The following is a 57,671-nucleotide window of genomic DNA, read 5'->3' on the forward strand; positions in this document are numbered from 1 at the left end:
TAACGACAGATGCAATCGAATGATGTCCTGAATTCATCCCTTCCTCGGTTGTAAGTGTAAGGTCAGAAATTTGTCCGAGGGGTGATAATTGTCTATTGGTGATCGCAATGACATAAGAATCTTGTTTTTTTGCCATCTCCACAAGCTCAATGGATTTAGTGCGGAACCGGGGAAACGAAAACATAACCACAGTAGAACGTTGATCCAAATCACATATATCTTCAGGAGAAAATCCTGCTGGGCTAGACAGGAATACGTTTGTCCTGTATTGTTTTAACGTATAATACATCCAATAAGCCGCTCCATAAGAACTCCCAAATCCACCAATATAAACTCGCTCTGATTGTATTAAGCGATCAATGGTATTCCATATTTCTTTCACGTCTAATTGACTCATTAGCTGCTCCAGTACGGATTTTTCTTTCTCAATGACCTTGCTGAATACACTCTCGTCATCACCATCTGTTGAGGATGAAGGAAATGATTCATTTTCATTAACCTGCTTCTTCTCTAACCAATCCCTTCGCACCACTTCCTGCATTTCAGAATATCCTTTAAAGCCTAACGCGTATCCTAATCGAATCACAGTTGTTTCACTTACACCAACTTTCCTTCCCATCTGAAAAGCCGTGAGTATCGCTGCTTCACCTTGCTGCTGAAGAATCAACTCAGCGACTTTTTTTTGCCCGGCAGATAAGGAAGAATAGTTTTCTTTAATAATTCGTGCAATTGATTTTTGAACCATGACTACTCCTTTCTGTGCACCGAAGGAAATCCTTCGTTTTTTATAGTATAGTGTATGATATACTTCATATTCAATGAGAAATTTTATAATTCTGATATTTTCAAGTTAAAAGAATGCAATCGATGCGAACTGCATTCTTTTAATACGATTTCACAACCTAAAAATGGCGGCCGATATAATATCAGACGCCATTTTATGGAAAATCATTGAGTGATCTCTTGTTTATTCAACTTAGTTACTTTCTTGAGATCCTTTATATTGTTTTGGTTCTTTCACTGGTTCTTTGCTTGGTTCTTTTGTTGGTTCTTTCACTGGTTCCTTGGCTGGTTCTTTGCTTGGTTCTTTCACTGGTTCTTTGCTTGGTTCTTTACTTGGTTCTTTAGCTGGTTCTTCAAATTTTACAGGACCTTCTTTTTCAGGCTTTTGTTCTTCTCCCAAGTCTTCGTCTTTTCCTTGGCCATCACCTGCTCCTTGACCTTCACCTGCTCCTTGACCTTCGCCTGCTCCTTGGCCTTCACCTGCTCCCTGACCTTCGCCTGCTCCTTGGCCTTCACCTGCTCCTTGGCCTTCGCCTGCTCCTTGGCCTTCACCTGCTCCTTGGCCTTCACCTGCTCCTTGGCCTTCGCCTGCTCCTTGGCCTTCACCTGCTCCTTGGCCTTCACCTGCTCCTTGGCCTTCACCTGCTCCTTGACCTTCACCTGCTCCTTGGCCTTCGCCTGCTCCTTGGCCTTCACCTGCTCCTTGACCTTCGCCTGCTCCTTGGCCTTCACCTGCTCCTTGGCCTTTGTTTTTACCACCACCTGATGGTGATGGGAACTTTAGTTTTGAGTAAGTATAGGTAATTGATTCAAACGTTTTACTATCCACTGCACCTGTTGCTGGGAGGCCATGTTTTTTCTGGAAATATTTCACTCCCTGAACAGTGGTACCATCATACTTCCCATGAATTTTACCTGCGTAGCTCCCTATGGACTTAAGCATTCCCTGAATGACGTAAACATCAGGTCCTTTTGCATCTTTTCCAACAGCATTACTGACTGATGACATGGAAAGTAGCAATATAAGAGCCAGAACAAAAGTACCAATCCCCTTAATGATTTTATCCCCCAGACTCCTTTTTTCTTTGTAAGATTTTTTGGTTAAATACTTTTTCAATTCAGTACACCTTCCTTATGTTGAGAGTTATAGTTACAAATCTTACTATCCCCAAAATATCTCGTATCATGACGCGGATTCCGGACTTTTATCAATTAACCTTTACCGGCCTTTATGTAATTTTGAAAAGAACTCCTAACCAGCATATTTGTACTTTAATTAAAATTTTCCGTCCCATATTTTTTAAATAGGCGATTTGAACAGAGAAAAAACAAAAAAAAACACTTGAAAAATTCAAATGTTTTTTTGTCCGAGATTTTCAAATCAGTATAAATATATTCTTACTACCCTTGCAAACCTGATTGAAATACAGTTGGACAATCAGTACGAGTAGGCTGATAAAAGCAATGACTTTTAAATCGGCCTGAGTTTGCTTGATTATACCATTTACTTGGACAATTACCAGATGGCTTGAAAAACCACATGCTAAAACTAGCAGGATGTATTCGTCGGCCATTTATTACTTTTCTAGCCATGTCGAGTTCGTTACTTCTTGCCCTTTGATAAAAGTATCCTTTTTGCGTTGCTTCAAATCCTCCAGGGCTTTGGTAGACCATTTGCTTGATACTTCTGATTTTCTTAAAATCCAAACAATCCCCTAATACCCGATTAACACCTACATTACCGACCATCATCATCCCTTGATTTCCTTCACCCTCAGCTTCTGCCCTCATTAATCTGGCAAGAAGTTTAACTTCTTCTTCATTGTGTTTTATTAATGGCACTTTTATCAGCCTCCCTCATATCCTCATATCAATATATGGGTGGTCAGACTGTCCTATACTAGGTGCAGACATCATCATATAATGAAAATAAGGTCCCACAAAGGACCTCATTTCGTTATCGTGTATTTTCTTTCCGGTAAATATTTTCTCGAAGTAAAAACTTTTGAATCTTACCACTTGCATTCCGAGGAAGTTCTTCTACGAATATATATTCACGCGGCCTCTTATAATCGGCCAACAGATCCCCATTTTTCATAAAGAGATCGAGATCTTGCGAAGACAATGAAGGATTTTTGGACACAACAACGGCAATCACCTGTTCTCCCCATTTTTCATGAGGCCGACCGAGTACGGCAACATCTACAATATCTTCATGGGCGTGCAGAGCATCCTCTACTTCACGGGGGTACACATTTTCTCCTCCCGATATCACCATATCATCCACCCGATCAGCGACGTATAGATACCCATCCTCATCCATATAGCCTAAATCACTGGAATGATACCAGCCTTTATACAATGCTCTTTCCGTCGCTTCCTTGCGATTGAAATATTCAAGCATTGTACAGGAACCACGAACAATGATTTCCCCGACTTCACCAGGCTTGCAAAGATCATTCGGTTCAGAAGGGCCGTTTTCATTCGGTTTGACTACACGTATTTCATGATTATAGGCAGCCCTTCCTGCCGAGCCTGTCTTGATTAGCTGCTCATCCTGAAGAAGGAAGGTAACCGCTGGACCCATCTCAGTCTGACCATAGGCTTGTATCAAGTCAATCTTCATTTTCTCATGGAGAGCCCTCACAAGGACTGGTGCCATTGGGGCAGCCCCATAAAGACCAATCCGTAAAGATGAAGTATCGTAATCATCTACCCCGTGTTGCAGAAGCATATTCCACATCGTTGGAGCGGCAAAAAAAGAACTGACCATTTCCCGCTCAATCACTTCCAATACGGTTTGCGGATGAAACTGATGAACGATAATATTCTTCGCTCCCGCTTGAACACGTGGAAGGAAACAGCAATGAAGCTCTGCACAATGAAACATAGGTGCTGTAACTAGCCCTATGTCATTAGGTGTCAGTCCCATAACAGACGTACAAATCAAGCTCTGCTCAGCCATATCCCTATGCCTGTGCAGCACACCCTTTGGTCTCCCGGTTGTCCCGCTCGTATACATAATCGCATATGCGTCCGTTTCTTTTACCGGGATGTCTATTAAGACATTCGAACATTGATTCACAACTTCTTTATAGTTTTGAGCAAACATAGGGGCATTGTCTCCAACATACCAAAAAAGGGTCTGTCGAAAATCTTGTGAAATCCGCTCAATCGGTAGGGTGAGGGCTTCTTCAAAAATCACTACCTTTGGTTCGGCATCTTCTAAAATGTAGTGTATTTCTTGAGCCTTCAATCGGAAATTAATTGGGTTAATCACCGCACCAATCTTTCCACACGCAAAGTACACAGTTGCTAACTCCAGAGTATTAAATAGATACGTCGAAACCCGATCTCCCTTTTTCACACCTGCCTTTAGCAACGCATTGGCTGCACGATGAACTTCATCCTGCCACTGTGCAAATGTTAACCTGGTACCTGTTTTCTCTTCTACAATCGCCTCTTTGTTCCGAAATTTTTCTACCGTTTGATCAAAAATGGATCCTGTGGTTGCGTACATATTTCTCCTCCTTTTAAGTTAGGGATATCCCATTACTGCAATATTCCCTAATCAATTATGTTCGAGATTGTTGTACGTATACCCTCCTTTAATATCTGATAATTCAGAAAAATATTCATAAAGAAAAACGTCACCTTCTACTTGAGAAAAGGTGACGTTCTTTCCACAACAATGATTACGAAGCTTTCTGCTCATTCAACACAACATTGAGCTTGCGTTTAGAAAACACGTTAAAAAACATATTCAGTCCAATAGCTGTTATACTTCCAGCAACAATCCCGTTATCTGTCAAGATTCGGATGCTGGATGGCATCTGAGCAAATAATTCCGGAACAGCAGTTACTCCTAATCCCATTCCAACTGAACAGGCGATAATCAATAAATTTTCTTGAGATGCAAAATTCACATGGCTAAGCATCTTAATCCCATAAGCTACCACCATCCCGAACATGGCCACCATCGCCCCGCCTAATACTGAAGCAGGAATCACTGTCGTTAAAGCACCAATCTTTGGTACCAATCCAAGGATCACGAGAAATGCTCCTGTTGCATAAATCACACTGTTGCGCTTCACACCTGAAAGCTGAACCAAACCTACGTTTTGTGAATAAGCGGTGTAAGGGAATGCATTGAATAAACCACCTAGTACGATTGCCAGCCCTTCAGCGCGGTAGCCCCTTGATAAATCCTCTTCTGTAATCTCTTTATCGCTGATATCTGCAAGAGCAAAATAAACACCTGTTGATTCCACCAAACTCACCATCGCTACTAAAATCATGGTTAGTATGGCTGTTATTTCAAACGTCGGCATCCCAAAGTAGAAAGGTTTTGCCATATGAAACCAGGATGCATCCCCAACCGCACTAAAATCTACTTTGCCTAAAACAAATGCAACGGCTGTTCCTGCCATCAACCCGAGTAAAATGGAGACAGAGCGAACAAAACCGGTAAAGAACTTATAAAGGATTAAAATAAAAAATAACGTTCCAAAAGCCAGAGACAAATTTTCCAATGATCCGAAATCAGCGCTCCCTTGTCCTCCTGCCATATTGTTCATGGCTACTGGAATCAAGGTAATCCCAATGATCGTTACTACAGAACCAGTCACTACAGGAGGGAAGAAACGAACCAGTTTCCCAAAGTACTTACTGATTACAACAACGAATAATCCTGAAACCAGTATGGAACCGTAGATCGCTGAAATACCATATTGCCCACCAATCGCAATCATTGGCCCTACTGCCGTAAACGTACATCCGAGTACGACCGGAAGTCCTATCCCAAAGAAACGATTCTTCCATACTTGCAATAAGGTGGCGATCCCGCACATGAAGATATCAATTGATACGAGATAAGTGAGCTGTTCTCCCGTTAATCCTAATGCTCCTCCTACGATGAGCGGAACGATCACCGCTCCCGCATACATAGCGAGGACGTGTTGAATCCCGAGTGACGCGAGTTTGATAGGCTGATTTTTCATTAAACCCGCGCCTCCTCTTGCTTGAATGTCACTTTCCCATTTTCAAGGGATTGGATTTCCGCTAATGATTCAACTCTGAATCCTGTTTCACGAACGAGCTTGCCTCCGTCTTGGAAGGACTTTTCAATAACAATCCCGATTCCGGCAACATGGGCGCCTGCTTGCTTAACTAAATCGATTAATCCCAGGGCCGCTTGTCCATTTGCTAAGAAATCGTCAACCAATAGGACACAATCATTTTCTCCAATATATTTACTGGAAATCGAGATTGTGTTTTCTTCCTGCTTCGTGAAAGAATAAACCTTTGAAGTAAGAACCCCTTCTGAAAGGGTCAACGATTTACGCTTACGTGCAAATACAAGTGGAACATTCAATTGAAGAGCAGCCATCACGCCAGGAGCAATTCCGGACGACTCAATGGTCAACACCTTCGTAATTCCCATATCTTTGAAACGACTTGCAAATTCTTTCCCGATTTCCATCATCAATTCAGGGTCCACTTGATGATTCAGGAATGAATCTACCTTTAATACAGTATCTGAAAGGACGACACCTTCATCTTCAATTTTATTTTTTAATAAATTCATATTCAAAACGCTCCTTTTCTGTTATAGAACCTGGAAGTCTACAAAAAAACCCAAAGGCTATTGTTCTCTGGATAGAGTGAGACAATGACCTTTGGGTTAGGCAAAGAGCGTCCGAATTGACGGACAATCCATTGCTCACTCATAGTCGAATCATTTACGGTAATCCGGTAGAAACTCGCGAGCCATATCCTCGCTATTATATGAGTGAAAACGAATATTGATTTGATATTGGATAGTATAACGGGAACCAGACATTTTGTAAAGGTTCATTTCTTAACAATATGTGCATTTTATATAAAAATGTTCGTATAATGAGTAAACGGGCATAAAGTTTTATCCACTTTACACCCGTTCAGATAGTTCCTTTAATCGTTTCCTTTTCTCCCCATCAGATAAGTCTGATGCCTTGATTTCTTTTCTCTTTGAGGCAATGAAATCTAGCTTTTCTATATAGGAATCATCAAATGGTTGGAAGATTTGATTGGTAAGCCTTTTTGCTAAGAATGGACTAGCTCCGCCGGTGGAAACGGCAATCGTTAAGTTCCCTTTTTGTCTAAAGGAGACCATCTGCAAATTTCCGCAATCACCGTCATCCACCACACATAATAGTTGATTTTCCTCGGATTGCATTTTCACCTGTTCATTCACCCATCGTTCATTCGTGGCAGCGATGACGATAAAAGCACCTCGTAAATCATCACGTTCCACTTCTCTTTTGATCCATATAATTCTTTTTTCTTCATGTAATGCTTGAATTCCATCAATAGCGTCAGGACTGATGACTGTTATCATCGCTCCCTGCTCTAAAAATACAGAGAGCTTCCTATATGCCACTTTCCCTCCGCCTACAATTGTAACTTGTTTTCCGTTCACATCAATCATGACAGGCAGCATGTAATTCTCCTTTATCGCATGGGGTTTCATTCACGCGGTCCAGAAATGCTTCTTCCACAAGGGGGTCATACCCTAAATAATCACCCAGAATAATATGCTCATTTTTCGTTTGGCTGATCTCCCTTTCAATTCCTTTCATGAGTAAACCGGTAAATAGCAAGTAGGGAATGAAAATGACGTTTCTCTCTGTATTCTTGACAGATTCCAAGGTGTCTGAAAAGCTTGGTGAGGCTGCTGTTAAGTAACAGGTCCTTACATCTGCTAACTTAGTCTTGGCTTGCACAAGTTCAGCAAGGGCTCCTAAATCCTTTGTAACATCGGGGTCTGAACTTCCTCTCCCTATCAATACGGCAACGGTCGAAGAGTCAATTGAAGCAGCATCGCGTATTTTCCCTATAACACTTTCAGCCATTTTATCGTGAACCCCAATTGGCTTTCCATACGTTACCGTAATACAAGGATAGGCTTCTTGACATTTTTGAACTTCATCTGGAATGTCTTTTTTTGCATGAACCGCCGTCAAAAGGAGAAGGGGAACGACGGAAACGTGTGAAGCTCCTTTTTCCACGCATGCTTTAAACCCTTCTTCAATGGTAGGTGATGCAAGCTCAAGAAAGCTTATTTCCTGAATATCCGCTTCCACTTGGTTCTGGCATCTTTTAATAAAATCAATGGCTTCTTCACGGGCTTTCACAATACGACTTCCATGACAGACGTATAAGATCGCGCGTCTCACTTAGAGTGCCTCGCTCATGATCGATTTCTTTTCAAAGGCTTCTTCAAACCACTGAATCTTCTCCCGGAAACGGACCACTTCTCCGACGATGATCATACTTGGATTCTCAATTTTTTCTTCTTTCACAATATCGATTATCGTTTCCAGCGTCCCTGTTACAGTCCTTTGTACTTCTGTTGTTCCCCAGTGGACGAGAGCCACAGGAGTATCCTTGCACTTCCCATATTGAATGAGCTTTTCTTTAATGTAAGGGAGATTGCCGACTCCCATATAAATGGCCAGGGTATCGATTCCTTTTGCCAGACTCTCCCACTTTTCATCTTCTTGTTGATTATTTTGTTTATGCCCGGTAACAAAGGCGACACTTGAACTGGCTTCCCGGTGTGTAACGGGAATCCCTGCGTAGGCTGCCGCTGCTATTCCTGAAGTGATACCGGGGACAATTTCAAAGGGAATCCCTTTTTTTGCAAGTGCTTCAGCTTCTTCTCCACCCCTTCCAAACACGAAGGGATCTCCTCCTTTTAATCTCACCACTACCTTGCCGCTGGAAGCATATCGCACGAGAAAATGATTGATCGTATCTTGTTTCATCGTATGATAGTTTGGCAGTTTCCCGCAGTATATCAAATCGGCTTCTTTTTTTGCATGGGAGAGAAGCTCTTTATTCACCAGACGGTCATATAATATGACATCTGCTTTTTGTATTGATTTCAATGCTTTTAGTGTGATTAATTCAGGATCTCCAGGACCCGCTCCCACCAAGTAAACTTTCCCCATCCATTATTCCTCCTTAAGATTTGATGATTGTTTCTTGTTCATGCAGAACAAACCCTGCACCATTTCCCCGGATTCTACGTTTCTCGTAAAGAGAGATGTCTATCACATCAGGCTTTTTCAAAAAATACTTCTCAAGTTCAATTTCTACTAGATCAAAGGCTTTCTCATCTGATTCAGCCGCTACTACGACAATCGTGACAAATACGTGAGTAGTGACTTCAAATCGATACAAATTCATCCCATGTGCCTCCTTAAGCTTCCTGAAGTAATTGATCTAACGTTTCTTGAAGGGGAACGGTACCAACCCGGTTGATATAGTCAAAAAAGGCTTCTCCCGGTTCTTTTGTTTGCTTAAAATGAAGGAGGAGTTGCTTTACCACTCCTGTCAAATTGCCAGCCTCCACTTTCCCTTTTAACTTTTCATTCAGTTTTCCACCGTCTTGAAGTGTTCCTCCGACATATATTTCAAATGCTTCTATCATCTTCTTATCTTTCGTTCTCATTTTAATTCCTTGAAGCCCGATATCCGCGATTTGTCGTTGACCGCATGAATTCGGGCATCCGACCATGTGGATTCTGACAGGGACATCCAATGAAAGTTCCTGATCTAATTGATTCGCGATTTGTCTCATCCGTTCCTTCGTTTCCACTAAAGCTAGATTACAATATTCGATCCCTGTGCATGATACAGAATACCCGATAAAGGAAAGGGGACTTGTTGAAATGCGATCAAAGATTTTCTCAGAAAGCAAAGCCTCAACGTGTTCATCTGGTATGTTGGGAATGATGAGATTTTGAGAATTACAGTTTCTCAGTTCTCCATTCCCATATTTCTTGGAAATCCTCGCAAGTTCATATACTTCATCAGAATTTAAGCGTCCAACCGGTACATTCAGCCCCACATAATTGAGTCCTTCCTGTTTCTGTGGATGTACTCCGTAGAAATATCCCGCATTCCACCCTTCCACGGCATCAACTCCCGCAGGTAAAAGCTCAACATACTGTAATAGCGTTTCCTTGAATTTCTCTGGACCCCAATCGGCCATTAAGAATTTCAAACGGGCCAAATGTCTTTTTTCCCGATAACCGAAGTCGCGAAAAATCGTGGTGACCGCTATCGCAACTTCCTTCACTTGGTTAGGAAGGATGAATACATCCAACTCTTGGGCGAGGAATGGTCTTGCGGACAATCCTCCACCAATCTTCAGATGGAAGCCGGCTTCTTCTTTACCGTCTATCAGCTTTTTTGCCGGAACAAAGGAAACACAATTGATTTCAGCATTCGACGCATTATTGATATTTGCGGAGATTGCTACTTTATATTTCCGCGGTAAATTTGAGAAATCTTCGTTGTGCTGAAAGAAATCATATACTTCTTTCACAATGCTCCTTGTATCGAAAAGTTCATCAGGATCGATTCCTGCCAGGGGGTTCCCGACGATATTACGTGTGATATCACCGCATGCACCGGCTGAAGACAATCCAACCTTCTCCAGACGTTTAAAGATGTCGGGAATCTGTTCAATCTTCAACCAGTGAAATTGGATCGCCTGGCGGGTGGTGATGTCATAGACGTCTCTACCATACTCTTTACAAATGGCAGCAAGTTCCCGTGACTGTTCATAGGTCAAGATGCCCGACGGGACGTTCACTCTCATCATGAAATAGCCGTCTTCCTTTGGTCTTTGTAAATACAAACCTGCCCATTTAAACTTATCCCACTCTTCTTTCGGAATCGAAGAGAAGCCATTTTCCGCATAGTACGGAATATCTTCAAAGATAGACAACCCGTCTTTCTCCAGTTTCCATTTTTCCGTTTTGTTTAATTTCTCATTTGACTCCCAAGATTTTGAATATGCCATGATTTCTCCCCCTATATAAGCTGTTTTTGATTCAATACAGTTAGTAAGTACTCCACGCATTCTTCAATTGAATGTTTCTCTGTATCCAGTACCACTTCCGGTTTTTCAGGTGCCTCATAAGGAGCACTGATTCCTGTGAAATGAGTGATTTCCTCTTTACGGGCTTTTTTGTACAATCCTTTTGGATCACGTTTTTCACATTCTTCTAACGAACAATGCACATATACTTCGATAAATTCATCAGTCTCCACTAAATTTCGTACGAGAGCACGGTCTTCCCTGTAAGGTGAAATAAAGGCCGTCAGCACAATTTGTCCGCTATCGATGAAAAGTTTGGACACCTCACCGATTCTCCGGATATTCTCCTTACGATCTTCTTCCTTGAATCCCAAATCATGATTTAAACCATGACGGACATTATCTCCGTCCAAAACATAGACTTGTTTCCCTTGTTGGAAAAGAGAGTGAGACAATGCATTGGCGACACTCGATTTCCCTGAAGCGGATAAACCCGTGAACCATAAAATAAAGCTTTGATGTCCATTTTTTTTTCGTCTCTCCTGTTTCGTTATTGCGGTTTCATGCCATACGATGTTTTCTGTTTTTTCATTCAACCCCGTACCCTCCTTAAGTCGTTTGTCCAGCTTCTTGTTTTAGACCTCTAATTAACACTTCGATCACTTCAGGGCGACTGAACGTTGAAGGGGGAACTTCCCCGTTGCGGAGCATCCCTCTCACTTTTGTCCCTGACAAAATAACGTGATCGTTCTTATCATGAGGACATGTTTTCGTAGTCGCCATCCCTTCGCACCTCTCACAGTAAAAACTATGCTCGAAGCGGAGAGGGGTAATCCCTATCTCACTTTCACTGAACTGATCAAATATTTTCTGCGCATCATAGGTACCATAATAATCGCCAACACCTGCATGATCTCTCCCGACGATAAAATGCGTGCATCCATAATTTTTTCGTACCAGTGCATGGAAGATGGCTTCCCTTGGACCCGCGTACCTCATGGCAGCAGGGAAGACTCCTAAAAACACACGATCTTTAGGGTAATAGTTCTGTAACAGAACTTCATAACTCTCCATTCTGATGCCCGCTGAGATATCATCCGCCTTTGTTTCTCCTACCAACGGATTTAAGAAGAGTGCATCAACGGTCTCCAATGCCGTTTTCTGAATATACTCATGGGCCCTGTGAACAGGATTTCTCGTTTGAAATCCGACAATCGTTTTCCATCCCTTTTCCTTAAAAAACTTTCTTGTTTCATTTGGGTCAAATGTATACTCGGTGAAAGGTTTGGAAAGACGTTTAATAAGACTGATTTTCCCACCTACGTACACATCTCCCCGTTGGAATAATTTCTTGACACCTGGATGATCAGCGTCGGTGGTTCCGTATACGAGAAGGGCTTCTTTCTGTTTATCTGGTTCATAAATATCCTCCACCTCAATGAGTCCATAGGTTTCTCCCTTATAAACAAGGCGACTCTTTAAGCCTTTCTTTACGTCTCTTGCTTTTTCTTTTCCAATGGGGAGGGTAATCGGAATACTCCACACATTGCCATTTCGCAATCGTAATGTTTCCACCACATGTTGATAATCAACTTCGGTCAAGAATCCATTTATAGGGCTGTAAGCACCTATTCCAATGAGTTCCAAATCACTTAATGCGGTTTCGTCTAAAGTGATCTCATTGAGAATATCCTCATAGGGTTCTTCTGGTAAATATGATTGAACAAGCTTTCCTCCGTGGGGCTGTAAACTCATCATTTATCCTCCTTAACATATTGTTTTAATCGGAATTAAGATTAAATTCCGCCTCCGTCTTCGTGAACGGATCGCCTTTCTTCATTGATCACACGCATAAGGGATAATGCTCCCACAGTAGCGATAATGACGCATATTGGAACCACGATCGAATACAGATCGCTATCAATCACGAGCTTTACTAAAAAATATGAAATACTGAGTGAAATAAGGGGAGAGACCACCCATATTTTGACGATTTTTTTGACAATTTTCTTTTGCAGCATATGTTTGCCGTTCTTCGCCATCCCGAGGCCTATGATAGAGGACGAAGTAACCTGAGTCAGCGGGATCGGTAATCCATACAGTGAGCTCACAATCACCAGGATCGCTCCCGTAAAGGATATGAGAATTCCTTCGGCTTTTGAATATTGTGTAATTTTTTTCCCGTTTGTTTCCACTACTTTTTTCCCCAGTAAGACAGCTCCGAGGGCAACGAACAATCCACCCAGCCAAATCCCACGGGAGGGAGACAGTAAACCCGCACCCACTAATGGACCGACGGCGTTGGCTACATTATTCATCCCTGCCGAAAAGGCTTCAAAGAACCCGGCGATAATCAAAAGGTACGCAAGCCATTTTTTTTCAAAATGGAAACCGCGCTTTTCAAGCTTTACTAAACCTATACCGAATACCCACGTAACTCCGAAGGCAATGACCGGGACAATCACCCAGAATGACATGATCGTTAAGAGTGACTTCACATAAAGAACTTGATATGCGACTCCGACTCCTACAACCGCTCCGACCGTTACTTCACTTGTAGACAGCGGGATCCCGATCACATTCGCCAGAAACAAGGAAATGGTGGCGGATAACAATATGATGACCACGATTTTGATGGAGAGTACATGCTGAGGGATAATCCCTGAACTTATGGTTTTAACTACTTCTCCTCCACCTAATACCGCCCCGCTCAGGACACCGGCTGCGCAGATCCATAATGCAACCCTGATGTTCTTTATGGCTCCTGCACCATACGCAACACCCATCGATGCTGCCGCTCCACTGGCACCAATGTTCATAGCGAAAAACAAACTTATGATCAGGGCGATTACTTCAATCAAAGAATGTCACCCCTTTTAATGAAGACCGCATTCGGTTTTCCCTTTTCCTTTCCATCTTCCTGAGCGGAGATCATTGATGTCTATGGCTGGAGTTGTACAATGGAAGCATCCGATACTTGGATACCCCTGATCATGAAGAGGATTATAGGATAGGTTATGTTTATGGACATACCTCCAAATCTCCTTCCAAGTCCAGTGAATCAAAGGACAAATCTTAACCGATTGAAACTTGTCATCCTTATTGATGAATTCAACCTGACTCCTTGTCGGTGATTGCTCCCTTCTTAATCCTGAAATCCAGGCATTTCCTTTGGATAAGGTTTCTTTTAAAGGGTCGAGCTTTCGAATTTGACAGCATTGGTTCGGATTTCTCTCCCACAACCTATCTCCATATGTTTCTGCTTGCTCTTGGAGCGTTAATTCAGGCTTTTTCATATAAATGGTGATACCAGGATACTTCTCCTTCACCTTTTCAATCGTTTCGTAGGTTTGCTTGAAATGAACACCTGTATCAAGAAATACTATGGTTGCTTCCGGTTGTACTTTGGTTAAGAGGTCGATTAATACGATCCCTTCTATCCCAAAACTACATGCATATACGACACTCTCACCATAATGATCATACGTCCACTCAAGTACGTTTACAGCTCCTTTATATACCGGATCAATTTCAAATTGGACAGATGGTTTTTTCCAAGTTTGATAGGTTAACATGATACACCCCTTTCCCGCTCATCCAAACAAAAAGAGGCGATAACAAGATATAGGGATTTCCCTTATCTGTGTTATGCGCCTCTAGTTTGTCTAGTCAGCTTATTTAATTCGCACTTTCTCGTTTTTCTCCAATTGAATGACTTTACCGTCCTGAACCACAATGGTAATTGATCCAAAACTCATCGTCTTCAACATCGAAGTGATCTTCTCGACTACTACATCATACTGTGCCTCTTGATTATTTTCTTTAGTCACTTGATTCCCCCAATTTTCATCTTATCCAGAAAATCATGAATGAAAAAACAACCTTCCATTTTGGAAGGTTGTTCAGGTAAGGATACCTTATCTTCCAAAATGACTTCACATTTTGCTGGAATTAGCACCTTACATAACGTAGGTTGCTGGGCTTCGCGGGGCCAGATCCCTCCACCACTCTGGATAAGAGTTATTAATTTTAATATTCTAAATAATACCACATTCTTCAGGGAAGTCAACCCGAGTTTTTCTATCGGATTTAAGTCTTTTGACTTATTTTTTCTTTCAGAACATTAATTCTCTTTATTTCTATTCGCTTTATGAAAGCTATAGGACACAATTTTCACATGAATGCTCAAAATAATTGAAACATCAATTTACCCTCGATCACTTTCTTCTGGTCCTGATTGACGGCAAAGACTTTAAAATGTAAGAGATCATCCTGTTTTTCTGATACTTCTGCAATCAATGTAATAACATCGTCCAAAAAAACCATCCCTTTAAAGCGGACGGTGTAATCTTTGATAAATCCTTCTTCATAATGATCACTAAAAAGCCTGGTGACATTGCCCATTGTCCACATACCATGAGCAATGATTCCTGGAAGACCCAGTTTATGGGCTTCCTCATCGATCGTATGAATGGGGTTATAATCCCCAGATGCTCCTGCATATTTGATTAAGTCGATTCTCGAGACTGGAGCTAATTCGACAATGGGAATCGTTTCACCTATATTAATGGATGATAGTATAGTCATTTTCCCAACCTCTCTCTGACCGTTTCAGTGATAATGACAATCGCCTCGGAGGTGAAAATCCTATTCCCTCCTGAGTCTTCACCGATATCTTCGATTACAAGAAAGCCAAGTGTTCCACCCGATCCTTTCCGCTCATAGTAATCTTTTATCTCCGTATAACACTGAATACGTTCCCCGACCTTCAGTGGTCTTTCATATTGAAAAGATTGTTCCCCATGAATTAACCCGACATTCGGTAAATGAAAACCTTCAATTGTTCCATAGTCGAACACTCGTGGAAAAGTAGGGGGGGCAATATTCCCCCTGTATCTGGACCTTTTTCCTACTTCTTCATCCACATAAATGGGATGTGGATCACCGATGGCTTCGGCAAACTTATGAACCGCTCCTTTTTCTACACAATTTTCTACGGAAGTCGAGCGTTTACCGATATAAGATTGAAACATATCCTTCACCTCTTTCTCCCATTAGGCTTTCGGCCCTCCAGCTACGTAGAGGATTTGTCCATTAACGAATGACGATCTTTCATCCGCAAAAAACGCCACTGCATTCGCTATATCTTCCGGTTGCCCGCTTCTTCCGACAGGAATTCCTTGAAGACTTGCTTCCACCAGTTCTTCAAAGGTAATTCCGATTCGCATAGCCGTTTCTCTAGTCATTTCCGTTTCGATGAATCCGGGGGCTACTGCATTTGTCGTAATACCAAGAGGACCTAGCTCTATAGCCAAAGTTTTCGTTAAGCCTTGAAGACCAGCTTTAGCCGTAGCGTAATTTGCCTGTCCCCGGTTACCGAGTGCCGAGGTAGAAGAGATATTAATCATCCGGCCATACCTGTTCTTCACCATATAACCTTGCGCTGCTTTCGCTACGTTAAATGATCCTTTCAAATGCACATCCATGACCGTTTGCCAATCTGTATCAGTCATTTTAAACAACAGGTTATCTCTGATGACTCCTGCATTGTTGACAACAATGTCAACGGCCCCGAAAGTTTCAAAGACTTCGTTGACGGCCTCTTCTACTTCTTTGAATTCTACTACATTCGCAATTCTTGTATATATTTCATACTCTCTCAATTCCTCACTGACTTCCAAGAGTGCCTCTTCATTCACGTCAATGATGGCAACCTTTGCCCCTTCTCCTGCAAAGAGCTTGGCAATCGCTTTACCGATCCCCCGGCTCCCGCCTGTTACTAAAGCTACTTTCCCTCTGAATCTTTCACCCATTTACATTACCTCCTTATCCCTTTAAACAAATTGGCCCACTTTCACATGCCCTTTTAATAGATTCCGAGAAATGATCAGTTTTTGAATTTCATCAGTTCCATCATAAATACGCCACAATCTTGCTTCACGATACCAGCGTTCAATCGGAAGTTCTCTTGTGTAGCCCATCCCTCCGTGAATTTGAAGGACCCGATCCACTACCCGATTTCCCATGTTCGATCCGTACAGTTTGGCAATCGATGCAACATGGCGATTATCTTCTCCTTGATCCAGCGTGAATGCTGCATTTAACACAAGCCATCTGGCAGCTTCAATTTCCACGGCAGAATCAGCAATCTGCCATTGAATCGCCTGTCGATCCGCGATTGGCTTTCCAAATGTCTCTCTTTCTTTGGAATAATCAATCGCCATTTGCAGTAAACGTTCTGCTGCGCCTACCGCTTGTGCACCAACAATCCAGCGTGCGAACCCGATCCATTCCAGCCCCAGATTGTAACCACCATCGATTTCACCGAGAATATTTTCTTCAGGTACCCGCACGTCATCAAAAAACAGACTGGCCGGTCCCCATTCCCCCATGGTATGAATGTATTCGGATGTCCAACCCATACTTCGATCGGCTATAAAACAGGTTACTCCTTCCCGACCCGTTCTCCGATGCTTTTCCTTATCGGTCACCGCCATGACCATGACAAAGTCTGCTTCATTTCCGCCAGTAATAAACGTTTTTTCACCATTTAACACCCACTCATTTCCATCCTTCACTGCGGTCATCCGAATGTTTTGAGTATCGGATCCAGCTCCCGGTTCCGTCATGGCAAAGCAGGACTTTTTCTCTCCGTTTATCGTGGGGATCAAATAGTTCTTTTTCTGTTCTTCGTTGGCATAGTATAGGATGTTATCTGCATAACCACCGAAACTGAAAGGCACAAAGGTTTTAGAGATTTCCATATAAACAATGGCCATCATCATTTGCCCGAGTTCCGCTCCGCCATACTCTTCTGGTGTATTGATCCCCCAGAACCCTGCTTCCTTTGCTTTTAACTGCAGCTCGCTCCTTTTTTCCGGGGAAAGACTTGGTTTTCCTTCCCGTTCATTTCTTAGCACTTCATTTTCTAAAGGTATTAGTTCTTTCTCAACAAATTTACGGATGGTTTTTTGGATCATCCTTTGTTCATCTGATAACCGTAAGTTCATCCCGGTTCCCCCCTATAAAATGGATCGTATACTAACTGGTTAGTATTATGGCTTCAGGATTACCTTTCCTACCGTTTTTCTTGCTTGCATGAGTGTATGAACCTTAGCTGCATCTTCTAAAGGAAATACATGTCCAACCGTTACTTTCAATTCCCCGGACGCTACATAATGAAAGATTTCATGAAGGGTTTTCTGGGTCAGTTCAGCATCTCTCATGAGAGGAGGTAGGAAGAACCCGATAACAGACTGATTCTTTGCCATCAAAGAAGAAGGATAAAATCTGCTCTGCTCTCCGCTTGCTACTCCGTAAATCACCATTCTTCCGAAATAGTCGAGACATTTTAACGTTTTATAGAAAACATCACCGCCGGCCATTTCCAATGCCAGGTTTACACCCTTTCCATTTGTGGCTTCCAGAACTTCTGATTCCCAGCCCTCTTGAGTGTAGTTGACTAACACATTCGCTCCCATATCCTCAGCCAGACGTAATTTTTCTTCTGTGCTGGCCGTAGCGATGATCTTACCTGCACCAAATCGTTTTGCCAGTTGGACGGCAAGCAGGCCTACTCCACCAGCCGCTGCATGAATGAGGACGGTTTCTCCCTGCTGCAACCTTCCCAAGGTTTTTAATATGTGATAGGCACTTAATCCTTGAACAGGGATCGCGGCCGCTTCCTTGAAACCCAATCCATATGGGAGGGGGATCAATGAACGCTCATCTGTCAGGGCAAATTCTGCATAACCTCCGGAATCCATCATGGCTACAACCCGGTCTCCTTTTCTTACTCTCTTCACATCTTCTCCCACTTCAGTGACGATTCCCGCCACTTCAGAACCCGGGATATATGGGAGTGGAGTTTTTACCACATATTGCCCTTCCCGTCTTGCTGTATCAGCATAATTGACTGCAGATGCATGAACATCAATAAGGACTTCTCTACCCCGAGGCGTCGGAACATTTATGTCCACATTTTCTAATACATTTGGGCTTCCAAACTCCCTGAACTGAATGGCTTTCATCCTAATCCCTCCTATTTTCCAGAAAACGATGGTCTTCTTTTGTTTTTAAATGCTGAAACTCCCTCACCATGATCTTCAGTTGTAATCATCAAGGTTTGTGTGATTCGTTCTTGTTCAAGTATCTCATCCAAAGATGAGGTGAATGAACGATCAATCATTTTCTTCATCATTCCATAAGCTTTACTTGGCCCTAAGGCTAACTCTCTAGCCCAATCAGTTGTTTCCTCATCAAGTCGTTCAAAAGGGACAATACGGTTTACCACACCTAAGTTATACATTCTTCCCGCTGTCACAGGTTCTCCTGAAAAGAAGAATTCTTTCGCTAAATGTGGACCGATTATGCGTGGAAGAAAATACGAACCTCCGCCATCGGAAATAAGACCTACTTTAGAGAAGCTTAAAGCGAATTGACTATCTTCTGAAGCGATAATCAAATCACAGGCCAGGGCTAAATTAAAACCGGCACCTGCTGCAAAGCCGTGTACCGAGGCGATGACCGGTTTATCTATTTCTTTTAGTGCTTTAATGCATGTATTTAATATCCCGATGTGTTCATAGACTTCGTTTGAAGTGGCACTCCCCATCGTTTTCACGTCGCCACCTGCAGAAAAGGCCCTCCCGGCACCGCGAATCACAATGGCTCTGATTTCCTGATTACGCTCTGCCTGCTCTAGTGCTTCAACGATTCCCGTAAGCATGTTCTCATCAAAGGAATTCAAGCTATCCGGTCTATTTAATGTCAATGTCATTACCCGGTCAGTTGTTTCTAGTAGTAAAGAGGATTTCATCGTTTTCATTCATCTCCTTGTCTTTATTCCTGGCGATCAAATGCTGCTTGACTTCCCAGGGTGATCAACGATTTCGCAAACCGATCAAATTGAGAAAATCGTGAATCGCTGGTTTGCCCCATCTTAAAACGGTAATAGATTTGTTGCACAATGACTGCGAGCTTAAAATAAGCAAAAGATAAATAAAAATGGATATTGTTCACGTCTCTACTACTTTTCCTGGCATATTCTTCGATAAATTGTCTTCTGCTGTAAAAACCGTCCATGATCGTTACTGGAGGCTTCCCAAGACCAAATTTTAATAACTCTGGATCATCATTTTGTATCCAATACCCCATAGCGACACCTAAATCAGCAAGAGGATCACCAACGGTCGCCATCTCCCAGTCAAATAACCCCACCATAGATTTAAGGTCAGAAGAAAACATGGAATTGTTTAATTTAAAATCATAATGAATGATTGTCGATTCAGCATTTCCTGGAACATTCTTTATCAACCAGTGTGTCAGCTGATCCACTTCGCGAATCTCACTTGTTTTGGTACGCTCGTAACGTTTGATCCATCCATATACTTGTCTTTCCATAAAGTGTTCGGGCTTACTGATTTCATGAAGAGTTGTTTTTCTGTGATCAATGGAATGAAGATCGACCAGTTTAGAAACCATTTCCTCCGATATTTTCCTGCAGATATCTGGTGTCACATGGAGATGAGGGGGAAAGGAAGTATCAAATACTTCACCTTTTTTTCGCTCCATGATGAAAAATGGGCTGCCTACGATCCTTTCATCATCAGAGAATACATACGGCTCAGGTGTAACACAGAATAATGGTTGAATTTCTGAAAGAATCCTATATTCTCTTTTCATATCGTGAGCCTTCGGGGCGACAGGTCCTAATGGAGGACGTCTCAGTACACCTTCCCATTCACCCATTTTAAGTAGATACGTAAGATTTGAGTGTCCTGCAGAAAATTGTTTAATAGAGAGCTCTTCATGAAGGAGGTGAGGGAAATGCTCATTCAAAAAGCTTTTTAGATTGGTAGTATTCAGCTCTTCTCCTTCTCGCACCGATACCGTTTCATACCCAGTTTTTTCAGACATCTTACCCCTCCAACATTAAGAATATTCAGTTTTCTCTGAGCGCAAATGAGTGTTTAACTGCGCCTTTAACAACTCAGGGATCATTTTGCTTTGCTGCTCAAGAAAATCAAAATAAACGATCACCGCATTTCCCTTTGCAATCAATTGATGGGTGTTCGCACATAAAATGTCATGCTCTAACTGAAAGCTCTTCGATCCAATTTTTGATAGATAGGTGGTGATCTTTAACTCTTGATTAAAATACCCTTGTGACACAAAGTCACATTTGGTTGAAGCGAGAATAAACCGCCAGTCTTTCACATCCATATCAAATCCGAGTGATTGAAAGAATTTAATTCTTGCTTCTTCTAAATAAACAAAATAAGTTGTATTGTTGATATGACCTAATGCATCCGTTTCGCAAAATCTACTCGTTACCGTAATGGTTTCCATTAGCCCGTCATCTCCCTATATAAATACTAACCAGTTGGTATGTTATTCATAAGGAAATCCTTTAGATGATTTCCCATTTACTCTGTCTCAATCCCTTTTAATACCATATCGACAAAAGTCTGGGCAATTTCCTGATCGGATTTCGCACCATCAGGCTTATACCATTGATAGCTCCAATTCATCATACCGAGAATTCCAAAAGCTACAATCGATACGTCAAAGTCCTCATGAAAGTCTCCGTTCTTCCTACCTTCTTTCAGGAGAGTTTCTATATTATAGCGATACATATCCCGCTTAGGCTCAATTGCATCCAGACTTTCCTTGCTCAAGTGCCTCATTTCTCTAAAAAATACTTTGGCACTGGCCCCTTGCTCTTTAATGTCCAGAATGGAAAGATGGACAATATCATATAGTTTTTCCATGTAGCTCTTCCGATCATCTCCAAGAACTCTTTCCTGTTTAGATAATAAGCCATCAATATAGCGCATGTGAATTTCCTTTAACAGCTCTTCCTTACTGGAGAAATAGTAATAGAATGTTCCTTTTGTTACACCAATGGATTCTACTATGTCCTGAATGGAAGTAACGGTAAATCCTTTTTCATCAAATAAGCGTACAGCATGTTCTGTAAGTTTTTCTTTCATCTGAAATCCTCTCAATCTGCAAATATCACCTAAATTATATCATATTACCTCACGTTTTCACGCAGGGCTCTTCGTAATATTTTCCCAACATTCGTCTTTGGAAGCTCCTCACGAAACTCAATGATTTTTGGAACCTTAAATGATGACATGTTCTCCTCACAGAAATGAACCAATTCTTTTTCAGTTGCCTGTTCCCCTGACTTTAAGACGATCACTGCCTTAACCGTTTCGCCTCTATAAGAGTCCGGGACACCGATTACGACAGCTTCCTGTACGCTTGGATGCTCGTAAATGATTTCCTCGACTTCCCGGGGATACACATTGTATCCTGATGCAATGATCAGATCTTTCTTTCGGTCCACAATCGATATATACCCTTCTTCATCCATTCGGGCGATGTCTCCTGTGTAAAGCCAACCATCTCGAAGGGCGTGAGCAGTCTCTTCAGGTAAATTCCAGTAGCCTTTCATTACTTGAGGGCCTTTAATAATGAGTTCGCCCACATCTCCTAAAGGAACCTCCGTAGTGCCTGTTGCTAAATCAACTACCTTATAGTCTGTGGATGGAAATCCAATTCCAACCGTTCCCGGCTTTCTTTCTGCAAAAGCGGGGTTGCAATGAGTCGTTGGTGAAGCCTCTGATAATCCGTATCCCTCTAATATTTTCGCTCCTGTTTTCTTTTCGAATTGATTCAATAACTCAACTGGCATCGGGGCGCTACCGCTATTACAAATTTTTATTGAATCAATGCCGTACTCTTCTGCCTGTGGATGATTGGTGATCGCCACGTACATAGTCGGCACACCTGGAAACAGGGTGGGCTGTTCGTTCTTAATGGTGGTTAGCACTTCTGACAATTCAAACCTTGGAAGTAAGATCATTTCATTTGCTGAATAAACCGCAAAGTTCATACATGAATTCATCCCAAATACATGAAAGAACGGAATCACACTCAGGCTTCTTTCTTTCCCTGTTTCAATGCTGTCTTTAAAGAAGAGTTGACTTTGAATGACATTTGAAAGGATGTTTTTATGAGTGAGCATGACTCCCTTGGATGCACCGGTAGTTCCACCCGTATATTGAAGGACTGCCACATCTTCTTCAGGGTTGATCGACACCTGGGATACTTCACCATCCCCTACCATCAAAAATTCATCAAAGTCATAGTCTGGTGGGACAAGTTGGTATTCTCCCTCAAAGCTTACTACAATAATCCTCTTGACTTTTGTCTCCTTTTGAATGGAATGGACCATTGGATAAAAACGGTCCAATACGACGATTGTCTCAGCTCCCGAGTCATTGAGCAGATAGATTAATTCCCTTTCAACTGACATCGGATTCACCTGTGTGACAATTCCCCCGGAGGTAAGGATTCCATAATAAGAGATCACATATTGCGGACAGTTCGGGAGCATGATCGCCACCCTGTCTCCTTTCTTCACTCCAATATGTTGAAAGGATGAAGCAAGCATGGAGACGGCACCTTGAAGTTCACCATACGTTATCCGTTTTTGATAAAAGCTAATACATGGATGAGCCGGGAATGAAGAAACGGTATGTCGAAGCATTTCTGGTATTGAAAAATCAACCTCAGGAATTTCAGTCTCATACGCTTCAGGGTAATGACTGAGCCAAGATTTAGTTGTCATAAAATCATTCCTTCCATTTCAGATTACTCATATACTAATTCTGCATTTACCTTAAAAGATTAATCCTCCACCATCAACAGATAGTGTGGCACCGGTTATAAAGGACGCCTCATCAGAAGCTAAAAACAGAATCGCTGATGCGACTTCTTCTGGATTTCCAATCCGTCTTAGAGCATTTGATTGAGAGATCGCCGACCATTTCCTCTCATCCTTTTTCCAACCATTGATGATGTTCGTATCAATAACCCCAGGCGCTACTGCATTCACTCGAATATTATCCTTTCCATATTCCAGGGCAGCATTTTGTGTCAGTAGTATGACACCACCTTTTGCCGAATTGTAGGCTGACACGTATTTGCGGCCCTTTAAACCGAGAAGGCTCGATACATTCACAATTACACCATCTTTTTTCATCAATTCAGGTATGGCATACTTCATTCCCAGAAAAATGCTCTTTAAGTTTGTATCCAATACGGCATCCCATTCGTTTTCGTCCAGATCAATACTCCTGACTTCCGACTGTCCGATTCCTGCATTATTGATAAGGATATCGAAACCTCCGAAATGTTCCACCGTAGTATGTACGAGGGATTGAATGCTTTCACTTTCCCGCACGTTCGTCTTGATAAAAAGTGCAATTCCTTTTTTTTCGTGAATGAGTCTGACCGTTTCTTCACCTCTTGCATCATCCAGATCTGCTACGACCACAGCAGCACCTTCTTTCGAGAACCTTAGTGCTGTAGCGCGTCCAATTCCTCCGCCTCCCCCTGTAATAACGGAAACTTTCCCTTGTAATCTCATCAGCATCCATCTCTCTTCCTAGCCTTCTACAGGAGAAGCTTTTTCGTGTTTTCTCAATTCTAATTTTGCCAATTGGGCACGGTGTACTTCATCAGGTCCATCAGCAAGTCGCAGTGTACGGGCATTTGCCCATTGAGCTGCCATCGTGTAGTCATCCGATACTCCTGCTGCCCCGAAAGCTTGAATGGCCCGGTCGATCACACTTAAAGCCATTGAAGGAGCCACCACTTTAATCATGGCGATTTCCTGTTTCGCTGCTTTATTGCCGACGGTATCCATCATGTAGGCTGCTTTCATCGTAAGAAGACGGGCTTGTTCGATTTCAATCCTTGAATTCGCAATCCATTCTCTTACGACCCCCTGACTTGCCAATGCCATTCCGAATGCATCACGTCCCTGAACACGCTTACATAATTCTTCAAGTGCCCGCTCTGCTGCACCGATCAATCTCATGCAATGATGAATTCGCCCAGGTCCCAACCTTCCTTGAGCAATAGAGAAACCTTTTCCTTCACCCCAAATAATATTTTCTAAAGGAACTCTTACATCGGTAAAGGTGATTTCTCCATGACCATGAGGGGCATGATCGTAACCGAACACAGGAAGCATGCGCTCAATTTTCACACCTGGTGTATTCAGCGGGATGATAATCATTGATTGCTGTTCATGACGACTCGCCTTGGGATCTGTTTTCCCCATTAGTATGGAAAAGGTGCATCGAGGGTCACCGGCGCCTGATGACCACCATTTCTTCGCGTTAATGATGTATTCGTCTCCATCCCGGATGATACTCGCCTTAATATTCGTTGCATCGGAAGACGCGACATCAGGCTCGGTCATAGAGAAACATGAACGGATATCACCATTTAGCAGAGGGATAAGATACTGTTGTTTTTGAGTAGGAGTCCCATAACGTTCCAACACTTCCATATTCCCTGTATCAGGAGCATTGCAATTAAACACTTCCGGACCGATCAGGGATCTCCCCATGATTTCACAAAGAGGGGCGTATTCGACATTATTAAGCCCGGCACCATATTCGCTTTGAGGAAGAAATAGGTTCCATAATCCCTGTTTCCTCGCTTCAGCTTTTAGTTCTTCCATGATTGTGGGAACCCCGCTCCAGCGGGTTTCTTGCTGATTGAGCTGATTTTCATAGAGAGATTCATTCGGGTACACGTATTCTTCCATAAAACGGGATATCCTATTTTGATATTCTTGTACTTTTGGAGAATAGGAGAAATCCATTACATCCATCCTTTCTTAACCAAAACATGTAATACTCCGCACTCGGTTACATCGCTGAGGATCCACCGTCTACGACGAGAACTGAACCAGTGACAAAATCAGATGCACGAGCCGCCAGGAAAAGTGCCGCTCCTTTAAGATCATTCTCGGTACCGAATCGATTTAATGGTGTTCCGTTTAAAATGGCTTCCCCTGCATGAGATAGAATTCCTTTTGACATTTTTGTTGGAAAGAATCCCGGTGCGATTGCATTCACATGAATCCCGCGGGAACCCCATTTCACGGCTAGATCCTTCGTGAAATTGATGACCGCTGCTTTACTCGTGCTATAGCCAATGGCATCCATATAACGTGGGTCTGTACCTTGAAGACCTGCTACTGAAGCAATATTAATGATTTTTCCTTGCTGTTGCTCGAGCATTAATTTCCCCACGGCCTGTGACATAATAAAAGTCCCATTTACATTCACATTGATAACTTTATGCCAAGCGTCAAGAGGCATTTCTTCTGCAGGTGCCCCCCAGGAAGCACCACTGTTATTCACTAAAATATCAATGCGGCCAAACACCTTCTTCGATTCATCTACAACACGCTGTACGTCTTCAGGATTAGTGACATCACACTTCAATGCCAGTGATTGGACACCTATTTCTTCTAATTCCTTCTTCACGTCTTCACATGCTTCAACGTTTCTCGAGCATACTACAACGTTTGCCCCCGCTTCAGCAAACCCTGTCGCGATTTGTTTCCCCAACCCTCTGCCTCCTCCGGTCACAAGGGCAACTTTACCTGATAAATCAAATAATTCATTCACATGCACGTTCGTGCCTCCTCATCTTTACAGCATTTCATTTACATACCTCAGATACTAACCAGTCGGTATGTTTAATTCTATAGTAAAGAATATAGTCTGAATTTTCAATTATAATTACTCAAAATAACTAAATTTATTTTCATACAAAAGAAAAACTGACTCATATATGTATGAGCCAGCCCACTTGTTTAAACTTCTGCTTCAATGATTTCTTTGTTATACGTTTCGTTATCCAAATCACCTGTCACTTTACTTGTTATGATTCCAGATGTCATTGCACCACTCACATTTACTGCTGTTCGCCCCATGTCAATCAAAGGTTCAACAGAAATCAATAGACCCGCTAACGCTACTGGAAGATCCAAGGCGGATAGAACAAGGATAGCAGCAAATGTAGCTCCGCCTCCAACGCCAGCAACACCGAAGGAACTAATGGCCACCACTACGATGAGCGTAAGAATAAAGGAAGGGGTTAATGGATTAATCCCGACAGTCGGTGCAATCATCACTGCAAGCATGGCAGGATACACACCTGCACAACCGTTCTGACCGATGGATAACCCGAATGATCCCGAGAAGTTGGCAACCCCTTCTGAAACACCCAATTTATGCTTTTGTGTTTGAATGTTAAGTGGCAGTGTTCCGGCACTGGATCTCGACGTAAAAGCAAATGCTAATACAGGAAATACTTTTTTCATGTAAGTGACCGGATTTAAGCCAGCAAGAGTAAGCATGATTAAGTGAATGGCAAACATGATAATCAAGGCCACATAAGATGCTCCAACAAATTCTCCAAGCTTCATGATGGCATCAAAATTACTTAATGCAACCGTTTTAGCCATGATGGCCAACACACCGAATGGAGTGAGTCGTAACACCAAAGTCACAATTCTCATGACTACAGCATAGACAGAATCAACGATTTTCTTGAAGAATTCAGCAGCCTCAGGCTCTTTGCGCTGAGCCCCCAAGTAAGCGATACCGATGAAAGCTGCGAAAATCACGACAGCGATCGTCGAGGTTGCTCTTTGTCCCGTAAAGTCCAGGAACGGATTCGCAGGTAAAAGCTCGAGAATTCTTTGAGGATAACTCTGACCTTCTAAAGATGTCGCTCTCTCCTCTAATTGAACTCCCCTTTCCGTTTCTGCCTCTCCTTGATCAATCTGGATCGCTTCCAAATCAAAAGCCACGGTCGTAGCAATCCCGACAGCTGCAGCAACGGCTGTTGTGCCTACCAGCAATCCAATGATCAGCACAGAGATCTTCCCTAAATTATGAGACCGTTTTAATTTAGTGAAGGCTGAAATAATCGACACAAATACTAAAGGCATGACAATCATTTGCAGAAGTTTAATATAGCCGGATCCGACGATGTTAAACCATTCAATCGATTGTGTGACATTTTCATCCCCAGCTTCATATACCCACTGTAATCCAAGACCAAATAATATCCCCAGCCCCAGAGCGGTAAACACCCGTTTTGAAAATGAAACATTTTTCCTTTGCATATAAAGTAATACACCGATGAGAACAAGAAACACCAAAATGTTTAACAAAACAAACCAGACATTCATTCTTACCCCTCCCTCTTATCGTTGATGTTGATACAAGTTAGACCGAGGTCTACTGTATAGTATGATGAGGGAGTAAGAGATATGTTGCTATGGTGGTTTTATTTTTCATTGTGGATCGATTACAATCGTAATAGCTTTTGTTGGACAGCTTGGGCTAAGTTTTCCGTGCGAAAGGGATGTTTTGAAATCGCAGAAATGACTGCGACTCCGTCCGCACCTGCTTCCAATACTTGAGAAGCATTACTGTAATGAATGCCTCCAATCCCGACAAGGGGGATATCGATACCATTTGTTCTTATTAATTGGATGATTTTCGGGCCCCGAACCTCTCTACAATTATTCTTTGTATTGGTAGGAAACATTGGACCAACTCCAAGATAGTCTGCCCCGGAATCCAAAGCTAACCTGGCTTCATTCACGTCATGAGAGGAGACACCAAGTATTCTATTTCCTATTTTCTGACGGACTTTTTCGATAGGTTCATCCTCCTGACCTATATGTACTCCATCTGCGTTCATTAATAACGCCAGCTCCACATCATCATTCACGATAAAAGGAACACCGTGTTTACGACATAAACGCTGTAGCTCATGAGCCAGCTCAACTTTCGCATCACCTTCTAAACCTTCTATACCTTTTTCACGAAACTGAAACATGGTAACTCCGCCTAAAAGGGCTTCCTCTAATACTAGTGCCGGATGCTTATCACAATTATAGCTTCCCATCACAAAATATAACTGCAAACTTTCTCTGAGATTCATACATTCATACCTGCATGGTACGCCCAATGATTCGTTGGGCCGTGTTCACTCCCAATGCCCAGTGAGTCACTGATCGCTGCAGTAATAAATTGTTTGGCAGTATGGACAGAATCATAGACCGTATGTCCTTTTGCCAATTGCGATGTAATCACAGCAGAGAATGTACACCCTGTTCCGTGTGTATGTGGTGTGAAGACTCTCGGACTGCTAAAATCATAAAATCTTTTTCCATCAAAGAGGATGTCAGTCGCTTGAACAAATTGAGCATGAGATTGATGCCCACCTTTAATCACCACATGTTTTGCCCCCATTTGAAACAATACCTCCGCCGCTTTCTTACGATCAACATCATTCAGAATGTCTATCCCTGTCAATGCCTCAGCTTCGGGAATGTTCGGCGTTACCACGAACGCAAGGGGAATCAATTCATTGATTAATGCATTAACGGATTCCCTATCCAATAAGGATGCCCCCCCTTTTGCTATCATGACAGGATCTACTACGAGCTTCTTCCAGGAATGTAATCGAACAAAGTCTGCAACATGAGAAATAATGTCTCCGTTCACCAGCATGCCCGTTTTGATGGCTTGGGGAGGTAAATCTTCAGCAATCGATGTTAATTGATCAATGACAGCATCCGCTGACAATGGATACACGCCTTGTACACCTCTTGTATTTTGCGCCGTCACTGCTGTTATAGCAGACATTCCATAGACATTCAGCTCCTGAAACGTCTTGAGGTCTGCCTGGATTCCAGCCCCACCGCCACAATCCGATCCGGCAATCGTTAATGCTTTTTGAATCATGCTGTTCTCCTCCCTTTATCCCAAATAACGATGATAAACCGATTTTGCTTTCCTTATATCTTTTGTTCCGTGAATGAGAGTACGTCCATCACGAAAGAGTACGATTCGATAAGATTCAACCTCGAATGAAATCAGATAAGGATTTCTATCTACTTGTTTTCCCTGAAGTTCTAAAGATTTTGATCGTTCCAAAAGATTCACATCTTGTTTTACAGCTGGTCGGATTTGAACTGAATCCCTACCACAGAGGACGGCTGTTTTAGTTTGATTTTCGTATTTCAGACCGGGGAATGTATGATGCTCTCCACATGAAAGGCATTCATCCCTTTTCAGCTTGCTCACATCCAGCGAAGTATGCTCATTTTTCCATAAATCAAAAGAGACCACTTTATTACCCAGTGCCTCCATGTCTTCTACCAGTATCTTTAATGCTTCAGTAGTTTGGTAGGCCACAACCGTGGACACGGCAGGGCTGATGATGCCCGCTGTATCACAGGTCATTCCACCCATTGGAACAGTGTCGATCAAACATTGAAGACAGGGAGTGATACCGGGAAGAATAGTGAATGATATTCCATAACTCCCAACACAAGCACCATAAATCCAAGGAATGGAATATTTTTGAGAGATATCATTTATGATCATTCTCGTATCAAAGTTATCCGTTGCATCGATGATAAGATCTACGCTCTTGGCAAGTTTCAACATCTCTTCTGGCATGGCATCGAGTATATGTCCTTCGATTTTTACAGTTGAATTAATCGCTTGGAGTCTTTTTTTTGCCGCTACAGCTTTTGGGATTCGGTTTCTTGCATCTTCCTCGTTATACAGCTGCTGACGTTGTAAATTACTCCATTCTACATAATCACGATCCACAACCGTCAACTTCCCGATACCAGCACGTACAAGGGCTTCTGCATTGCCTGTTCCCAGTGCTCCCGCCCCGATCAACAACACATGTTTATTTCTTATTAACTTTTGTCCCTCTGTTCCGATGGGGTGAAACAGCGTTTGTCTTGAATATCTATCTTCATTCAAACACTCATCCCCTCCATTGGACTGCTTGCTGTTGCATAACGTTTCTTCGGAATTCTTCCAGCCTCATATCCGAATCGTCCCCCTTCAATCGCAAGCCTCATGGCATTCGCCATCATAACGGGATCGTTAGCCGAAGAGACGGCTGTATTGAGCAATACAGCATCAGCCCCGAGTTCCATTGCAAGAGCTGCATCTGAAGGAGAACCAATTCCGGCATCCACAATGACCGGTACCTTTGTTTGCTCAATAATGAAACGGAGATTGACTGGATTGATGATTCCCTGTCCAGATCCTATAGGGGAAGCACCGGGCATGATGGCATGTGCCCCTAACTCTTCCAATCTCCTTGCAAGAACAACATCGTCAGACGTATAAGGAAGCACTGTAAAGCCTTCTTTTATTAATTCTTCAGTTGCTTTCAGTGTTTCGACGGGATCGGGCAGCAGCGTTTTATCACATCCGATCACTTCTACCTTAATCATGTCACAAAGCCCTGAAGCTCTCGCTAATTGTGCATGTCGAACCGCTTCCTGAGCACATTTAGCCCCTGCTGTATTCGGTAATAATGAATAGTTTTCAAGATTCAGCTTTTCTAAGAAATTAGGTTGACTAGGCTCAAAGATATTCATGCGCCTTACCGTGAACGTAAGAATTTCTGCACCGGAAATCTCGACAGCTCTTTTCTGAATATCAAAGTCAGGATATTTTCCTGTTCCCAATAAAAGTCTTGAATGGAATGTGTACTTTCCGATTTTCAACATTTCAACCGCCTCCTACAAATTGTACTAACTCTAAGATATCCCCATTTTTCACTTTGGTGATCTTATGCTCCTGTTTTTCAAGGATGGTTTGGTTCTGTTCAACGATGATCATTCGATTTTCCAAGTTAAAATGATGAATCAATTCCAATACTGTTGAAATGGATTCCGGCACCGTGACCAACTGTCCGTTTATTCGTAATTCCACCTTCTCAACTCCTTAAATATGAATGCAGGGAATGGGATTCCTTCCCCTCTATCAGATCTGCCATCAATACTCCTGTTATGGGTGCCAGGAGTATACCATTACGGTAATGCCCCGTTGCAATGGAAAGCCCTTCCCATCCCTCACTCCTCCCCATAAACGGCACCCCTTGTTCTGTTTGAGGCCGTATCCCGGCCCACGCTTTTTCCCACTTGGCATCAACCAATTCTGGAAGGATGGTTGTGGCCAAATGCATTAGGTTCATTAATCCACCTGTGGTAATCGTTTCATCGAAGGTATGGGGGTGCTCCGTTGCACCGATTAAAAGGCGCCCACCAACTTTTGGAACAATGTAGCATCCTTCTGTGAAGATGGTCCGCTCCACTATTTTACCGGGGACCTTAACGGAAAAGCATTCACCCTTGACTGGAAAACTTCTGAACTTCATTTCCAGTCGTTCCATGAGGAATGGACTCCAAGCACCGCCCGCTACAATCGTTTCGTCTGCATAATAGTCTCCTTTAGACGTCTTGACTCCAGTGATTTTGTTTCTCTCTTTCATAAAATCATACACGTCTGTATATTCACTAATTTCTGCACCCAGCATGATCGAAGCCGAACCTAATGCTTGTGTAAGCTTTGATGCTGAGACGTTTCCATCCTTCGGGATATATAATCCCCCTGCCACATCCTTTGAAAGATGAGGTTCATAGGTAAATAGAGTGTGGGGTGAAAGCCATTTAACTTGTTCCACTGGTGATGTTAAGGAAGCTGTTGTTACTAATTCTTGTGCTTCCTCCTCCGTTCTCGCCAATTTAATCATTCCATTTTCAACATATTCAATGTCCATTCCACTGATTTCTTTTAAATCCCTTGATAAGGAAGGATACATATCACGGCTTGCCTTCGCCAAATGATACAGAGGATCATTTCCCTTCAATTCGGTTTGAACGCCGAGCATGCCTGCAGCTGCTTTCGATGCTTTTCCCGCCAATTGATTTCTCTCAATCAGGAGAACTTTCTTTCCTCTTTTGGATAATTGATACGCAATGGAGCAGCCGATTACTCCTCCACCCACAATCAAAGCATCATACTGTTTTACCAAGCTACTTTACCCCCTGTGTAATTGTTTATAATAGGATCGGGCTGCATCTAATGGATCCTTTGAAAGCAAAATACCTGATAAGACAGCGATCCCTTTTGCTCCGGTTCCCGTAATTTCACACACGCGTTCAGGCGTAATGCCTCCTATGGAAATAGTTGGAATCGGGACGGATTGAACCACTTTTTCTAAGTTTGCTACACCTCTGCCAGGCTTACCTGCCTTTGAAGAGGTAGCATAGATATTTCCATAAAGTAGATAATCCGCTCCTTTATCCATTGCCTGTTGTGCTTCTTCCAGGGAATGTACAGAAGCTCCAATCTGTAAGGAAGGAAAAGCACTCTTCACTAAGCTGATATCCGCACTTTGATGGCCAAGCTGAACCACTCTTACATGCTTCATAAAGGCAATGTCTGCCCGATCATTGACACATAATTTTGTTAATGGGACTCCTGCTGCTACTAATCGATCAATGGCCACAGCCATTTCTTTCCCCGTCCACTGCTTTTCGCGAAGATGGAGCATGTCGAGATATGGATAAATGGACTTCGAGATTTTCACTAATTCTTCCACTGATTGTTTTCCTGTTGAAATCACATGTAATTGTTTTCTCGTTTCAATTCCCATAGCGAACATCTCCCGGCGGAAAAATAGGTAGATGGGTAGAAAAATAATAACTGAGCACAATCATGAAGAGAACGCTCCCCAAGAAATATCCATCATATTTCGAAAAGGTTACTCTGTAGTAATAGGTTCGTTGCCCACTTCCTTTAAAACCCTTTGTTTCCATAGCCACGGCAATTCTGTGAGCTCTTCTGATGCTCTGGGCAAGCAGGGGAATGGAATATGATTTCATTTTATGGAATATGTGCTTTATTCCTTTCCGTTCTTCAACTCCCCTGACTCTCATGGCGTTTCGTATCGTGAAGAATTCTTCAATCATAATAGGGATTAATCTGAATCCTGCCATAAAACTATACGCATACTTAGGTTTTAATCTCAGTTGCTGCATGAGGGAGTAGAAAAGCTTCACCGGTCTCGTTGTAAGAGCAAATAATAATCCCAATATAGCGAATACGATGGTACGCAATCCAACATGGATCCCCCGATAAAAACTCTCTTCGGTAATGTGGATCAATCCAAATTTCATCCATGTTGTTTCACCTTTCCCAAATAAAATCATTGATGAAGCTGTAGAGATGAAAACAAGGAAAAAGGGTAGAATCATTAAACTGACCGTTCTATATGAATATCCTGAGAACAACCATAACAGGAGAAAAAAGAGTAAGCTCAAATATAACAACCAGTTAAGATAATGAATAAAAAGCAGCAATACAAAAAGCCCGATCAAGGTCATTAGCTTGAAGCTGGGATTGATTTGGTGAAGCCAGGTTTCACTATACTCGAGTTCTATATTCATATTGCCTTACTACCTGCAATCTCATTATAGAAATCCTGGGTGAGACGCCCATTTTCAATTACCCATACTCTGGATGCAAAATGAGTAATGATATTTTCATCATGTGTCACCATTAGAATGGTACAACCTTCTTTTTGATAGTTTTGAAGCATCTCAAGTAACGCAAACGTATTTTGGGAATCCTGGCCAAAGGTCGGTTCGTCCAATAATAGAATATCTTTATTCCTGACAAGGGACGCTGCGACGCTTAATCTGCGCTTTTGCCCCATGGATAAATGATAGGGATGATGATGTTTGTATGGATCAAGCTTGAATCGCTTCAATAGTGCATGCACCTTTTCCTCCACTATTCCTTCATCCACTTTCTTGAGCCGAAAGGTATACGCAACTTCATCAAACACACTGTGTGTCACAAACTGAAACTCGGGATTTTGAAAAACAAATGTACATTCCTCTGGAACATTCTTTCCTTTTACCTGTCTTCCATATAATTCATACGTTCCGGTCGTTTGGATGAATTTCATAAGACTGTGGAGTAATGTAGTTTTCCCAGCTCCATTCTTTCCGGTGATTGCAATCCATTCACCTTTAAGGCTGACGGCATTTTGAAGGTGGATCTTCACCTCTTTTTGTACATACCCTTTGAAGTTCTCTAGCCTTAAATTCTCTTTTCCAAACGGGGCAACCTTCTCCGGAGGGTGGGAAGAAAGATAATCTTTCCACGCTTCCGGATACCATACCCCAACTGATTTCAATGTTTCCTTGAAATTTGATAAAATGTGAGCCTTTGGACCATCAGCCACTATCCTTCCATTAGCATCGAAAAGAATTATACGATGAATGATCTCTAGTACGTGACTCAGCTTATGCTCAACGATAAGTAACGTTTTATCTTTACATGTCGTTTTCACTGTTTCCCATACAGATTTTGTACTCTCATCATCCAACATCGCTGTAGGTTCATCCAAAAATAGGGTATGGGGATGGAGCGCAAGGGCAGAAGCAATGGCCAATTTTTGTTTCATCCCCCCTGATAGAGAGGAGATTTTCGTATGGGAATCCCCCAGACTTAAATTGACCTTCTCCAACAGTTCTTTAATTTCCTCTGGCATTTCGTCTCTTGGAATTTGGTTGTTCTCCAAAACAAAGGCAATTTCCTCATCAACATAGGGCATACAAAATTGAGCGTCCGGATCTTGAAAGACATACCCGAAAGATTCAGGACGCTCAATCGAGTCAGCTTTCATCGGCACATCTATAGAATGGGGTATCACACCGGATAAAACCTGGAGGAGTGTAGATTTGCCACAACCAGAAGGCCCGAGTAGCAATATCTTTTCTCCGTCTTTTATCGAAAGGCTTACGTCTTTAAACATCAGTTTCTCTGAACCGGGAAATGTAAGGCGCAGATTTTCAACATGCATCGTCCTTCCCTCCTTTACTGATTCAGGGCATCATAATCTTTTTGGTCCGCACGTCTGACCAAACTGGTTACCCCCGTTTTCTCCAGAGCCTTAACGAGATAGAAGGCACCTATGCCTGCTATCACTATGGATCCGATTAACCTGGCACCGATAAAAAGTGATAAATTCCACAGAACCAAGTCTCCCATGTATCCCTTAAAGTAGTCCATCAGGATTGAGCCAATTGCTGAGCCCACAGCTGCAGTACAAATGATGATGACATCATAACGCTTATAGCCGGTGATAAGAAAAATCAACTCTGCAAACAAACCTTGAATCAGACCGAATAGGAGTACCTCTAGGCCCCATTCACTCCCCATGAGAAATTCCCCTGAAGAAGCTGCAATCTCTGCCAGAAGTGCAACGCCAGGTTTCCGAATGATTAAAAATGCCACGGTTGCCGCCATGAACCACATGCCATAGATCAGTTGATCAGCATGCAATCCAAATGGCTTTAATAAGTTGTAAACCGGTCCCCAAAGCTTATATATAATCCCAAAACCTATTGAGATGACGACCGTTACTAAAATATCCGTCAGCTTTAATTTAGACATGTATTCTACCTTCTTTACCTAGAGATGTATGAAACGGCCACTTCTCCAGTGTGTATGCCATTTCCCAAAACTGTAATTCATAAATGCTACTCAAAATAAAATTCTCTCTCATTCTTTCCTTATCTGTTTCTGTCATTGTTTCTGCCAATCCATCCAGTCGCTGTATCTGTTCTTCTACTAGCTCCCCAAACCACTCTCCACCATAAGCTGCAATCCATTCCTGATAAATAGCTTCCTCAGGTGTACATGATTTCAAGCGTTCACCGATCTCGTAATACAACCAGTAGCAGGGAAGTATTGCCGCCAGAATATCTGCGAGACCTCCATACTGTGCGGAACGATACATATGAGACGTGTAGGCATAAGCAGTAGGAGCAGGTTTAAACTGCAGTTTTTCTTCTTCCGTAATCCCTAAACGGTTTGAGAAATTTTCATGAAGGGAAAGCTCAGCTTCATTTGTCCCCACAGCGTGTGTTGCCATTCTCGATGTAGTATGTAAGTCTGTTGCTTTGGCTGCACCAAGTGCCTGCACCTTCGAAAAGTGTGAGAGGTAATAGGCATCCTGGAGAAGGTAGTATCTGAAGTTTTCAAGGGGTAGGGTTCCATCCCCAATTCCTTTAACGAAAGGATGGTTAAAACTCGCTTCCCAAATTTCCTTCACTTCGTTTCTTAAGTACGTTGTAAATGTCATATTATCTTTCTCCTTTTCCAGACGACCCGAAATGGGCAACAAAAAAAGCCACTTTCATTATGCATACCGCATACAGAAAGTGGCTTGAGATCAGTTTGATAGAATTCGATTCTATGTGACCGTCAAACACCACTTCCCTACGCTGGTCTCAACCAGATCAGGTTCAAAGGGTCTTAAAGTCACACTTTAATCTCAGCCTTTTATAAGGCACCCCTAGTGGATCGTCCTATGAAATTTTGTATTCGATGTTATCGTACCATGATTCTTTTACTTGTCAACACCAAAAAGAAAACCTTTCATCATTTTCCCATTGCCCTTTCCATACAAAACCAATCGTAGCAAAGGGTATTCCCTATGAAAATTTAATTGAAATTCATTTAGAATAAATATCTTGTAAAGCAAAATTACGTGTCTGCTGGTATTGTATAAATATACACCCTTTAGATAATGGCAATACAAAACTACCATAAAGGCAGGGACGGACCTCCATGGTGGAAGTCCGTCCCTGCACATCATTTAAACCATCCTTTTTCTTTTGATTGAGTGATGGCTTCGATTCGATTTTTAACTTCAAGCTTATCGAGTATGGTTGAGATGTAGTTTCGGACGGTACCCGTTTTGAGGCTAAGCTCATCGGCTATCTCCTTCGTGTTTTTCCCGTCAGCAACCAGCTCCAACACTTCTTTTTCACGGTCTGTCAGGGGGTTCTCTTCACTATACACATCGTCCATGAGCTCTGGTGCATAAATACGTTTACCCTCCATGACAAGACGAATCGAGTTCGCCAGTTCTTCACTTGGGCTGTCCTTTAACAAATAACCCTTCACCCCACCTTTTAATGCACGCTGGAAATAACCGGACCTGGCAAAAGTTGTCAGGATAATCACTTTGCAATTTTCGCCTTTTAATTCCTCTGCTGCTTCAAGACCGGTCTTTTTAGGCATTTCAATATCCATGATACAAATATCCGGCTGCAGCTCGTGGACGAGGGCAATGGCTTCTTCTCCATTGCCCGCCTTTCCAACCACTTCCATATCATCCTCTAAACTAAGTAACGAGCCTAAGGCACCTAATAGCATTCGCTGGTCTTCTGCAATAACAATTCGAATCATTCCATTCCCTCCCTGTCTGTTTGCTTGATTACTTTCGGCACTCTCATTATCAAAGTGGTCCCATTCTCGGAAAAAACTTCTAAGCTCCCATTTACAAATTCCAACCGTTCTCTCATTCCGATTAAGCCGCTTCCTTTAGACTGTGTGTAATCTCCCTCGATTCCCATACCATCATCCTTCACTGTGATGGTCATCTCTTTATCCGACTCTTCGATGGTTAGCTCACAGTACGACGCCTTGCTGTGTTTGACAACATTCGTCACGGCTTCTTTTAGACACATGCTCAAGATATTTTCCAGAAAGAGTGATGCTTGGGGCAGCATGACCTCATCATCCATCACGAATTCAATTTCCGCTGCCTTTAATAGCTGTTTGATCCGGACGATTTCATCTTTTAGTCGAATGCCCCTCATTTGAGATACCATTGTCCTTACTTCACTCAAAGCGGTTCGTGCCGTTTGCTGAACATCCTTTAATTCACTCCTGGCCTGCTCTGGATCCTTGTACACCAATTTTCTGGCCAGATCGCTCTTCAGACCGATAAGAGAAAGCTTTTGACCCAAAGTATCGTGTAGATCACGGGCAATCCTCTGGCGTTCTTCCTGCTTGACCAAGTCTGAAATACGTTTATTAGCATCTTCCAACTGATCTTCGAGCTGCACCTGTTTATTTCGATTATAAATATTAAACGGCAACAGAATGACGCTTATCCAAATGATCAGAATAAAAGGAAATTGAGATAAAAATAATTCATCCTGTATAACAAAATTATAATTGATCGATGCCGTCGTTAACACAAGGTGGATAATATAAAGGGTTAAAAACGCCACCCGGTTTTTTATATTCCCATTATAGTAGGCAATGTAAAAAGCAAAATAGATAAAATTAAATTGAATGGTCATGGTAATGGATATCGCTATTAAAATCGATGTCCATAAATAAACCGGCCAATCCTTTGAAATAAAAGCAAATCGTAAAGAAATAAAGAACATGATGGTCAAGGAAATCCCTACAACAATTTCAATCGTAGAGGAGGACTGAAAGATAAAATAAAATGGCAGGATGCTAATGATGCTCCATATATACGGGGAAATACCAGAACCTTTTTGAATATTGATTAACTTTTTCGGCATTTGCACAATAAAATAACCTCTTTTACTTTCAGTTTTTTAACTATGTAACCTATAGTATGACATAAATAATACCAATTTTCATACAAACGGTTTATGAATTCCCCCACCGTATAGACAAGAAAATCGTATAAAATTCTCCATTAAATAATACTAATATTTCCGATTTTGAATTACTTTTTGCTTCTGCATGATCTCATAGGATTTATGGATGATATCTGTTAACACATCACCTTTGTAAACTCTTCCAATTTTCGTGTTTTGCTGATAGTATTCAACGATTTCATCCAATTTCTTTGATGTTTCCTTATCAACCCTTACATTAAGCTGCATTCTTCCTTGATCTGACAAGGTTCGCCCTCCTTTCGTATCAATATGCTAGCACCTGATATCACTTTGTTATCACTAGTATATCAGATGCTATCAGTCAAATATACCGGCATATGAAATAAAAGGTTATCGGCACTTAAAAAGCCCAAGCTTCAATTCGCCCAAGGCTTGCGTATAATTCTATTTGTAAATAAACGAATAAACACCCTTTACATTCGTTTAGTATCGAAAGTAAAGGGCGCACGTCTCACTCTTATCTGATATTTTCCTCGCAATAAGAAAGAAGGAGACTTTCTTCATCTTCTTCTAATTCAAAATCAAGATACATCTCAGTATTTCTTTCTATAATGGTCGACTGTACGATCCTGGAACCGTTCTCGTCTCGAACAAAAATGACCTTTATGTAAATACCCTGAACTCTATAAAGCTCATCATCCTCGGGTACTTCAATATCAAGAATAACTTCATATCGATCTCCATTTAGTATACCGGTAGGATCTTTCAGTTCCTCTGCACTATGACTGGTAATGTTCATTTATCTAACTTCCTTTCAAAGTGAAACAAGTTTCTTTCATCATCCTATTATACACCTAAACCGGTGGATATTAAAAACGTATTCCTCAAAACAGCCTAATAAGTAAATGAATGGGCTTGCTCCCCAAACTTCGTTATAATAGAAGTAGATACGAAGCTTAAGGAGAGAATGCAATGAATTCTAAAGAGATGCAAGAAAAAATCATTGAAAATTATCAAAAGGACGAGCACATGATGATTCTTGTGTTTGCGCAGTGGTGTGTGAATCATGACCTTGACCCTGCTGTCCTTTATCAGAAAGCTTACCCCCATCAAGGGGAAAATCCCGCATTATTGCATGGAATTGACTTAACGGTCCCTAAAGAAGAGTCTGAAGAAATTCCCGACACGACTTTACTGGGTGTCCTCTCCCTATTCGGTAATGATGACCTGGCCCATGTCGTAACAGAAGAAATCAACAAGCGCCCTGGTAATAAGGGATAATAGTAAGAGGGAATGAGCTATGCAGGGTAAATATATTTATATTTTACTGACAGACACGGGAACTTTGTTCACCAAATCCATCAAGAAATATATAAAGGCACCTTACAACCATGCCTCAATCTCCTTTGACCAAGACTTAAACGAACTATACAGTTTTAATTAACTAAGAACCAATCAAACGAAAAAGAGCAAAAAAATCCCCCTCGATCATGATGGAGTGACACAGTCAAATAAGACTAAATAAAACACCTAAGCTGCCATGACTCTAAATTCTACCGGAGTCTGGCAGTTTAATTTTGTAAAAGGACGACAATAATTATAATAATACATGTACGATTCTATTTTCTTTCGTACTGTATGGTTGGTTAGTTTCCCTCGATCCAGAGGGCTGAATTCTTCTGACTTTAAAGAGGAGTGGAAGGATTCGATGACGGCATTATCAAAGCAGTTTCCTCGTCGGGACATGCTTGTGATAATGCCTCTTTTTTTTGCGTCTTCCTGAAAATCATACGATGTATATTGAGACCCTTGATCACTGTGAAGGATGCATCCAGATACATCACGACCTTCACACGCTCTCTTTAACGTATCTAGCACTAGAGCTTTATCTTGTTTATCACTAATGGTGTAAGCAAGAATTTCGTTATTATACAAGTCCATAATCGTTGATAAATATAACATTTTCTCACCATAAGGAAGATAGGTAATATCTGTAACCCATTTTTCACTTGGCTTAGATGCATGGAATTCTCTGTTTAAGTAATTCGGCACCACGATTTTACTTTCCCCAGCTATATAGTTTTGTCTTTTCCGTTTAACACGGCACTGAATATTAAATTTCTGCATAATTCGTTGTACAGTGTTCCGATTGACTTTGAGTTTGTGCTCTTTACGCAAGAGATCACGAACCATCCGGTGCCCGATGCGAAATTTCAAATCCCCGCAAATATCAATGATTTTCTTCTCTAATTCTGATGGGCCCCATGACTTTCCCCGCCAACGATAATAAGTAGCCTTTGCCACTCCAAAGCATTCACAAAGGGCAATAACGGTATATTTATGTTTAAACATCTCTACGGTCTGTACGAATACTTCTGGGACCACTTCCTTTCGATTTCCCTGTACTTTCCCAACAATTCCTCACGCATTTCATAATAAGCAACTTTCTTTCGTAACTGGGCTAGTTCACTTTCATCATTAGGACCTTTCCCATAAGAATATTGTTTACCAAGAGGTTGAGCAAAACGATGGGCCTCACCATTCTTGAACCATTTCACCCAGGTCTTAATCTGAGATCGATTCTTAATCCCGAACATCTCCATTAACTCTTGATTTGAATGTTTACCTTCTAATTTTAAACGGACAACTTCTTTCTTAACTTCTTCTGGATAGGACATTTTATTACCCATAGAAAAAACACCTCCAAATGTAAATGAATTATTTACTACTTGAAGGTGTTTTATTCAGTCTCATATTATTAGGTCTCTCTATGAATACGAGGGGAATTTTTCTTTAAGCCTCATCCACCGTTTGAAGAAGATGAAAAAGGAAATCGTATATGAGCTCGTAGGAAGCAAGCATCGTCAGTCCTTCATGAAAATCAGGGTGATCGTTTAAAGTAATGTTTAAATCCCATAATCCATCCTCACCATTAAACAATAAGTCATAAGATGATTCGTCTTTAAGGGTATTTTTCAAGTAATGCTCTATTTGACTGCGGTATTTTTTTTGAAGCTTCAACCCAAGCATCGCATCATACGTTCCAAACACGTCATCGACTTCAATTGAAACAGCCTCCACACCGATCACATTAAACCATTTCAATTCCAGGAAGACGAACTCGTTTTTATGTTTTTGTAAGTAAGTGATCGGCTGATTGAGGAATATGAATGATTCTTGAGCGATTAGTTCTTCCGTTTCTTTCTCGCAACGTTCGATATAAGCTTCTTCAAATCGTGAATCTGATTCACGTGTCACTATCTTGTCAGCATCCAGTAATCCATGCTTGACTGCATATTCTTTTTCCTGTGGAAATAAAACAACGCTACCACTCGATTCTTCGATATACTTCAGAAATCTCTTTCTTAACATCCTTTACCCTCCGCAAATGTAATTACTCTACTTCTTTTATGCACTACTCTAACTCTAAGTATACAGGACAGTGATCACTTCCGAGTATTTCAGAGTGGATCTCTGCAGCCTTTACAGCAGATGTTAAACGCTTTGACAAAATAAAGTAGTCAATTCTCCACCCAATATTCCGTTCACGGACATTACTCATATAGGACCACCAACTAAAGGCATCATCCTTTGTTGGATGGATGTATCGAAAGCTATCGATAAACCCTTCCTGCAGAAGCATGGTCATTTTCCCGCGCTCTTCATCTGTAAAGCCTGAATTCCCTCGATTTGATTTATCATTTTTCAAATCTATTTCGGTATGTGCTACATTCAGGTCCCCACATAGAACAACAGATTTATGTTGATCCAAATCAAGAAGATACTCCCTTAATGTATCCTCCCACTCCAGACGTTCACCAATTCTCGACAGATCCCTTTTGGAATTAGGGGTATATACATTCACCAAATAAAAAGAATCAAACTCACATGTAATGATCCTTCCCTCTGGCTCTATAAGGTCATCATTGAAACCATATGAGACAGACAGTGGCTTCTTTTTAGTGAAAACGGACGTTCCTGAATATCCCTTTCGCATCGCATAGTTCCAATATTGATGGTATCCCTCTAACTCTAATGAGATTTGCCCTTCTTGAAGCTTTGTTTCTTGAAGGCAAAAAATATCTGCGTCCATATGTTGAAAATAATCTAAAAATCCTTTTTTCACACACGCTCTAATTCCATTTACATTCCATGATACTAATTTCATATTAATCTATTTAACTCCTTTACTCATAGCAATACCCCTTATTATCCTACCATAAAACCATCCAAAGACATTCATTATACTGATATAACGCATTAGAACTTGCGATATTATTCTGATATAACTTTAATTCTCCCTCGAAATTATGGCACAATAAAAACCATGCTTGTGCATGGTTTTATCGTTTATTTTTTTGATTATAAGATTTAGAAGAAGATTTCTTTCCTGTTTTTCTCCCTGTAAAGTCCGGCTTCTTTTCTGTTGCTGTCCGCTCCGAATGTTTTGATGATTTTTGTTTTAGAGAGTTAGAGGACTTTCTGCTCGTCAATTGTTTATCTTTGACCTCGTCCTTTGTCCTTGTCAGGGATTCCCGATCTTTGCTATTCCTCTTCCCTTGTCTTTTAACTCCCTTTTTCTTAGAGGTTGTTTTGGATTTTAAAGAAATGGTATTCCCTAGGTTCTGCTTTTGAATACGACTATTCAGCTCTGTTTCAATTCCGTCCAGTAGGCTTCTTTCTTCAGAAGAATAAAGGGTATAAGCTAAACCTGTTTCACCTGCTCTCCCGGTTCTTCCAATACGGTGAATGTAGGTTTCGGCATTTTCAGGCATGTCATAATTAAATACGTGAGTGACTCCCTCAATATCCAATCCCCTGGAAGCCACATCAGTTGCAACCAGCATTGGTACGTCGCCCGTTCTAAATTGCTCCATTACCATTTCACGCTTCTCTTGTGGGATATCCCCATGAAGTTCAGCCACTTTGAATCCTTTTGATTTCAGGACTTGATATAATTTCGCGACCCGTCGTTTCGTTCTGCAAAAGACGATGGATTTACTTGGTTGAAATGCCTCTATTAATTGAATGACTGTGTCTTGCTTGGCCCGATCCACTGTATAAATGGCAAATTGATTAATAGAAGTGGATTTTTCAACTTCCGCCACCTCGATAAATTGAGGAGATTTCATATATTTGCGACCCATTTTTTTGATTTCAGCAGGTATCGTCGCAGAAAATAACATCGTTTGACGATGAGTTGGCGTTTTCCTTAAAATTTCTTCTACTTTATTTAGAAAACCTATTTGCAGAAGTTGATCTGCTTCGTCAATAACCAAAAACATAAGATGAGATAAATCGAGAGTCCCACTTTTCAGATGATCCAAAAGCCGACCTGGAGTTCCAACCACAATATTTACATTCTGTTCCAGTTCCTTGATCTCCTCCTCATGACTTTTACCACCATATACAGAGAGAACGCTAAACCCTTTGTTTTTCGTTGTGAGCTTTCTTATTTCACTTGTTACCTGAATAGCCAGCTCACGTGTCGGGGTAATAATCATACTCTGAATATGATGAGTGGCAGATTTACTTTTCTCCAGTATGGGTAAAACGTAAGCAAAGGTTTTGCCAGTCCCGGTTTGAGCCTTAGCCATGACATCTTTTCCCTCTAAAAGGGTCGGTATCACATTTTCTTGTATGAGTGTCGGTTTACTTATTCCATTAGTAGATAAGGTTTTCTGAAGACTTTTTGATAGTCCCAGTGATTCAAACGAGTTCAATAATTATTCCTACTTTCTTAATACGAGATTTGACTTGTCTATTAATAGTGAAGGTTTCGTGATGAAAAAGCAAGAACAAAAAGGATCCCGAATTAGAATCCTTCATGTTGATCGTGTTTTAACCTACACGGTTATTTTGCCAACCAAATAAAAACGCGATCACCTAATGATCATCGCGTTCCGGTGTCCACTCACTATACTACTTCTTTATAATCTCATATATGTCCTGAAAGATTTCTTCTCTAATCGTATTCACCTTTGAAAAGTCCATGGCTCTTATATAGATGGATTCAAGTTGTTCACGAAGGCATTTAGCTTCTTTAAGATATGAGATTGCTTCTTTCATTTTATCCTTATAGGCTTTTGTGGTTTGTTCTATATCGGCAGCATATTTTTCATCTGTCCCTGGAGTAATGCATCTTTCATACATATCGATGATTTCATCAGATTCCAGGTCTGGGAAATATTCATGTGGTGCAGTACTATCGAAAATAGCGATTCCTTTTTCTCTAATGATCAACATATCAAGACTATCGGGGTCAAATCCACAATGATATACCTCTACATCATAGCCTATTTCTTCTCCAGCAGAAGCAATTTTCTTTAACATGGTAGACTTACCAGACCCTGCCCGCCCTTTGATAAAGTAGCGCTTATCGACATCCTCTGTTAAATTCTGAATGTAGTCAACAGCACCATCAGGAGTCGCGGCACCTAAGAACCGATGTTTGACGGTAGAGGATTTAGATAGGCTCTCTTCTTCAAAGAAGAGTGAAATTAACTCATTTGTTAATTCATTCGCTTTTGTGAAGTTCATGTTGGAAATGTATATTTCTTCAATGTCGTCATGAGCACTCAGGGATGCAGCAAAGGTATCGTAAGCTTTCTGAAAGAGTGAGGCAATTTTATCATTTAAGACAAGGATTTCTTCTTTGTGCGGCAATAGCTTCTTTGAGTCCCATGCCACTCCTAAATTCACATATTCTTCAATAACGCCGGGTACTTTCGGTTCTATAATATGAGGAGCCGTCCCATCCACAATTCCGACCCCAAATTCAGGGAGGAGAACACCATCGATTGAGTGATTATCGGAAGCGCAATGTAAATATTCAACTTCTAACCCTATATCCTCAAATCGTCCTCCAACCGACTTCATCAATGATGATTTACCTGTTCCGGGACCACCCTTCAGGATATAAACCCGCTCTAATCCATCTAACACCGAATCATATAGACTGTAGAAACCTTTAGCTGTATTCCCCCCAGCATAATAATGACGAACCTTTCCAGTCATGAAATCACCCTTTCACATCATTTACTTAAACATATGATGCAGGATCTAAATAGGTGAATACCCAACTATAGAGGAAACGGCTTGAACACAAAAAGCACTTCCACGAATGGAAATGCATTTTAATGTATAGCCGTGATTCAATCGTCTCCGTTTAGAAAATCACCGATTCCACCAAGTAAACTTCCCTCACCAGTCGAACGACCTCCACCCTGAGGAGCACTTGCATAAATTCTTTCAGCTAAACGACTGAATGGAAGTGACTGAATCCAGACGGTTCCAGGTCCACGGACCGTGGCAAAAAACAATCCTTCTCCACCAAGGAAGGCAGATTTGATTTTCCCTACATACTCGATATTGTAGTCCACATCTTTCGTCATGGCCACTAAGCAACCCGTATCTACCCGTAACATTTCGCCAGGTTGAAGTTCTTTTCTATAAATCGTCCCTCCTGCATGAAGAAAGGCTAACCCGTCGCCCTCAAGCTTCTGCATAATGAATCCTTCACCTCCGAAGAAGCCTGTTCCTAATTTCTTTTGAAAATCGATCCCTACCGAAACTCCCTTTGCTGCACATAAAAAGGCATCTTTTTGACAAACAACTTTCCCGCCTAATTCACTTAGATCAACCGGGATGATTTTTCCTGGATAAGGAGCAGCGAATGATACATGCTTTTTACCCATCCCCTCATTGGTGAATACGGTCATGAACAAGCTTTCACCCGTTAATACACGCTTTCCTGCACCAACAAGCTTTCCTAAAAACCCCCCGGTCCCACTACCCTTGGAACCATCTCCAAAGATCGTTTCCATCTCTATACCGTCTTCCATCATCATCATTCCACCAGCTTCGGCTACGGCACTTTCTCCTGGATCCAATTCTATTTCAACAAACTGCATATCATCCCCATGCAATTTATACTCAATTTCATGTGAATTCATTCATTATTCCTCCTTTTAAATTCAAGCATAATTACCTATTCTCCAAGACAGGTACATTTCCCTTCTCTCGTTGATTTTTCACAATAATGAGATTTCAAGCAAAAAACACCACGGTACGAATCAATTCGTACATGGTGTCTTTCCCTCATGATTACGGTTTAGATATGTTCTTACCGTAGAAGATTTCATCCATTTCCATTTTCACTTTATCTGTAATTTCATCCATTTCACTTTCATCCAGTTTCTCTTTTGTATAGCCGAACAAGTAGTTATTTAAATCAAATTCTTTCAACTTACATTTTGTATGAAAGATATTCTGAGGATATACATTTACATCAATCATGTCATATTCATCTTTGATTTCCTCTGGTATGTAATTCTGAATCGAATTAATATCATGATCGATAAATAATTTTCGTCCGTTGATATCACGTGTAAATCCTCTCACCCGATAATCCATCGTCATGATGTCTGTGTCAAATGAGTGAATAAGATAATTCAACGCTTTAAGTGGAGAAATCTCTCCGCAAGTAGAGACATCAATATCTGCCCGGAAAGTAGAAATCCCTTCGTGAGGATGATACTCAGGATACGTATGAACCGTAATATGGCTCTTATCAAGGTGCATCGTAACTGTGGATGGTAACGGTCCGGGTGATTCATCAAAATGTTCCGTAGGTACTTCAACTATCGGTCCTTCAGAAACCAGGATTGTCACACTCGCACCCTGTGGGACATAATCCTGCTTAGAAACGTTCAAGACGTGTGCGCCAATAATATCCGATACATGTGTCAGAATCTTTGTTAACCGATCAGCGTTGTATTGTTCATCGATATATTCAATATACGCTTCACGCTCTTCACGGGTCTTGGTATAGCAAATATCGTACATATTAAAACTTAATGACTTCGTTAAGTTATTAAATTCATGTAGTTGAATTCGTTCTTCATGAGATAGTTTCATTGAGAATTTCCCCTTATATGTAAGTTTGTCGTGCCTGCCTATGCTTTTATCTTACCCAGAGCCCACCATACTAAAACAAGTTCTTTTGATTGAAGATGGTTGAGAATGGGTACTAAACATAGTGAATAAGCATTTCCCTTTTTACTTATTTATTAATTTGGATACAATGGAAGATAGAATGGAGTGTTAGCAATTGAGACGATTGTTTTTTCTTATTATGATAGTTGCTTTTGCCTATATATCAAAACCCGCATGGGAAGACAAAGTGGAAGCAACAAAATTCGATACTGTGCTCACAAAAATTGAAGAAATAAAGAACAGTCCTAAAGTGAAAGACACTTTCGATCAACTATACACCGAAGTAAATCTTCTGCTCATAAAATTGGACGAGTCATTTAGAGATCTCGAAAATCCCTCTGATACGAAGGAAGAGAACAATGTAGAAAAACCTGCTTTAACAGTACCAAGTGATCAAACGTTCTCTATCTATAATATAGAAATGGGAAATTCAAAAGAGAACCTTGAACAGGAGCTAGGAGAAGCAAAAAGGCAATCCACTAATGAATACGGAGTTTCCTGGTATGCATATCACGAAAACTACCGTAATTTCTTAATGGTTTCTTATGATGAAAATAAACAGGTTAATGGTCTTTACACCAATCAAGACCTCCTTTCCTCCACATCGGATATTGAAATGGGGGTATCCAAAGAGGTGGTTCAGAATGAACTCGGTGAACCACTCTCAAATATCCGAAAAGGATTGACTCTATATCAGCTCCAAAATAATGGAGAACAGGAAGTCTATCAAGTGGATGGAAACTACGTAACTGTGTTCTATGACAAGCATGAAAATGACACCGTTACGGCCATACAAATAATCGATGAAAGCCTGGAAGCAAATAAGAAGAATTTCTATTCAGAAGCGAGTTCCGAGTTGAAAGAAGGATTTGAATTCCAGCTTTTTGACCTCACAAATGCTACACGTGTGGAAAAAGGATTAAATGCTCTCTCCTGGGACGATCAAGTCAGGGACACTGCAAGAAAACATAGTCTGGACATGGCGGAACAGAACTATTTCAGTCATACCAATCTAGAAGGCGAATCCCCATTCGACCGCATGGAAGAAGATCAGGTAGCCTTTCGTACCGCAGGAGAAAACTTAGCCTATGGACAATTAAGTTCCATCTTCGCCCATGAGGGACTGATGAACTCGAAAGGACACAGGGAAAACATCCTTCAACCTCATTATGAACATTTAGGTGTCGGAGTCGCATTCAACGAAAAAGCACAGCCTTATTTCACAGAGAACTTCTTCAGTAATTAACACAAAAATTTATAGCCACTAAAAAAAGCAAGTGATGATCTCTCACTTGCTTTTTTGCTGTGCTTTTATAGTGGTTATGATTTAGATGGAGGAACATCGCATCCATTTTCGTCACAAGTCTTTCCATCGGTTCCCAGTGGCTGAAGCGAAGCCGGTTGATTCTCCTCTTCCCATACTTTCTGGATGGAGCTTAAAACTACGTCACTTGGCTGTGCACCTGAAATAGCGTATTTACGGTTGATCACAAAGAATGGGACGCCTTGTACACCAATTTGTCTTGCTTCTTCCTCATCGGCACGGACTTCCCGAGTAAATTCTTGACCTTCTAATACAGCTTGGGATTCTTCTGCATCCAATCCGGCTTGTTCCGCTAATCCTACCAGTGTTTCCTTGTCACCGATATGCTTTGAAAGAGTAAAGTGAGCTTGTAACAGCAATTCAGTAAGCTCTGTTTCCTTTCCTTTCGTTTTCGCATATTTTGTCAGGCGGTGTGCATCGAAGGTATTCGTCGGAATACTTGAATCAAAGCGGAAGTCCAGACCAACCGTTGCAGCTTGTTTCGTCATGCTGTCTGTCATGTTTTTTGCTTGTTCAAGAGAAGTTCCATACTTTTTCGAAAGAATTTCCTGAATGCTCATGTCTGTATCCACAGGTGCATCGGGATCTAACTCAAAGCTCTTGAAAGCAACCTCAACCTGATCTCTTTCAGGGAATTGTTGGAGAGCTTCCTCTAAATGACGTTTCCCTATATAACAAAATGGACATACATAATCTGACCAAATTTCAATTTTCATACTTAACACCTCTATTTACATTTTCAATTCGTATCTGATCGTACCATAAATTGCATGTTTCCTCTTTTAAATTGCTCACGGCTTACGAATATGGAGGCTTTCTTCTCGTTCTTCTTTTCACTCTGGCTGAATGACATCTATCACAAATTGGAAACCCGAAGTTTGGAGGCAATTTCTTTCCGCATTGCTTACACGACTGACTCATACTGGGGACCTCTGTCCTAAGACTTTCGTGTACTCCATCAGCGATTTCACTTCTAACCCGCTCCCAGTAATACGCCTCTGTTTGTCTTCCCAATCGATATAAGAATAAGAGATGCAGGCCGACAGCCTTGTAGGATACCTCTTTTTGTTCCAGGTTTTTGTTATTTATAGGTGGTTCGGGTAACTCTTCTCCGTGTACAATGGCGTACATGCACTCTAGCCATTGCTCGGTTAACTGAGCTTCTTTTTTCGAAAAAGGAAGATGTAAAAATCCGTACAGGTCATTTAACGTAAGCTTCGCCTCTATATCGGTTCCACGAATTAGTTCATATAACTCCCTTTCTTCAAAAAGGGTTGCTTTTTCAGTACCATAAGGACTTTTGAATTTCTCCCAAAAGTAGAAAAATGTATCAAGGTCATGGTAATAGCGTTGAAAACGTTCAAACACACCGCTTGTCGGTGCGATGGCAAAGGTTTCGAGAGATCGATCGGGCTGATCTAACAGAAGTTTCATTACTTTAATATCCTTTGTAAAAACTACTTTCCCTTCATTGTACAGTCCTTTTCTGCCAGCACGACCGGCAATCTGCTTTACTTCCTGTGATGTCAGCCTTCTCCTTCTCGTTCCGTCAAATTTATCGGTTTCCAGGAATACGATCCTTCGTATCGGTAAATTCAAGCCCATTCCGATTGCATCGGTTGCCACAATCATATTTGACTTTCCTTTAATGAATTGCATCATTTGTTTCTTTCTTGTTTCAGGAGGCATACTGCCGTAAATCATGCTGACCTTATGTCCATTATTTTGCAACCTTGATGCTGTATCCAATACTTTTTTACGGGAAAAGCAAACGAGTGCATCTCCTTTTTTGGCATGCCGCAATTGGAATTCTTTCGATTCGACTTGCAAAGGAATTTCCCTTTTGTAATCATGGACTTCAATGTTCCCTTCACCCACTAATTCCATTAGCAGGTCCCGGACATTTTCACTTCCGATGATATGTACCTCATTTGCCCTTGCTTTTGTAATCGCACGGTACCAGGAAAAACCTCTATCTTGATCGGCCAGCATCTGAGCCTCATCAATTACAATCACTTCATATTCGTCCTTTTCACGGAACATCTCTACCGTAGATGACACGTGCTTTGCTAAAGGGATTTCTTTTTCCTCTTCTCCTGTTTTCAGATTACAAGGTACTCCATCTCCGTTTAATGTATCAAATACCTCCAGGGCGAGGAGACGGAGTGGAGCTAAATACATACCGCTTTTCGCTTCTTTCATCCGGCTTATGGCATGATGGGTTTTCCCAGTATTCGTTTCACCGATATGGAGGATATACTTGATATCCCCCCGGAATGAAGGACTATACTCCCTTCCAAAAATATCTTCCATCATTCGCTGTTCTTCTTCCTGCTTCCTTTTCACCTCTGCTAACTCAGCAGCCTTTCTCTTCTCCCGTTTATGTTTATCACTTTCATAAATGAAAAGGTGAATATTCTCATCAAAAGGAACTTCTACAAGCTGATATAAGTCCTCAACATACTCCTCTTGAATCAAAGTGAAAAAGGTCGACTTCAACGTAAGGAGAAAATGGTGACTAAGCCTGCTCAAACGTTCTTCTGATAAAGGCTGACTGAATACATCATTGTAATCCGACAATAATTCTTCAGGCACATGACTCATGAGTGAGCGGTATACAATTTGCTCTGAATAATAAAAGACGAATCGCTCATACGGATAGAAATAGGTTTCGTATTCCCATACGTGTCCATCCCAGTTTTCACTCTTCTTGTGAATGGAGCCTGTAAATTCCTTAAGGAAATCAGATACCGTTGTAAAAGAATCACTAGTGAAGTTTCCTTCCTCTTCCAGTCTCTCTTCCAGCATATATGGTTCAGTATGGCGATATTTTGTTTTCGATTCCAGATCTTGTACAAATTTTTTAGCGAATAAATAGCGTAACTCCACATACCAATACAGTTCAAACTCATCCATTTGCTTGTTTATGAAAGAGAGGATATCTTTTTGAATATCCTTTTGAAGGGCTGCTTGCTTTTTTTCTTCGTGTTTTTTTATATAGTTTTCTCTAACCTGTTGATGGCGCTCCTTCCAATCGTTTGCTGAAGGTGGATGTTCCATTAACCAGTTTAGAATATGAAATGGCTGAAAATCTCTTATCTCATTGCGAAATAACTTGTTAATCAGTTTCTTATCTGTCCCTTCGATATCATAACCTTTTTTCCTTAAGAAGGCTTTTTTATGGCTTCGAAGAACATCATTGGTTACCTTGTTAAGCCAGATATTCGTCCAGATATTGTGAAAGAAAGCACTTCTTTCTGTAACATAATCCTGAATTGAAGGACAATTTTCCTGTTTCTCTAAGTAAAGTGTGATATCATCTTCTATTTTTCGTTTTGTTTCCTCTATGGCTTCTTCACGAAGTGTTTGAAGGTTTTGCATGGTAAGACCCCTTTATATGTTTTACGCGTTATCCCTATATGTACTTTATAGTGTATGTATTTCTTCTTTATCTAACAAATCTCTTGCTTACAAATAGTTCATTATAGCATACAAGCTGCGCCTAAATGATGATAAATTAAACCAAACCACGCAAGCCCCATAGTTCAGGGCATGCATGTCATTGTTTGCCTCTCTCAACCGCTTGCCCAACCGCTTCAGTTAGTTCCTTGGTGAGCTCGTGCACCATTTTATCAAATGTAGATTCAAGGATTTTAGCCAGTGAACTTGTGGATTCAATCGCTAGACACCCGGTCATAGCTGTGATGGAAGAGTTTACTTCATTAGCCTTAAAAAAACCTTCACCTGTAAACTTTTGATTGATCCCCCTTAATATGAACTTAACTTCGGATGGTTCATTCCATTCTATAACCAGTACCTTCACATGCACCTTTTTGCTCATCACTCCAAAATGCAGGGTGAATTTCCAAGTCGATTGAACGTCAGAAATAATGGTATGCTCTTTGTATCCAGGTACAAGAGGAGCCCAGGCATTCATATCACGAATGAATTCCCATACACGTGAGCGTGATGCATGAACGTTAACATGATGAATTCCTATTCCCATGAAAGTACCCCTTTCCTTATTAAATGAGAGGTCCGTGAATAGTATGTAGGGTAAGAGGCTATTATGACTGGTGGGAGTGATCAAAAAAAAGAAGCTTCACAAGGAAGCCTCCTATTTCATGTTATTTACAATCTCGAGAACTTCATGGAGCACTTTGATTTCATAATCAGGGATAATATCTTGAGGTTTTTGCTGACGGCGATTAATCCAAACCGTTTTGATACCGAGATTTGAAGCCCCGAGAATGTCTGTATTTAAATTATCTCCCACCATGATCACTTCGTCCTTTTGAAGCCTCAGCCTCTCTAATGCATGAAGGAACATCGCTGAATCTGGTTTCCCTTTACCGATATCTCCTGAAATGATAATTTCTTCAAAATATGGTACGAGTTCAGGAGTCTTTTCCAGTTTTGTATTCTGTAAATGGGGAGACCCATTCGTTAATAACAACAGTTGAAATTTATCCTTCACTTCATTTAGTACACGAAAAGTATCTTCATACACAAAAGGTCTCTCTTTTCTCTCTATGCGAAATCTTTCTGATAATTCCTCCCCAAGGTTTTCGTCATAAATGCCTAAAGACTGTAATCCTGTCGTCCAGGCCATTTTGCGGTAAGCCGGGACGATTTCTTTCATCTTATGGAAGCCTTCATCATGTTCATCAAGGAAGTCTCCCCAAAGTCCTTCAAAGGGGTTAATGCCAATATTTTGTGTAAATTCATATGTATCATAGGTTGAATACAGCTTTGTCGCAGCTTCTCTGACACTAAGCTCTAAATCTTTGGGATCCACCCCCGCTCTTGTCTGTGCATAACGGCAAGTTGCTTTAAACGCTTCTTCAATACTTTTGGAGTCCCATAATAATGTGTCATCCAAATCAAACATGATGGCTTTAATCATTTTCTTCTCTCCCTTTTTCGTTTACGTTGAACTTATATTTTAGATTACTAGCTATACGGGAATTAGTAAACCAGGAAGAGAAATAAATTTTCTTCACGTTATTTTCAACGTTTTTAGGGAATATAACTAAAAACAGCGTATATTGAGGTGATTTTTACATGTGGATTGTATATGCAAGTATTGCGTTAATTGTGGTTGCTATAGTCATGTTGGGAGCTGCGCTAATGAAAACAGTGAAGACGACTAGACCCATTATTACTGAAATGAATCAAACGGTGGCAAACATTCAAACCAGAATGGACAAAATTTCTTCTGAAGCGAACCAGCTACAAGAAACACAAGGAGAGATTCAGGGAGATATCGAATATAAAAAGACGACCATTACCAACACCGTTCAAGAAGTCAAACGTACACCAGAAGTATTGAAAGGATTTTTAACCAGCTTGAAGAAATAAAACAAGATCACCTTACTCTTTAGTGAGGTGACTTATTTATACGCAATAGAAGTTTACATAATATGATTAAAGTTTACCTCCACTTCCCACCCCGCGTTTAAACATGATACAATCGATTAAACTAGTAAAGAGGAGGAGATGGCATGAAAAAATGGGCATTTGTCTCTGACTTTGATGGTACGATCTCTAAAAAGGATTTTTATCATCTTGTACTGGAGAAATACTTTGCAGAGGGACAAGCATTATACAAACAATGGAAATCTGGAGAAATAAAAGACATCGAATTTTTACGTCAGGTTTTCACGTCCATACATCAAGAAGAAAGTCAGATCATTGAAGATATACAATCTCTGGAGATTGATGACCACGTTCCTTCCTTCATCCATAAAGTGCAGGCACAAGGAGGGGACTTCTATATATTAAGCGCAGGTACAGATTACTATATTCATCATATTCTTGGGCAGTACGGAATTAAAGGCGTTGAGGTATACTCAAATGAAGGATACTATAAAGAGAAGAATGTACATATGAATATTGATCCTGAACATCCACATCACTCCGAAAGATATGGAATCGACAAAACAAAAGTTCTTACTGATCTCAAAAAAGAATATAAAACCATTTATTTTGCAGGTGATAGTGAACCAGATAGTCACCCTGCCAAAGTGGCAGACGTTACTTTTGCCATGAAAGCTTTACAGGATATCTTGAAAGAAAATAATACTCCTCATATTAAAGTGAATGATTTCATTGACATTGAGCAACATCTAAGACGTATTGGAGTGCTGCACTAAATCTTTTTGCTTATCTTGCCTGTGCGTGATACAATAATCTTGCCTCTCCCGAACATTCGCTTGTTGCGGGACACTTAACCATGTACGGACGGGAGGGGCCTCGATATTAAAATTTTCAGACCGAATTCCTTTTGGAATTCGGTCTTTTTTATTCGCTGTTCATTTTTATAGATATGAAAAAAGCCAGCCCCCGATTGGGAACTGGCTTGAGAAACTAATGTAAGGAGCCACATTTGCCGTAATTTGATATAAGAAAGTTTTAAACCACCACTCCTCAAAGTGGGTGTTTGCAGAAGGTTTCCTGTCGTCCTCAGATCGTGGAGGCTTGACATTCCAACTTCGATGTAAAACTCCCTATTACAGTTTAAAGGTTAAAACTTCGTTATGATTACGTACAACGCAGCCTGTATTAGTATAATACATCATCATGAATAGCATTTCAACTATTGTTTTTCTTTACCATTAATAGATATTCGTTAACAAAAGAATCGGACCAAGGTCCGTCCCTCTTTCATTACGCGTCGTATACTTCCATTTTCTCCATAACGTCGCCGTTTCTCATTGATTTAGCGATGTCGATTCCAGAAGTCACTTTTCCGAATACGGTATGAACGCCGTTTAGGTGAGGCTGTGGCTCGTGAACGATGAAGAACTGACTCCCTCCAGTATCTTTACCCGCATGGGCCATGGATAATGATCCTTCTTCATGCTTATGTGGATTTCCTTCTGTTTCACATTTGATTGTGTAACCAGGGCCACCCATACCATTACCATTAGGGCATCCGCCTTGGCTTACGAAACCAGGGATGACACGGTGGAAGCTTAAACCGTTGTAGAAACCTTCGTTTGCTAATTTTTCGAAATTCGCCACTGTTCCAGGTGCTTCATTTGGAAATAGATCAAATTCGATTTTTTCACCTGTCTGAAATTGTATGTATCCTTTTTTCGCCATTATTAACAGCTCCTTTTTTATAATAGGTCAATCAATATAATATCATTGAACAATTCTAATGTCACTTTAAAGGTCCGTTTTCAATAGGAAAACAATTCATTGAACGTACCACTTCAATTATCTTTACTGTTTATGCCTGCTGTTTTCACTTTCCCCTAAATATTCGGGTACAGGTTGTCATGAAACACCATCCAGTTTGAATAAGCTTTTATAGAAGTCATATTTCTTTTAGGGAGTGAAACATATGATCGAAAATTTATTGAATGGTGTTTCAATCGATCCCCAAGTCACTGTACTCGTTCCAGTGCTATGGGTTTTAGGGTATGCATTGAAGCGGACTCCCCACATTCCGGATTGGTTGATTATCTGGATCTTGCTACTGGCAGGTGTAGCTGCCAGTGGCTGGACTTTGGGACTTGATTTCAATGGAATTGCCAATGGATTCATCGCAACGGGTGCAGCCATTACCACCCATCAATCTGTTAAACAGACTTTTTTCGCACGGGTGAATGATCGAAATAAAAGAGAAAAAAAATAGAGTCGAAAAAGGACTGGTCCACGTGAAACTAAAATCACAGTTTCTCTTGGGCCAGTCCTTTTAATTGTCCATTTATTTTGCTAACACTTGAATGAATTCTCTCATATAGTCTGGTAAATCAGGTGGTCTGCGGCTTGAAACAATATGACCATCTGTGACGACAGATTCATTTACCCAGGTTGCACCTGCATTTTCCATGTCATCTTTTATTCCTGGTGTGCTGGTGACTTTTACACCTTGAAGAATTTTGGCAGAAATCAAAACCCAACCCGCATGACAGATTTGACCAATCGGTTTCTTACTCTTGTCCATGTTTTGAACCATTGAAATCACATCTACATAGCGACGCAACTTATCAGGTGACCACCCACCCGGTACCAGGATTGCATCATAGTCATCCGGATTGATATCTTTAAAAGCGTATTCTGAAACAATCGGAACCCCGTATTTCCCGATGTATTCTTGATTTGCATTTTCGCCGACAATATGTACAATTGCTCCTTCTTCACGCAAACGTAATACAGGATACCATAGTTCAAGATCTTCAAAATCTGCACTTACTAATTGAATGACTTTTTTACCCGTTAGCTTCAACAGGACCCCTCCTCACTTATCTTCACTATCATTGTCTAAGTTATGTTTAGATATTGCAAACAATAAATCTTAATTATACGGACTATACTTCTTAACTGCTTTAATGATGGTCTTCGTTTGGAAATATGAAACGAGAAAGGCCGCTACAGTCATGATTGTACCAAACGTATAAATAAGGGTCGAAAATTGCTTAAATGTATTTTTCCTCAAGAGAATCACCTTACCTTCAATAATGTACCACACCTTGCTATTATTCCCATGTTGAAAT

64 protein-coding genes, 1 other RNA gene and 3 riboswitches (1 of these 68 only partly in view) are annotated in these 57,671 nt (G+C 41.2%); of the genes, 5 read left to right on the forward strand and 60 right to left on the reverse strand.

Annotation, left to right across the window (positions count from 1 at the left end):
* From ACYH0O_RS13440 to ACYH0O_RS13660, 45 genes are all read right to left on the reverse strand, one after another.
* Window positions 1–745, reverse strand: partial view of a MurR/RpiR family transcriptional regulator gene (locus ACYH0O_RS13440; RefSeq protein ID WP_482629127.1) — the 5' portion only. Its footprint begins 113 nt before the window's first position; only the first 745 of its 858 coding nucleotides appear in the window; it begins with the start codon at window positions 743–745; the stop codon falls past the left edge of the window.
* A gap of 231 nt (window positions 746–976) precedes the next feature.
* Window positions 977–1,900: a peptidoglycan-binding domain-containing protein gene (locus ACYH0O_RS13445; protein ID WP_482629128.1), complete on the reverse strand. Its 924-nt coding sequence runs from the start codon at window positions 1,898–1,900 to the stop codon at window positions 977–979.
* A 284-nt stretch (window positions 1,901–2,184) separates the two neighbouring features.
* On the reverse strand, window positions 2,185–2,574 hold the full coding sequence (locus ACYH0O_RS13450; protein ID WP_395940680.1) for a cell wall hydrolase: 390 nt from the start codon (window positions 2,572–2,574) through the stop codon (window positions 2,185–2,187).
* Window positions 2,575–2,740: 166 nt separating this feature from the next.
* Complete coding sequence (locus ACYH0O_RS13455) at window positions 2,741–4,303, reverse strand: long-chain-fatty-acid--CoA ligase (RefSeq protein ID WP_482629129.1); 1,563 nt, start codon at window positions 4,301–4,303, stop codon at window positions 2,741–2,743.
* Between the two features lie 175 nt (window positions 4,304–4,478).
* On the reverse strand, window positions 4,479–5,783 hold the full coding sequence (locus ACYH0O_RS13460) for a nucleobase:cation symporter-2 family protein (RefSeq protein ID WP_149155979.1): 1,305 nt from the start codon (window positions 5,781–5,783) through the stop codon (window positions 4,479–4,481).
* The gene (locus ACYH0O_RS13465; protein ID WP_482629130.1) at window positions 5,783–6,370 is read right to left on the reverse strand and encodes a xanthine phosphoribosyltransferase; all 588 of its coding nucleotides are present in this window, start codon (window positions 6,368–6,370) and stop codon (window positions 5,783–5,785) included. Before ACYH0O_RS13465 ends, ACYH0O_RS13460 begins: the two co-directional genes overlap by 1 nt.
* Before the next feature lie 122 nt (window positions 6,371–6,492).
* Window positions 6,493–6,594, reverse strand: a riboswitch (purine riboswitch).
* A gap of 118 nt (window positions 6,595–6,712) precedes the next feature.
* The gene (locus ACYH0O_RS13470) at window positions 6,713–7,264 is read right to left on the reverse strand and encodes a precorrin-2 dehydrogenase/sirohydrochlorin ferrochelatase family protein (RefSeq protein WP_482629131.1); all 552 of its coding nucleotides are present in this window, start codon (window positions 7,262–7,264) and stop codon (window positions 6,713–6,715) included.
* Window positions 7,245–8,000 carry a sirohydrochlorin chelatase gene (locus ACYH0O_RS13475; protein WP_482629132.1) on the reverse strand — a complete coding sequence of 252 codons (756 nt, stop codon included), beginning with the start codon at window positions 7,998–8,000 and terminating at the stop codon, window positions 7,245–7,247. The genes ACYH0O_RS13470 and ACYH0O_RS13475 overlap by 20 nt, the downstream gene beginning before the upstream one ends.
* Window positions 8,001–8,777 carry a uroporphyrinogen-III C-methyltransferase gene (gene cobA / locus ACYH0O_RS13480; protein ID WP_482629133.1) on the reverse strand — a complete coding sequence of 259 codons (777 nt, stop codon included), beginning with the start codon at window positions 8,775–8,777 and terminating at the stop codon, window positions 8,001–8,003.
* Window positions 8,778–8,790: 13 nt separating this feature from the next.
* Window positions 8,791–9,015, reverse strand: a complete 225-nt coding sequence (locus tag ACYH0O_RS13485) for a DUF3906 family protein (protein ID WP_149155984.1) — start codon at window positions 9,013–9,015, stop codon at window positions 8,791–8,793.
* Window positions 9,016–9,028: 13 nt separating this feature from the next.
* On the reverse strand, window positions 9,029–10,639 hold the full coding sequence (locus tag ACYH0O_RS13490) for a nitrite/sulfite reductase (RefSeq protein WP_482629134.1): 1,611 nt from the start codon (window positions 10,637–10,639) through the stop codon (window positions 9,029–9,031).
* Window positions 10,640–10,650: 11 nt separating this feature from the next.
* Complete coding sequence (cysC, locus tag ACYH0O_RS13495) at window positions 10,651–11,253, reverse strand: adenylyl-sulfate kinase (protein ID WP_482629135.1); 603 nt, start codon at window positions 11,251–11,253, stop codon at window positions 10,651–10,653.
* A gap of 13 nt (window positions 11,254–11,266) precedes the next feature.
* On the reverse strand, window positions 11,267–12,412 hold the full coding sequence (sat, locus tag ACYH0O_RS13500) for a sulfate adenylyltransferase (protein ID WP_482632568.1): 1,146 nt from the start codon (window positions 12,410–12,412) through the stop codon (window positions 11,267–11,269).
* A gap of 41 nt (window positions 12,413–12,453) precedes the next feature.
* Window positions 12,454–13,515: an inorganic phosphate transporter gene (locus ACYH0O_RS13505; protein ID WP_482632569.1), complete on the reverse strand. Its 1,062-nt coding sequence runs from the start codon at window positions 13,513–13,515 to the stop codon at window positions 12,454–12,456.
* Between the two features lie 18 nt (window positions 13,516–13,533).
* Window positions 13,534–14,232, reverse strand: a complete 699-nt coding sequence (locus tag ACYH0O_RS13510; protein ID WP_482629136.1) for a phosphoadenylyl-sulfate reductase — start codon at window positions 14,230–14,232, stop codon at window positions 13,534–13,536.
* A 99-nt stretch (window positions 14,233–14,331) separates the two neighbouring features.
* The gene (locus ACYH0O_RS13515) at window positions 14,332–14,487 is read right to left on the reverse strand and encodes a YezD family protein (protein WP_262372569.1); all 156 of its coding nucleotides are present in this window, start codon (window positions 14,485–14,487) and stop codon (window positions 14,332–14,334) included.
* Window positions 14,488–14,571: 84 nt separating this feature from the next.
* Window positions 14,572–14,677: riboswitch (SAM riboswitch) on the reverse strand.
* A gap of 165 nt (window positions 14,678–14,842) precedes the next feature.
* On the reverse strand, window positions 14,843–15,244 hold the full coding sequence (locus tag ACYH0O_RS13520; RefSeq protein WP_482629137.1) for a MaoC/PaaZ C-terminal domain-containing protein: 402 nt from the start codon (window positions 15,242–15,244) through the stop codon (window positions 14,843–14,845).
* On the reverse strand, window positions 15,241–15,690 hold the full coding sequence (locus tag ACYH0O_RS13525; RefSeq protein ID WP_482629138.1) for a MaoC family dehydratase N-terminal domain-containing protein: 450 nt from the start codon (window positions 15,688–15,690) through the stop codon (window positions 15,241–15,243). Before ACYH0O_RS13525 ends, ACYH0O_RS13520 begins: the two co-directional genes overlap by 4 nt.
* Window positions 15,691–15,711: 21 nt before the next feature.
* A complete protein-coding gene (gene fabG, locus ACYH0O_RS13530) occupies window positions 15,712–16,470 on the reverse strand; it encodes a 3-oxoacyl-ACP reductase FabG (RefSeq protein ID WP_482629139.1) in 759 nt (252 codons plus the stop codon).
* Between the two features lie 21 nt (window positions 16,471–16,491).
* A complete protein-coding gene (locus ACYH0O_RS13535) occupies window positions 16,492–17,667 on the reverse strand; it encodes an acyl-CoA dehydrogenase family protein (RefSeq protein ID WP_482629140.1) in 1,176 nt (391 codons plus the stop codon).
* 45 nt (window positions 17,668–17,712) lie between these two features.
* The gene (locus ACYH0O_RS13540; protein ID WP_482629141.1) at window positions 17,713–18,687 is read right to left on the reverse strand and encodes a quinone oxidoreductase family protein; all 975 of its coding nucleotides are present in this window, start codon (window positions 18,685–18,687) and stop codon (window positions 17,713–17,715) included.
* Window positions 18,688–18,698: 11 nt separating this feature from the next.
* Window positions 18,699–19,484 (reverse strand): enoyl-CoA hydratase/isomerase family protein, encoded by a 786-nt coding sequence (locus tag ACYH0O_RS13545; RefSeq protein WP_482629142.1) that lies wholly within the window; start codon window positions 19,482–19,484, stop codon window positions 18,699–18,701.
* Between the two features lie 14 nt (window positions 19,485–19,498).
* Entirely contained in the window at window positions 19,499–20,575 is a 1,077-nt protein-coding gene (locus ACYH0O_RS13550; protein ID WP_482629143.1) for a phosphotransferase family protein, read from the reverse strand.
* A gap of 15 nt (window positions 20,576–20,590) precedes the next feature.
* The gene (locus ACYH0O_RS13555; RefSeq protein ID WP_482629144.1) at window positions 20,591–21,007 is read right to left on the reverse strand and encodes an acyl-CoA thioesterase; all 417 of its coding nucleotides are present in this window, start codon (window positions 21,005–21,007) and stop codon (window positions 20,591–20,593) included.
* A gap of 77 nt (window positions 21,008–21,084) precedes the next feature.
* A complete protein-coding gene (locus ACYH0O_RS13560) occupies window positions 21,085–21,651 on the reverse strand; it encodes a TetR/AcrR family transcriptional regulator (RefSeq protein WP_149155997.1) in 567 nt (188 codons plus the stop codon).
* Window positions 21,652–21,695: 44 nt separating this feature from the next.
* Window positions 21,696–23,300: a long-chain-fatty-acid--CoA ligase gene (locus ACYH0O_RS13565; RefSeq protein WP_482629145.1), complete on the reverse strand. Its 1,605-nt coding sequence runs from the start codon at window positions 23,298–23,300 to the stop codon at window positions 21,696–21,698.
* Window positions 23,301–23,351: 51 nt separating this feature from the next.
* A complete protein-coding gene (locus tag ACYH0O_RS13570; protein WP_149156091.1) occupies window positions 23,352–24,101 on the reverse strand; it encodes an SDR family NAD(P)-dependent oxidoreductase in 750 nt (249 codons plus the stop codon).
* An 18-nt stretch (window positions 24,102–24,119) separates the two neighbouring features.
* Window positions 24,120–25,349 carry an acyl-CoA dehydrogenase family protein gene (locus tag ACYH0O_RS13575; RefSeq protein WP_482629146.1) on the reverse strand — a complete coding sequence of 410 codons (1,230 nt, stop codon included), beginning with the start codon at window positions 25,347–25,349 and terminating at the stop codon, window positions 24,120–24,122.
* Between the two features lie 46 nt (window positions 25,350–25,395).
* Window positions 25,396–26,169, reverse strand: coding sequence for an SDR family oxidoreductase (locus ACYH0O_RS13580; RefSeq protein ID WP_149156000.1), 774 nt, complete (start codon window positions 26,167–26,169; stop codon window positions 25,396–25,398).
* Between the two features lie 182 nt (window positions 26,170–26,351).
* The gene (locus ACYH0O_RS13585) at window positions 26,352–27,737 is read right to left on the reverse strand and encodes an L-cystine transporter (protein WP_482629147.1); all 1,386 of its coding nucleotides are present in this window, start codon (window positions 27,735–27,737) and stop codon (window positions 26,352–26,354) included.
* Window positions 27,738–27,856: 119 nt separating this feature from the next.
* A complete protein-coding gene (gene thiE, locus ACYH0O_RS13590) occupies window positions 27,857–28,498 on the reverse strand; it encodes a thiamine phosphate synthase (protein ID WP_482629148.1) in 642 nt (213 codons plus the stop codon).
* Window positions 28,495–29,304, reverse strand: coding sequence for a bifunctional hydroxymethylpyrimidine kinase/phosphomethylpyrimidine kinase (gene thiD / locus ACYH0O_RS13595; RefSeq protein WP_482629149.1), 810 nt, complete (start codon window positions 29,302–29,304; stop codon window positions 28,495–28,497). Before thiD ends, thiE begins: the two co-directional genes overlap by 4 nt.
* A gap of 15 nt (window positions 29,305–29,319) precedes the next feature.
* On the reverse strand, window positions 29,320–30,342 hold the full coding sequence (locus ACYH0O_RS13600; protein WP_482629150.1) for a thiazole biosynthesis adenylyltransferase ThiF: 1,023 nt from the start codon (window positions 30,340–30,342) through the stop codon (window positions 29,320–29,322).
* Window positions 30,339–31,103, reverse strand: a complete 765-nt coding sequence (locus tag ACYH0O_RS13605; protein WP_426892746.1) for a thiazole synthase — start codon at window positions 31,101–31,103, stop codon at window positions 30,339–30,341. Before ACYH0O_RS13605 ends, ACYH0O_RS13600 begins: the two co-directional genes overlap by 4 nt.
* A gap of 1 nt (window position 31,104) precedes the next feature.
* Window positions 31,105–31,308 (reverse strand): sulfur carrier protein ThiS, encoded by a 204-nt coding sequence (gene thiS / locus ACYH0O_RS13610; protein WP_149156006.1) that lies wholly within the window; start codon window positions 31,306–31,308, stop codon window positions 31,105–31,107.
* Between the two features lie 4 nt (window positions 31,309–31,312).
* Window positions 31,313–32,410, reverse strand: coding sequence for a glycine oxidase ThiO (thiO, locus tag ACYH0O_RS13615; RefSeq protein ID WP_482629151.1), 1,098 nt, complete (start codon window positions 32,408–32,410; stop codon window positions 31,313–31,315).
* A 6-nt stretch (window positions 32,411–32,416) separates the two neighbouring features.
* Window positions 32,417–33,034, reverse strand: a complete 618-nt coding sequence (locus tag ACYH0O_RS13620) for a thiamine phosphate synthase (RefSeq protein ID WP_426892743.1) — start codon at window positions 33,032–33,034, stop codon at window positions 32,417–32,419.
* Window positions 33,024–33,827, reverse strand: coding sequence for an energy-coupling factor transporter transmembrane component T family protein (locus tag ACYH0O_RS13625; RefSeq protein ID WP_149156009.1), 804 nt, complete (start codon window positions 33,825–33,827; stop codon window positions 33,024–33,026). The genes ACYH0O_RS13620 and ACYH0O_RS13625 overlap by 11 nt, the downstream gene beginning before the upstream one ends.
* Window positions 33,824–35,251, reverse strand: coding sequence for an ABC transporter ATP-binding protein (locus tag ACYH0O_RS13630; RefSeq protein WP_482629152.1), 1,428 nt, complete (start codon window positions 35,249–35,251; stop codon window positions 33,824–33,826). Before ACYH0O_RS13630 ends, ACYH0O_RS13625 begins: the two co-directional genes overlap by 4 nt.
* 14 nt (window positions 35,252–35,265) lie before the next feature.
* Window positions 35,266–35,844, reverse strand: coding sequence for an ECF transporter S component (locus ACYH0O_RS13635; protein ID WP_149156011.1), 579 nt, complete (start codon window positions 35,842–35,844; stop codon window positions 35,266–35,268).
* Window positions 35,837–36,535, reverse strand: coding sequence for a thiaminase II (gene tenA / locus ACYH0O_RS13640; RefSeq protein ID WP_482629153.1), 699 nt, complete (start codon window positions 36,533–36,535; stop codon window positions 35,837–35,839). Before tenA ends, ACYH0O_RS13635 begins: the two co-directional genes overlap by 8 nt.
* A 117-nt stretch (window positions 36,536–36,652) precedes the next feature.
* Window positions 36,653–36,760: riboswitch (TPP riboswitch) on the reverse strand.
* Between the two features lie 287 nt (window positions 36,761–37,047).
* A complete protein-coding gene (locus ACYH0O_RS13645; protein ID WP_148968912.1) occupies window positions 37,048–37,647 on the reverse strand; it encodes a response regulator transcription factor in 600 nt (199 codons plus the stop codon).
* Window positions 37,644–38,780, reverse strand: a complete 1,137-nt coding sequence (locus ACYH0O_RS13650; protein ID WP_482632570.1) for a sensor histidine kinase — start codon at window positions 38,778–38,780, stop codon at window positions 37,644–37,646. The genes ACYH0O_RS13645 and ACYH0O_RS13650 overlap by 4 nt, the downstream gene beginning before the upstream one ends.
* Before the next feature lie 150 nt (window positions 38,781–38,930).
* Window positions 38,931–39,128, reverse strand: a complete 198-nt coding sequence (locus tag ACYH0O_RS13655; protein WP_149156014.1) for a hypothetical protein — start codon at window positions 39,126–39,128, stop codon at window positions 38,931–38,933.
* 232 nt (window positions 39,129–39,360) lie between these two features.
* Window positions 39,361–39,642, reverse strand: a complete 282-nt coding sequence (locus tag ACYH0O_RS13660; RefSeq protein WP_482629154.1) for a DUF6509 family protein — start codon at window positions 39,640–39,642, stop codon at window positions 39,361–39,363.
* Window positions 39,643–39,815: 173 nt separating this feature from the next.
* Between ACYH0O_RS13660 and ACYH0O_RS13665 the strand changes: the two genes are divergently transcribed.
* On the forward strand, window positions 39,816–40,124 hold the full coding sequence (locus ACYH0O_RS13665; protein WP_482629155.1) for a hypothetical protein: 309 nt from the start codon (window positions 39,816–39,818) through the stop codon (window positions 40,122–40,124).
* 249 nt (window positions 40,125–40,373) lie between these two features.
* Here ACYH0O_RS13665 and ACYH0O_RS13670 read toward each other — a convergent pair.
* The 7 genes from ACYH0O_RS13670 to speD form a co-directional block, all read right to left on the reverse strand.
* Window positions 40,374–41,533 (reverse strand): IS3 family transposase gene (locus ACYH0O_RS13670; RefSeq protein ID WP_482629156.1). Its coding sequence is split into 2 segments (ribosomal slippage): window positions 40,374–41,254 and window positions 41,254–41,533, totalling 1,161 coding nucleotides; the frame shifts between segments, so codons are not numbered across the junction.
* A gap of 103 nt (window positions 41,534–41,636) precedes the next feature.
* On the reverse strand, window positions 41,637–42,215 hold the full coding sequence (locus tag ACYH0O_RS13675; RefSeq protein WP_482629157.1) for a branched-chain amino acid aminotransferase: 579 nt from the start codon (window positions 42,213–42,215) through the stop codon (window positions 41,637–41,639).
* Window positions 42,216–42,258: 43 nt separating this feature from the next.
* Window positions 42,259–43,011 (reverse strand): exodeoxyribonuclease III, encoded by a 753-nt coding sequence (locus tag ACYH0O_RS13680; RefSeq protein ID WP_482629158.1) that lies wholly within the window; start codon window positions 43,009–43,011, stop codon window positions 42,259–42,261.
* A gap of 175 nt (window positions 43,012–43,186) precedes the next feature.
* Window positions 43,187–44,566: a DEAD/DEAH box helicase gene (locus ACYH0O_RS13685; RefSeq protein WP_482629159.1), complete on the reverse strand. Its 1,380-nt coding sequence runs from the start codon at window positions 44,564–44,566 to the stop codon at window positions 43,187–43,189.
* A 199-nt stretch (window positions 44,567–44,765) separates the two neighbouring features.
* Window positions 44,766–45,860: a PRK06851 family protein gene (locus ACYH0O_RS13690; protein WP_482629160.1), complete on the reverse strand. Its 1,095-nt coding sequence runs from the start codon at window positions 45,858–45,860 to the stop codon at window positions 44,766–44,768.
* A 137-nt stretch (window positions 45,861–45,997) separates the two neighbouring features.
* Window positions 45,998–46,798 carry a TIGR00266 family protein gene (locus ACYH0O_RS13695; RefSeq protein WP_426892113.1) on the reverse strand — a complete coding sequence of 267 codons (801 nt, stop codon included), beginning with the start codon at window positions 46,796–46,798 and terminating at the stop codon, window positions 45,998–46,000.
* Between the two features lie 151 nt (window positions 46,799–46,949).
* Entirely contained in the window at window positions 46,950–47,762 is an 813-nt protein-coding gene (gene speD, locus ACYH0O_RS13700; RefSeq protein WP_149156022.1) for an adenosylmethionine decarboxylase, read from the reverse strand.
* Between the two features lie 193 nt (window positions 47,763–47,955).
* Here speD and ACYH0O_RS13705 point away from each other — a divergent pair, with 193 nt between their 5' ends.
* Window positions 47,956–49,086, forward strand: a complete 1,131-nt coding sequence (locus tag ACYH0O_RS13705; RefSeq protein ID WP_482629161.1) for a CAP domain-containing protein — start codon at window positions 47,956–47,958, stop codon at window positions 49,084–49,086.
* Between the two features lie 74 nt (window positions 49,087–49,160).
* On the opposite strand, the gene ACYH0O_RS13710 is transcribed toward ACYH0O_RS13705, so the two are convergent.
* The 4 genes from ACYH0O_RS13710 to ACYH0O_RS13725 form a co-directional block, all read right to left on the reverse strand.
* Complete coding sequence (locus tag ACYH0O_RS13710; RefSeq protein WP_482629162.1) at window positions 49,161–49,880, reverse strand: DsbA family oxidoreductase; 720 nt, start codon at window positions 49,878–49,880, stop codon at window positions 49,161–49,163.
* Between the two features lie 82 nt (window positions 49,881–49,962).
* Entirely contained in the window at window positions 49,963–52,545 is a 2,583-nt protein-coding gene (locus ACYH0O_RS13715; protein ID WP_482629163.1) for a DEAD/DEAH box helicase, read from the reverse strand.
* A gap of 178 nt (window positions 52,546–52,723) precedes the next feature.
* Window positions 52,724–53,170, reverse strand: coding sequence for an SRPBCC family protein (locus ACYH0O_RS13720; protein ID WP_482629164.1), 447 nt, complete (start codon window positions 53,168–53,170; stop codon window positions 52,724–52,726).
* A gap of 111 nt (window positions 53,171–53,281) precedes the next feature.
* Window positions 53,282–54,070 (reverse strand): HAD family hydrolase, encoded by a 789-nt coding sequence (locus ACYH0O_RS13725; protein ID WP_482629165.1) that lies wholly within the window; start codon window positions 54,068–54,070, stop codon window positions 53,282–53,284.
* A 158-nt stretch (window positions 54,071–54,228) separates the two neighbouring features.
* Here ACYH0O_RS13725 and ACYH0O_RS13730 point away from each other — a divergent pair, with 158 nt between their 5' ends.
* Both ACYH0O_RS13730 and ACYH0O_RS13735 read left to right on the forward strand, forming a co-directional pair.
* On the forward strand, window positions 54,229–54,525 hold the full coding sequence (locus ACYH0O_RS13730; protein WP_149156028.1) for a DUF948 domain-containing protein: 297 nt from the start codon (window positions 54,229–54,231) through the stop codon (window positions 54,523–54,525).
* Window positions 54,526–54,668: 143 nt separating this feature from the next.
* The gene (locus tag ACYH0O_RS13735; RefSeq protein WP_482629166.1) at window positions 54,669–55,319 is read left to right on the forward strand and encodes an MtnX-like HAD-IB family phosphatase; all 651 of its coding nucleotides are present in this window, start codon (window positions 54,669–54,671) and stop codon (window positions 55,317–55,319) included.
* 220 nt (window positions 55,320–55,539) lie between these two features.
* On the opposite strand, the gene ssrS is transcribed toward ACYH0O_RS13735, so the two are convergent.
* Window positions 55,540–55,728, reverse strand: a non-coding RNA gene (gene ssrS / locus ACYH0O_RS13740) — 6S RNA.
* 105 nt (window positions 55,729–55,833) lie between these two features.
* Entirely contained in the window at window positions 55,834–56,271 is a 438-nt protein-coding gene (locus ACYH0O_RS13745) for a peptidylprolyl isomerase (RefSeq protein WP_044336908.1), read from the reverse strand.
* Between the two features lie 244 nt (window positions 56,272–56,515).
* On the opposite strand from ACYH0O_RS13745, the gene ACYH0O_RS13750 reads away from it, so the two are divergent.
* Window positions 56,516–56,809 carry a phage holin family protein gene (locus ACYH0O_RS13750; RefSeq protein ID WP_149156030.1) on the forward strand — a complete coding sequence of 98 codons (294 nt, stop codon included), beginning with the start codon at window positions 56,516–56,518 and terminating at the stop codon, window positions 56,807–56,809.
* 72 nt (window positions 56,810–56,881) lie between these two features.
* Here the strand turns inward: ACYH0O_RS13750 and ACYH0O_RS13755 are convergent, their stop codons facing one another.
* The gene (locus ACYH0O_RS13755) at window positions 56,882–57,403 is read right to left on the reverse strand and encodes a type 1 glutamine amidotransferase domain-containing protein (protein WP_149156031.1); all 522 of its coding nucleotides are present in this window, start codon (window positions 57,401–57,403) and stop codon (window positions 56,882–56,884) included.
* A gap of 69 nt (window positions 57,404–57,472) precedes the next feature.
* Window positions 57,473–57,613 carry a hypothetical protein gene (locus tag ACYH0O_RS13760; protein ID WP_482629167.1) on the reverse strand — a complete coding sequence of 47 codons (141 nt, stop codon included), beginning with the start codon at window positions 57,611–57,613 and terminating at the stop codon, window positions 57,473–57,475.
* Between the last annotated feature and the right edge of the window lie 58 nt (window positions 57,614–57,671).

The organism is Rossellomorea sp. H136 (assembly GCF_056838065.1).

Bases quoted from the DNA above. Each gene is read 5' to 3' on its own strand.
- ACYH0O_RS13575 (WP_482629146.1), bottom strand. From the start codon at position 25,349: ATGGATTTCTCCTATTCTCCAAAAGTACAAGAATATCAAAATAGGATA.
- ACYH0O_RS13745 (WP_044336908.1), bottom strand. From the start codon at position 56,271: ATGGCGAAAAAAGGATACATACAATTTCAGACAGGTGAAAAAATCGAA.
- thiD (WP_482629149.1), bottom strand. From the start codon at position 29,304: ATGATTCAAAAAGCATTAACGATTGCCGGATCGGATTGTGGCGGTGGG.
- ACYH0O_RS13550 (WP_482629143.1), bottom strand. From the start codon at position 20,575: ATGTCTGAAAAAACTGGGTATGAAACGGTATCGGTGCGAGAAGGAGAA.
- ACYH0O_RS13635 (WP_149156011.1), bottom strand. From the start codon at position 35,844: ATGTCTAAATTAAAGCTGACGGATATTTTAGTAACGGTCGTCATCTCA.
- ACYH0O_RS13625 (WP_149156009.1), bottom strand. From the start codon at position 33,827: ATGAATATAGAACTCGAGTATAGTGAAACCTGGCTTCACCAAATCAAT.
- ACYH0O_RS13455 (WP_482629129.1), bottom strand. From the start codon at position 4,303: ATGTACGCAACCACAGGATCCATTTTTGATCAAACGGTAGAAAAATTT.
- ACYH0O_RS13525 (WP_482629138.1), bottom strand. From the start codon at position 15,690: ATGTTTCAATCTTATATCGGTAAACGCTCGACTTCCGTAGAAAATTGT.
- ACYH0O_RS13570 (WP_149156091.1), bottom strand. From the start codon at position 24,101: ATGAGATTACAAGGGAAAGTTTCCGTTATTACAGGGGGAGGCGGAGGA.
- ACYH0O_RS13620 (WP_426892743.1), bottom strand. From the start codon at position 33,034: ATGGGAATTGAAACGAGAAAACAATTACATGTGATTTCAACAGGAAAA.
- ACYH0O_RS13675 (WP_482629157.1), bottom strand. From the start codon at position 42,215: ATGTTAAGAAAGAGATTTCTGAAGTATATCGAAGAATCGAGTGGTAGC.
- cobA (WP_482629133.1), bottom strand. From the start codon at position 8,777: ATGGGGAAAGTTTACTTGGTGGGAGCGGGTCCTGGAGATCCTGAATTA.
- ACYH0O_RS13535 (WP_482629140.1), bottom strand. From the start codon at position 17,667: ATGAACTTACGGTTATCAGATGAACAAAGGATGATCCAAAAAACCATC.
- ACYH0O_RS13565 (WP_482629145.1), bottom strand. From the start codon at position 23,300: ATGACAACTAAATCTTGGCTCAGTCATTACCCTGAAGCGTATGAGACT.
- ACYH0O_RS13645 (WP_148968912.1), bottom strand. From the start codon at position 37,647: ATGATTCGAATTGTTATTGCAGAAGACCAGCGAATGCTATTAGGTGCC.
- ACYH0O_RS13485 (WP_149155984.1), bottom strand. From the start codon at position 9,015: ATGAATTTGTATCGATTTGAAGTCACTACTCACGTATTTGTCACGATT.
- ACYH0O_RS13510 (WP_482629136.1), bottom strand. From the start codon at position 14,232: ATGTTAACCTATCAAACTTGGAAAAAACCATCTGTCCAATTTGAAATT.
- ACYH0O_RS13545 (WP_482629142.1), bottom strand. From the start codon at position 19,484: ATGAAAACGATGAAATCCTCTTTACTACTAGAAACAACTGACCGGGTA.
- ACYH0O_RS13750 (WP_149156030.1), top strand. From the start codon at position 56,516: ATGATCGAAAATTTATTGAATGGTGTTTCAATCGATCCCCAAGTCACT.
- ACYH0O_RS13630 (WP_482629152.1), bottom strand. From the start codon at position 35,251: ATGCATGTTGAAAATCTGCGCCTTACATTTCCCGGTTCAGAGAAACTG.
- ACYH0O_RS13470 (WP_482629131.1), bottom strand. From the start codon at position 7,264: ATGCTGCCTGTCATGATTGATGTGAACGGAAAACAAGTTACAATTGTA.
- ACYH0O_RS13730 (WP_149156028.1), top strand. From the start codon at position 54,229: ATGTGGATTGTATATGCAAGTATTGCGTTAATTGTGGTTGCTATAGTC.
- ACYH0O_RS13690 (WP_482629160.1), bottom strand. From the start codon at position 45,860: ATGACTGGAAAGGTTCGTCATTATTATGCTGGGGGGAATACAGCTAAA.
- ACYH0O_RS13460 (WP_149155979.1), bottom strand. From the start codon at position 5,783: ATGAAAAATCAGCCTATCAAACTCGCGTCACTCGGGATTCAACACGTC.
- ACYH0O_RS13660 (WP_482629154.1), bottom strand. From the start codon at position 39,642: ATGAACATTACCAGTCATAGTGCAGAGGAACTGAAAGATCCTACCGGT.
- ACYH0O_RS13490 (WP_482629134.1), bottom strand. From the start codon at position 10,639: ATGGCATATTCAAAATCTTGGGAGTCAAATGAGAAATTAAACAAAACG.
- ACYH0O_RS13695 (WP_426892113.1), bottom strand. From the start codon at position 46,798: ATGAATTCACATGAAATTGAGTATAAATTGCATGGGGATGATATGCAG.
- thiE (WP_482629148.1), bottom strand. From the start codon at position 28,498: ATGAATCTCAGAGAAAGTTTGCAGTTATATTTTGTGATGGGAAGCTAT.
- ACYH0O_RS13605 (WP_426892746.1), bottom strand. From the start codon at position 31,103: ATGTTGAAAATCGGAAAGTACACATTCCATTCAAGACTTTTATTGGGA.
- ACYH0O_RS13540 (WP_482629141.1), bottom strand. From the start codon at position 18,687: ATGAAAGCCATTCAGTTCAGGGAGTTTGGAAGCCCAAATGTATTAGAA.
- ACYH0O_RS13555 (WP_482629144.1), bottom strand. From the start codon at position 21,007: ATGGAAACCATTACGGTAACGAGTAGATTTTGCGAAACGGATGCATTA.
- ACYH0O_RS13665 (WP_482629155.1), top strand. From the start codon at position 39,816: ATGAATTCTAAAGAGATGCAAGAAAAAATCATTGAAAATTATCAAAAG.
- speD (WP_149156022.1), bottom strand. From the start codon at position 47,762: ATGAAACTATCTCATGAAGAACGAATTCAACTACATGAATTTAATAAC.
- ACYH0O_RS13725 (WP_482629165.1), bottom strand. From the start codon at position 54,070: ATGATTAAAGCCATCATGTTTGATTTGGATGACACATTATTATGGGAC.
- ACYH0O_RS13520 (WP_482629137.1), bottom strand. From the start codon at position 15,244: ATGACTATACTATCATCCATTAATATAGGTGAAACGATTCCCATTGTC.
- ACYH0O_RS13650 (WP_482632570.1), bottom strand. From the start codon at position 38,780: ATGCCGAAAAAGTTAATCAATATTCAAAAAGGTTCTGGTATTTCCCCG.
- ACYH0O_RS13735 (WP_482629166.1), top strand. From the start codon at position 54,669: ATGAAAAAATGGGCATTTGTCTCTGACTTTGATGGTACGATCTCTAAA.
- ACYH0O_RS13585 (WP_482629147.1), bottom strand. From the start codon at position 27,737: ATGAATGTCTGGTTTGTTTTGTTAAACATTTTGGTGTTTCTTGTTCTC.
- ACYH0O_RS13465 (WP_482629130.1), bottom strand. From the start codon at position 6,370: ATGAATTTATTAAAAAATAAAATTGAAGATGAAGGTGTCGTCCTTTCA.
- fabG (WP_482629139.1), bottom strand. From the start codon at position 16,470: ATGGGTGAAAGATTCAGAGGGAAAGTAGCTTTAGTAACAGGCGGGAGC.
- ACYH0O_RS13710 (WP_482629162.1), bottom strand. From the start codon at position 49,880: ATGAAAATTGAAATTTGGTCAGATTATGTATGTCCATTTTGTTATATA.
- tenA (WP_482629153.1), bottom strand. From the start codon at position 36,535: ATGACATTTACAACGTACTTAAGAAACGAAGTGAAGGAAATTTGGGAA.
- ACYH0O_RS13450 (WP_395940680.1), bottom strand. From the start codon at position 2,574: ATGAGGGCAGAAGCTGAGGGTGAAGGAAATCAAGGGATGATGATGGTC.
- ACYH0O_RS13715 (WP_482629163.1), bottom strand. From the start codon at position 52,545: ATGCAAAACCTTCAAACACTTCGTGAAGAAGCCATAGAGGAAACAAAA.
- ACYH0O_RS13560 (WP_149155997.1), bottom strand. From the start codon at position 21,651: ATGAAAGAAAAACTTACAGAACATGCTGTACGCTTATTTGATGAAAAA.
- sat (WP_482632568.1), bottom strand. From the start codon at position 12,412: ATGAGTTTACAGCCCCACGGAGGAAAGCTTGTTCAATCATATTTACCA.
- ACYH0O_RS13680 (WP_482629158.1), bottom strand. From the start codon at position 43,011: ATGAAATTAGTATCATGGAATGTAAATGGAATTAGAGCGTGTGTGAAA.
- ACYH0O_RS13720 (WP_482629164.1), bottom strand. From the start codon at position 53,170: ATGGGAATAGGAATTCATCATGTTAACGTTCATGCATCACGCTCACGT.